The sequence below is a fragment of the Salegentibacter haimaensis genome, from assembly GCF_054121495.1.
Genome location: NZ_JBSYGH010000007.1, coordinates 113,772 through 168,395, shown reverse-complemented (window position 1 = coordinate 168,395; position 54,624 = coordinate 113,772). Strand labels below are relative to the sequence as shown.

Sequence of the window (54,624 nt, the reverse complement as noted above, 5' to 3'; positions counted from 1 at the left end):
AACAATAACATTGTAAAACTGCCTAAAGCACGAATAAAAAAAGACCGTCTAAAAATAGCTTTTAAGACGGCCTCTTTGGTTTATAGATTTTAAGCTTTTCGCTTAAATCTCATTTCATTCACCAGTTCCCAGTCATTACTGCCTTCCTTAGGCAGGTAAATATTCCATTGGATATTATTTTCATCGGTCTTTGAGATTTGATGTTTAGCCTGTTTTATCTGGTCATCTTCAGGATAATGTTCAATCATTTCGTACTTTCCGTTTCCAAGATCTTTCCATTCTACTTCAGAAATATCAATTCCGTTAGGATTTACAGCATCGATATAGGCCATTTGATATTTTTGAGTCAAAGCATTATAGGCTACAATTCGCTCACAGCAGGCCTGGTTGTTTTCCCGGCTATGAACCACTCTCATTACCGATTCTCCAGGCAGGTAACTAATGCTGTTATAGCTAAGTGGTAGGGTGGTGGCTACGCCATCTCTGTGGCCGGTTTGGGTGACCTCCCATTCCCCGGAAAGAATATCCATAGCTTTATGCCTGTTTTCCAGTTTTGCCAGCTTGGAAAGCGAGGCTCGCTTCATTTGCAATTTTTCGTCTTTATCTGAAATATTCTCAGCTAAGGCTGCCGATTTTTTAAAATGTTTTTTAGCTTCTTCCTTGTTGCCATTTTCTAATAATAAATCGGCATAGGAATCGTAGGGGTTGGCCTCATCGGGATACTCTTCAATTTGCGCTTTAAATAATTTTTCTGCGGCTTCAAGGTCTTTATCCTCCATCATTAGTTTATAGGCCAGTTGATTTAAAGGTTCCTGCAAACCCTCGTATTCCTTATTGGCTTTTTCTTTATAAACTTTCATCGTTTGTTCAAGGCCTTTTTCTTTATAGGTCTTGTAAAGCTCATCGTTTAGAGCCTTGTTATCCTGAGCGAGTACTACACTGAAACTTAGCAACAGGAACAAGCTCAACATCTGGTGAAAAATTGTACCTCTTTTCATAATTCTGTTGTTTTTGGTTGAAGCTTAAATTTACGTTATAAAAAGCTGTATATCAACACTTAGAGATAAGTATGAAGTCTTGAAAATTTCCTGTTAAAACCTGAATTATCGTCTCAATTATTCTGATTTTATTGGGCACGGCATAAAAAACCGGTCAATTTTAAAGCCGGGGGCCGGACAAATAAAAAGTTCAAAAACGGGGGAAATCCGGTAGTGAAAGAAAGTCTAGAATATAAGGCGACTTTAGCCTTAACTAATATAATTCCAGATATTTTTATGCTTCACCAGTTGAGAATAGGTGAATCTTAAAACCCGGTTTTTCTCGAGTTCCAGGCCGGGATCTTCTTTTAGAATTTTTGAAGCTTCGTGGCGGGCGATTTTCAGCAATTGATTATCCTTAACAATATCGGCGATTTTTAAATTCAACACCCCGCTTTGCTGGGTGCCCATTAAATCTCCAGGGCCACGCAATTTTAAATCTACTTCGGCGATTTCAAAACCGTCGTTTGTAGAAGTCATAGTTTGCAGCCTGGTTTTGCTATCGGCAGAGAGTTTATGGCCGGTCATTAAAATGCAAAAGCTCTGCTCGGCGCCACGGCCCACTCTTCCCCTAAGTTGATGCAGCTGAGAGAGCCCAAAGCGTTCAGCACTTTCTATTATCATCACGCTGGCATTGGGTACGTTTACGCCAACTTCTATGACCGTGGTGGCAACCATAATCTGGGTTTCGCCCTTTATAAAACGCTCCATCTCATAGTCTTTGTCTTCAGGCTTCATCTGCCCGTGCACGATCGAAATTTGGAACTGCGGAAATTCCCTGGCGATACTCTCATAGCCATCCATCAAATCTTTGTAGTCCATTTTTTCAGACTCCTGGATTAAAGGATACACCACATACACCTGCCTGCCTTTGGCAATTTCTTCCCGCAAAAAAGCAAAAACCTTTAAGCGGTTTGCGTCATAGCGATGTACGGTTTTAATAGGTTTTCTGCCCGGCGGCAATTCGTCGATTACCGAGATGTCCAAATCTCCATAAAGACTCATCGCTAAAGTTCGCGGAATAGGGGTAGCCGTCATCACCAAAATATGCGGCGGAATTTTATTTTTACGCCATAATTTTGCCCGTTGTGCCACTCCAAATCTGTGTTGTTCATCGATAATCGCAAGGCCTAAATTTTTAAATTTCACCTTGTCTTCCAGCAGGGCGTGAGTGCCAATTAGGATGTCGATCTCGCCATTTTCCAGTTTTTCGTGGATTTCTCTTCGCTTTGAAGTTTTTGTTGAGCCCGTTAGTAGTTCTATGCTGGTGTTGAGGTCTTTGCATAACTCTAAAAGTCCGGAATAGTGCTGGACTGACAAAATTTCAGTAGGAGCCATTAAGCAGGCCTGGAATCCGTTGTCAAGTGCGATAAACATTGACATTAGCGCTACTATGGTCTTCCCCGAACCCACATCTCCCTGCAATAAGCGGTTCATTTGTGCGCCGCTTCCCAAATCGCTGCGAATTTCTTTGATCACCCGTTTCTGTGCACCGGTGAGTTCGAAGGGTAGATGCCGGGAATAAAATTCGTTAAAATTCTCGCCAATTTCTTCAAAAATCAAGCCCTTGATTTTTTGCTTCTGAAGCATATTTTTTTGAAGCAACTGCAGTTGAATGTAAAAAAGTTCTTCAAATTTTAACCGGTATTGAGCTTTGGCCAATAGCTCCTGGCTCTTCGGAAAATGTATATTAAAAAGCGCCTCGGCTTTAGGGATTAGTTTTAAATCTTCGCGTAAAGCATCGGGCAGGGTTTCCAGGAATTTCCCGTTAGATTCAATAAAAATTTGCTGAATCATTTTGCTCACCACCCTGTTTGTGATACCCGATTTCCCCAGTTTTTCGGAAGAAGGATAAATGGGCTGCATCGCTGTGCGCAGCTGTTTTTTGTAGTCTTCCACCAGTTCCATTTCGGGATGCGGCATACTAAAACTGCCGTTAAACCAATTGGTTTTTCCGAAAATCACATAGGGGGTGTTGATTTTTAAGTTTTCCCGAATCCATTTTTGACCTTTAAACCATACCAGCTCCATCTTTCCGGTTTCGTCTACGAAATCGGCTACCAGGCGACTGCCTTTTTTTTGAGCCACACTTCTCAATGCGACGATTTTTCCCACTACCTGCACTTCAGCCGAATTTTGCTGCAATTCGTTGATTTTATAAAACCTGGTTTTGTCGAGATAGCGATTTGGAAATAAATTCAGCAGGTCCTGGTAGGTGTGAATTCCCATTTCCTTCCGCAGTAAATCGGCTCGATTAGGCCCCACGCCTTTGAGATAATCTATGGGAGTTTGAAGTAAATTGGGATTCATCGAAACGAAGATATTAAAACTGATTTTATTTGAAGCCTGGCCTGCGGTCAATGCCAGGAATTATTTTAGTAATTTCGTAATTGTAAGTATGCTCAATGAACAAATTTCTAACTTTCCTTTGCCTGTTTTTGCTGAAATTCACACTCACCGCGCAGGTTGTAGATTCTCTGAAACAAACCCATTTAGTCGATTTCTTTAAGGCTGAAGCTTCGGTGAATATCTCTCCTGAAGCAAAGATAGTTTCAGGCGAAATAGTTTACGATTTCCATATATTATCCGAAACCGATTCAATTTACCTGGACGCCCGGGAAATGGAATTTCCAGAAGTGATTTTAAATTCTGAAGCAGCCGATTTTAGAAATGACGGTCGCAGAATATGGATAAAAAATAAGTTTACTCCATCTGAAAACAATCGACTGATTTTACAATTTTCGGCACGGCCAAAAGAGGCGATGTATTTTATTAACTGGGATCACCCCGATGCCGAACCCAAACAGGTGTGGACTCAAGGCCAGGGCAAATATACCTCGCATTGGCTACCCACCTCCGATGATATGAACCAAAAGAGCATTTTTAAGCTCAAAATAGATTTTAAAAGCAATTTTGAGGTGGCGGCTAACGGGAAGTTGGCAAAAGAAGAGCAGCTAAACGACAGTATAAAGCGTTGGAATTTTGAGATGCAGGAGCCTATGAGCAGTTACCTGCTGGCAGTGGCCGCCGGTGATTATAAAATTCAGAAATTGAGATCGGCTTCGGGAATTCCAATTTACAATTATTTTATTCCGCAAGATTCGCTCAAAGTAGAAGCCACCTACCGGCATAGCCAACAGATTTTTGATTTCCTGGAAAAGGAAATCGGTTTTGCCTATCCCTGGCAGGTTTACCGGCAAATCCCGGTGCAGGATTTTCTTTATGCCGGGATGGAAAATACCGCCACAACCATCTACAGCCGGGCTTTAATGACCGATGAAATCGGGTTTAAAGACCGAAATTACGTGAATGTAGAAGCTCACGAACTCGCTCATCAATGGTTTGGAAACCTGATCACTCAAACCGAAAGCAAACATCATTGGCTGCACGAAGGATTTGCAACTTATTACGCGCTTTTGGCCGAGCGGGAGATTTTTGGAACAGATTATTATTACTGGAAACTTTACGAAACCGCCGAGCAGTTAAAAGAATTGAGCGACAGGGGCAAAGGCCAGCCGCTGCTTGCTACAAGCGCCAGTTCGCTTACCTACTATCAAAAAGGTGCCTGGGCCCTGCATATTCTCAATGAAAAGATTGGAAGGGATGCCTTTAGGGCAGCGGTGAAAAATTTTTTGCTGAAGTATTCTTTTAGCAATGTCACCACCAAAGATTTTATTGCTGAAGCCGAAGCCGCTTCGGGAGAGGATTTAAGTGAATTCAGGGAAGATTGGCTGGAGCAAACCGCATTCCAGGCCACTGAAGCTTTAAATTCACTAAAGAAGTCTGAGTTTATAACTTCCTACCTTGAACTGGCAGCGATGCGGGAAACTGCACTTTCCTTAAAATCAGACTATCTCGGCCAGAAATTAAGCTTTCCCGTGAATGATTATAAGGGCCAGGAAGTGGTTTTTCAACTGGCGGGAGAAAGCGGCTATGAAGCCATCGAACTTTATAAACAGGCCTTCGAAACCAATAATATATTCGTACGGCAAGCCATTGCCAGCAGTATGGATGAAATTCCGCAGGAATTAAAAACTTCCTATGAGACTTTGCTTGGCGATGAATCCTGGCTTACCCGTGAAGCTGCGCTGCTCAATTTATGGCTTCAGTTCCCCGGAGACCGGGCGAAATATCTTCAAGAAACCCGGGGTCTTTCAGGATTTTATAATAAGAATATCGAAATGTTATGGCTCACCTTAAACCTGGTCACCCCTGAATTTGAGCCCGAAAATAAGCAGGAGGTTTATAACCGGCTATCGGGTTATACCGCGGCACACTGGCCTTTCGAAATTCGGGAAAATGCCTTTGGTTATCTCTATCAAATCAATTCTTTCACCTCAAACAACCTCAAAGATTTATTGCAGGGCGCAACCCATCATAATTACAGGTTTCGCGATTTTTGCAGGAAATTGCTCGATACTTTGTTAAAAGAGGAAGAATACAGGCAGCGCTTTTTTCAATTGGAAGAAGAGGTTTCAGGAAAGCAGAAAGAAATTCTTGATAAAAAACTGGGAGAATAAAAACCCTGTTAAAAAATTCTGTTTATTTTTCGGGAGAAGCTAAATAATAGCGTCTAATACTAATAAAAATAATTTAATGCGAGCATTGGTAATTTCTGGAGGAGGAAGCAAAGGAGCTTTTGCGGGCGGGGTAGCCCAGTATCTTATTCAGGAGCAGGGCAAAAAATACGATTTGTTCCTGGGCACATCTACCGGAAGCCTTTTGATCCCGCATCTTGCCGGCGGAAATATAGATAAGGTGTATGATATCTACACCAATGTTAATCAGCGTAAAATTTTTAGCGTAAACCCCTTTGTGGTAAAACGTAAAGATGGCCGCGAATATGTGACCATCAATTATTTAAATACGGTAAAACAATTTTTGCGGAAGCGACGCACCTTTGGGGAAAGCAAAAACCTTAGAAAACACATCGCCCGAAATCTTTCTCCTGAAGATTTTAAAGCGATAAAATCCCAGGTAAAAGATGTGGTGGTGACCGTATCGAATTTATCAAAAAACAGGGTGGAGTATAAGTCGATCAAAGATTTTGAATATGAAGATTTTTGCGACTGGATTTGGATTAGTTGCAATTATATTCCGTTTATGAGTCTTGCCACCAAAGATGGTTATGAATATGCCGATGGTGGTTTGGGATGCGTAGTGCCGATTAGGGAAGCTATAAAACGAGGAGCGAAAGAAGTTGATGCCATAATTCTCGAGGCCGAAAACCTGGAGCATAACAAGGTGCTGGGGAAAAACCCATTTTCGCTAATGATCAATCTCTTTGGGTTTTTACTGGACCAGGTTGAATACCACGATATTGTTGAAGGTAAATTAGCCGCACTCAATAAAAAGGTAAAACTTCATACCTATTATACGCCCACAAAACTTACAGAAAACAGCCTGGTTTTTAATAAAAAATTAATGGCCGAGTGGTGGCAGCAGGGCTTCGAGCACGCCCGTGAAAAACACATTCAATTAGAGGCTCAAAAGCGTAAGTTCTTCGGGCTTTTCTAGAAATTTTTTCGCACTTCAGTTTTCATAAAGGCCAGGGCAGCATCGGTAGGAGAGGGCTTATCCATTAAATGCTTCAGAATTTGCTCTCTAAGGTTATCGGCGCTGGTTACTTCATCCATTTGGGAGAGTTTTCTAATCATCGCGATCGTGGCGTTTTTTGCTGTTTTTATATAATCCCAGCAATCCTGACTTAAATAAATTTGTTGAGCGATGTTGTGCTCAAACTCCTGTTCTATGGTTTGAATAAGTAAACTTGCAAAAAGTTGTGGGTCGTCATCGGTGGGTTTTACACGGAATAACAAACTCCCTGGAGAAATGCGTTCAAGAAACAAGCCCATTCGCTCGTAGGCCTGCAGCCTTATTGGTAAAGCGGTGCGCTGGTTGTCTTTTTTCAGCAGAAAACTGCGGCGATATTGTTCGTTTTGAAGAAAGGATTTAAAGAAATAATAAGCAAGGGCCCCAATTACCAAAGCCGGTAAAATTGCTGTTAGCAGGGCGGTAAGATCTATTTGGTTCATCTGTAAATTTTATAATCAGGCTAGATTTTGTAGCCTTTGGCTTACTAAATCAAAATCTGGCGAAAGTTACTTATTCCTGCCAAGCCATAAAAGTCACCTCAAAATTTTTATTCTGATGTCTTTATTGATTTAAATAATCTAATGCGATTTGCGACATAGTTTTTACGCCCAGCAGGAGTCCGCTTTCATCAATGTAAAAGTCGGGGGTGTGGTGAGGGGCAGGTTCTGTGGCATCTAACGGCTGTCCGCCAAGGAAAAAATAAAAGCCCGGCACTTCTTCCTGGAAAAATGAAAAGTCTTCACCTCCGGTTGTGGCCTTTCCCAATTCTACCTTATCCTTTCCGGCTACTTTTTGCAGGGTTGGCAGCATTTGGCTGGTAAGTTCGGGATCATTATAAGTGATCGCCGTATTATTCTGAATTTCTATCGTCGCTTCGCCTCCGTAAGCTTCAGCAATGGCAGGCACCATTTCGCGCATTCTGTTCAGGATCATTTCTTTCATATCGGGATCGAGCGTGCGCACGGTTCCAATCATTTCGGCAGATTCAGGAATAATATTAAAGCGCACTCCGCTGGTGATTTTTCCCACGGTAATCACTGCTGCGCCATCTACCAGTTTGGCATTACGGCTAATAATAGTTTGCAAGCCATCTATGATTTTTGCTGAAATCAATATGGGGTCGACCCCGCTCCAGGGTGCCGAACCGTGGGTTTGTTTTCCTTTTACATTGATCACGAATCGTTCTACCGCGGCCATAGTACCTTCGGGTTTGTAGCGAATAGTGCCCACCGGGGTTTCAGAATTTATATGCAGGCCAAAAATCGCATCTACATCGGGATTTTTTAAAACCCCTTCTTTGATCATAAGACCGGCACCGCCCTCTTCGCCCGGCGGCGGACCTTCCTCGGCTGGTTGAAAGATGAATTTCACCGTACCGTTTATCTTATCTTTGTGTTGAGATAAAACTTCAGCCACGCCCATTAAAATAGCGACGTGGGTATCGTGCCCACAGGCGTGCATCACCCCGGTTTTTGTACCTAAAAATTCGGTCACCACTTCCGACTTAAACGGAAGATCATTTCGCTCGGTAACCGGGAGAGCGTCCATATCGGCACGCAGGGCAACTGTTTTTCCGGGATTATCTCCTTTCAGAATTCCTACCACGCCGGTTTTGGCGATTCCGGTTTGGGTTTCTATGCCTAATTTTTCGAGATGGGCCGCAATCTTTTCGGCAGTTTTAAATTCCCGGTTGGAAAGTTCGGGGTTTTGGTGAAAATCTCTTCTCCAGGAAATTACCTGTTCTTCAAGATTTTCAGCTGCAGCATTTATTTCGGGATCGATTTGCTGTGCGGTGAGGCTTAAGCTCATTAGAGTAAATACAGCCAGACAGATTTTTTTCATAGTAATAGCTAAGCAATGAGCATTAAAGATATTTAAATTATAGATTTTATCGATTTTACCACAGACTTTTGTTTAAAAAGAATGAGCTTCAGGGTTTAGATTTCTTTGTATTTTGGTTAAATTCACCCCTTTAAAAAATCGACGGAAATTTGGAAAATTATTTAGCCGAACTCAATGATGCTCAGCGTGCTCCGGTTCTGCAGAAAGATGGGGCATTGATTGTGATTGCCGGGGCGGGTTCAGGAAAGACCAGGGTACTTACCTATAGAATTGCTTACCTGATGCACCAGGGGGTAGATGCCTTTAATATTCTTGCGCTAACCTTTACCAACAAGGCAGCCCGCGAGATGAAGAATCGAATTGCAAAAATTGTAGGTAACTCTGAAGCGAAAAATCTCTGGATGGGAACATTCCACTCCATCTTCGCGAAAATTTTGAGATTCGAGGCCGATAAACTGGGCTATCCTTCAAATTTTACGATCTACGATACCCAAGATTCCCACAGCGTAATTCGGGCTATTATCAAGGATATGCGCCTGGATAAAGATGTATATAAGTACAAGCAGGTTTACAACCGAATTTCTTCCTATAAGAACAGTCTTATTACGGTTAAGGCCTATTTTCAGAATGAAGAATTAAAAGAGGCCGATGCAATAGCTAAAAAGCCAAGGTTAGGCGAGATTTACAAGGAATATGTAGATCGCTGTTTTAAGGCCGGAGCGATGGATTTCGATGATCTGCTTCTTAAAACCAACGAGCTGCTTAATCGTTTCCCCGATGTGCTGCATAAATATCAAAGCCGGTTTAAATATATCCTGGTAGATGAGTATCAGGATACCAACCATTCACAGTATTTAATTGTGAAGGCGCTTTCAGATAAATTCCAGAATATTTGTGTGGTAGGAGACGACGCCCAGAGTATCTATGCTTTTAGGGGAGCCAACATCAACAATATTTTAAACTTTCAGAAAGATTACGATAATGTGCAAATGTACAGGCTGGAACAAAATTACCGTTCTACTAAAAACATTGTAAATGCTGCAAATTCAATTATCAATAAAAACAAAACCAAGCTCGAAAAGGTGGTGTGGACCGATAATGAAGACGGTCCCAGAATCGTGGTGAACAGGTTGCTCACCGATGGGGAAGAAGGGCGTTTTGTGGCCAGTTCTATCTTTGAGACCAAAATGCAGCAGCAGCTTAAAAACAGCGATTTTGCCATTTTATATAGAACCAACGCCCAAAGCCGGGCGATGGAGGATGCCTTAAGAAAACGTGATATCCCCTATCGAATTTACGGGGGGCTTTCATTTTACCAGAGAAAGGAAATTAAAGATGTGCTTTCTTATTTACGTTTGCTTATAAACCCAAAAGATGAAGAGGCTTTAAAACGCGTGATCAATTATCCCGCCCGCGGAATTGGTCAAACCACGATGGACAAGCTCACCGTGGCTGCGAATCAATATGGGAGATCCATTTTTGAAGTGATCGAAAATATGGATCAGCTCAATCTCGGGATCAATTCGGGGACCCGTACCAAGCTGATGAATTTTGTGAATATGATTAAGAGTTTCACAATTTTAGCCGAAAATGCCGATGCTTTCACCGTGGCCGATACTGTTGCCAAAAAGACGGGTCTTATCCAGGAGCTTAAAAAAGACGGAACCCCTGAAGGTATTGCGAGAATTGAAAATATCGAGGAGCTTTTAAACGGGATCAGGGATTTTGTGGAAGGTCAAAAAGAACTGGCCGATGCTAATGGAAGTTTAGCTGAATTTCTTGAAGATGTAGCCCTGGCCACCGATATGGATAAGGATACCGGCGATGACGACAGGGTGGCTCTTATGACCATTCACCTGGCCAAAGGTTTGGAATTTCCTTATGTTTATATAGTGGGGCTGGAAGAAGATTTATTTCCTTCGGCGATGAGTATGAATACCCGAAGCGAACTGGAAGAAGAACGCCGTTTATTCTATGTCGCGTTAACCCGTGCAGAAAAACAGGCGTTCCTTACCTATACGCAATCCCGGTATCGCTGGGGCAAACTGGTAGATGCCGAGCCCAGCAGGTTTATTGAGGAAATCGATGACCAGTATAAGGATTATATGATTCCGGAGGATGATTATAAGTATAAACCCTTAATAGATACCGATATATTTGGCGAGGTAGACAAGAGTAAATTGCGTACTACCAAACCGGCAAAAGGGAATCCGCCGCCGGCGCACAAACCCACCGAGCAGCAGCTAAGAAAGTTGAGGAAGTTAAAACCGGCGCCTAAACCGGCATCTTCTAATGAAACGGGTATCAAATTACAGGCAGGAGACCGGGTGGAACATATGCGCTTCGGGAAAGGTAAGGTTCTGGGCCTTGAGGGAACCGGCCAGGATCGAAAAGCCGAAATAGACTTTGAAAATGGGGGAATTAAGAAGCTGCTTTTAAGATTTGCAAAGCTTAAAATGCTTTCCTGATTTTCCCGTTAAACTTCTGTTATAGAAAGCCGCGCAATGCGGCTTTCTTTTTATCTTCAGAATTAAAAGATGATACGAGAAGGAAGTAATGTGAAATGGAAATGGGGCGGGGGCACAGCTCACGGAAAGGTGAAAGAAACCTTTGCCTCCAAAATTACGAGAACTATCGATGGCAGTGAGATTACCAGGAACGGAGAAGAAGGTAATAAAGTGCTGCTCATTGAACAGGAAGACGGAAGCCAGGTACTCAAACTGGAAGATGAAGTCACAAAATCTGAATAAAATTAATGAATTCAATTGCTAACCAAAGGGCTTAAGCATACACTATGGCTGCAAAATTGCGGTTTGTGTGACCTCTTATAAAGCCCGATTAAATTTCTCTAAACTATGGCTGAACTGGTTAAAATCTATGATGAAAATCCCGCACCAAAACATATCAACAAAGTAGTAGAATGCCTAAAAAAAGGCGGTCTGGTAATCTATCCAACCGATACGGTTTACGGTTTGGGTTGTGATATCACCAACACCGCAGCTTTGGAGCGAATCGCCCAGATTAAAGGTGTAAAGCTTGAAAAGGCAAATTTCTCATTTATCTGTGAAGATTTAAGCAACCTGTCAGATTACGTGAAACAAATAGATACCGCTACTTTTAAGATTCTTAAACGAACCCTTCCCGGGCCTTATACATTTATACTTCCGGGGAATAGCAATCTGCCAAGTGTCTTTAAAAAGAAAAGTACTGTAGGAATACGGGTCCCTGACAATAATATTTGTCGGGCTCTTGTAGCCGGGCTTGGAAATCCGATTGTTTCTACCTCTATACGTGATGAAGATGAGGTTTTGGAGTACACCACCGATCCCGAGCTGATTCGTGAAAAGTGGGATAAGCTGGTAGATATTGTGATAGACGGGGGATATGGAGATAATATTCCTTCAACCGTAATAGATCTTACCACTCCCGAGCCTGAAGTAATACGCGAGGGAAAAGGCAGCATAGAAATTATGTGAGATTTTAAGTTCACTGCATAAAAAAACCCTTTGCGAGCGCAAAGGGTTTTAATTTTTATAAGTTTCTGCTATTATTGAGCAGATTTCATTCCTTCTTCGATCATCCCGTAGAATTGGTCTAGCTTAGGAAGAACTACAATTCGGGTTCTTCTGTTCTTAGAACGTCCTTCAGCAGTTTCGTTAGATGCTACAGGGATGTAGTAACTTCTACCAGCAGCTGTCATACGAGCAGGCTCTACACCGTACTCTTCCTGAAGTACACGAACCACAGAGGTAGCACGTTTTACAGAAAGATCCCAGTTGTCTTCGAACATTGCGGTTTTGATAGGCTTGTCGTCGGTATGACCTTCAACCATAAACTCAATTTCAGGACGGTTTTTAACTACGGTAGCAACTTTACCAAGTACTTCTTTCGCACGGTTGGTAATGTTGTAACGTCCGCTGTCAAATAATAACTTATCTGAAATAGAAACGTAAACCACACCTTTCTCAACATTGATCTCGATGTCCTCATCACTCATGTTACCAAGTGCACCTTTAAGGCTGGTTACAAGGGCCAGAGTTACAGAATCTTTTTTGTTGATTGCATCACGCATTCTGGTGATGGCCATATCTTTTTCTTTGATGCTCTCTAAAGAACGCTCAAGGTTTTCAGCTTCTTTCTTAGACAGAGTAGCCAAATCTCCCACGTTGTTTAATAAAGCCGCGTTGGTATTATTAAGCGTGGTAATTTGTCTATTTAAACTTTCTTTCTCGTCTAAACAGGCGTTAAGCTTAACGGTAGCTGTGTTTAACTGATCCTGGGTTTCTCTTTGTTTTTGCTCCAGTTCAGCATATTTCTTTTGCGAAACACAAGAAGAAAGCAAAAGGGCTGCTGTAGCCGATAAAAGCATGATTTTTCTCATAACTTGTCTAGAATTATTAATGTTAGATTTGTCAAAAGTATATAAAAAATATAAAGTTAAAAAGCGGCTTTAACATTAGTTTTAATAGTTCTCCCTTAATTTTCGAAATTCTTTCTTTTGCTGAAGAAAATATGCGAAAACAATAGAGCGAATTGCGTAATAATTGCCTGATTTCGAAAGCCCTTTTCGTTTTCTCCACATTGCCAAAGCAGAGCTGTAAAAACTAATATGCGCTCTAAAAACGGCGAAGAAATGAGGAAATTGTCCCTTGAATAAAAATCGGAAAGCAGCCAAACCGTCAAGAATCATCCTTGCAAAAATTACCGGAATTAAATTTCTGGCCGGTAAGTTCTTCAAAAGTAAAAACAGGTTGTTTCTGAAGTTGAAATAAGTCTTCTGCGGATTCATATTGCTCAAAGTGGCTCCGCCCAGGTGGTAAACTCGCGAATTTCCGCAGTATTTAATTTTATAGCCCAAATTTTTGAGTCGCCAACAAAGATCGATCTCCTCCTGATGGGCAAAAAAATCCTCATCCAGCCCGCCGGCCTCATAAAATGCGGTTTTTCGAATGGCCAGGCAGGCCCCGCTGGCCCAAAAAATTTCAGCATCCTCATTATACTGGCCGTTGTCTTTTTCAAGGCTTTCAAAGATACGGCCCCGGCAAAAAGCATAACCGAATTTGTCTATAAATCCGCCGGCGGCCCCGGCGTATTCAAAATATCCCCGATTTTTATAGTCTAAAAGTTTGGGTTGTACGGCAGCCACCTTTTCATCGCTTTCGAAAATCCTTATGATGGGTGATAACCATCCCCCGGTTACCTCTACATCACTATTTAAAAGAATGAAAATATCCTGGTCTAAATTTTTCAGAGCCAGGTTGTATCCTCCCGCGTAACCCGCATTTTTTTCATTTTGAATTATCTGCACCTGCGAGAAATTCTTCTGAAGCCAGGCTACCGAATCATCGGTAGAGGCATTGTCGGCAACGATGACCTCGGCTTCTGGGGAATACCGAACCACCGAGGGTAGAAATTCTTCCAGCAATGCCCTGCCATTCCAGTTCAATACCACTATAGCTACTCTCATAGGCTTTCAGATTTAAAGTCTGGTAAATTTTCTAAAAAATGATATCTCTCTTCTTTATAATCGAGCTGGCAGTAATAGTGGTCCAATCCGTTGGTGAGCATTAAATAATCGGCTTTAAGACTCATATTATATCTGGCGATTTGATCAAATACCTCCTGGGTGATTTTTATATGCGGGGCCTTACATTCTACGATTAAATGAATAGTTCCATCGGGTTTATACACCACAATATCGTAGCGTTTGGTCAACCTCCCCAGCTTTAGCTGTTTTTCAACATTGAGATGGCTTTTGGGGTAGTTTTTGTCCTTTAGCAGATATTGCAGGCAGTGCTGTCTCACCCATTCTTCAGGGCTTAGCAGTACAAATTTTTTCCTGATCTCATCAAATACGGCTATTTTATTTTCACTATTTTTGAAGCGAAACCTGTACGGCGGAAAATTCAAATCTAACATAGGTCAAAAATAAACAAAGAAAATTGCGTGAAGTTGTTTCCGCAATTTTTTTAATCGAGATTCGGGGCTAATACCGGAAAGAGAAATGAGGTTTTGGAGCCTGTTTCAAAATCAAAAAATTTGACTGCTTTTTAATCTTCCTACAGAAGTTTTTAAGAATGATAACCCAATTTATGGACGAAGCCAGGCAAATCGTAAATGATATACAACGAGGGGATATAAAACCCCTTTATTTTTTAATGGGGGAGGAGCCTTATTATATAGATAAGATTTCAGGCTTTATTGCTGAAAATCTCCTGCCCGAAGAAGAAAAAGGCTTTAACCAGGTGTCCTTATATGGTAGGGATACCAGCATAGAAGATATAATTAGTAATGCCCGGCGATACCCGATGATGGCCGAGCGGCAGGTGGTAATTGTAAAAGAAGCCCAGGAGCTTTCCCGAACTATCGAAAAGCTTGAATCCTACGCCGAAAATCCGCAACCCACCACCGTACTGGTAATTTGTTACAAGCTGAAGAAGCTCGATAAACGCAAAAAGATTTACAAAAATATCGCAAAAACCGGGGTGATTTTTGAAAGCAAAAAACTTTATGAGAATCAGGTTGGCGATTGGATTGTTAGCACTATGAAAACCCGTGGCTATTCAATTTCAATGAAGGCCGCCCAGATGCTGGTAGAATTTCTGGGGAATGATTTGGGTAAAATCGATAACGAACTGGGAAAACTTCAGCTAATCACTCCAAAAGATCAATTAATTACCCCAGAACTCATTGAGGAAAATATAGGAATAAGTAAAGATTTCAACAATTTTGAATTGCGAAAGGCTATAGGAAATCGGGAGGTACAAAAGGCTCATCGCATTATCAATTATTTTGCACAGAATCCTAAAGATAATCCGCTGGTGGTTACCGTGTCCTTGTTATTTGCTTATTTCTCTCAAATTATGCAATATCACGGGCTGGCCGATAAATCCAAGGCCAGTGTAGCCAAACAATTAAAGATCAATCCATATTTTGTGCAGGATTACGTGATTGCTGCCCGCAACTATAAAATGAAGGAGGTAAGCCAAATAATCTCTGAACTTAAAGCCATAGATATTAAGAGTAAAGGAGTGGGAGCCGTAAATGTTTCTCAGGGAGACCTTTTAAAGGAATTATTAGTAAAAATCATGCAATAATGAGTAAGCTAAGTCACTGGATCGGGGCGGCACGGGTGAGAACCCTTCCCTTATCGATCTCAGGAATTATCGTGGGAACAACAGTAGCGGCACATCAGGGAGTATTTGATCTGGCTATTTTTAGCCTTGCTCTGGGGACTACTTTGGGGCTGCAAATCCTCTCCAATTTTGCCAACGATTATGGCGATGGTGTAAAAGGCACCGATAATGAAGAGCGCATAGGCCCGGCCCGGGCTCTCCAAAGCGGATTAATTACCCGGCAGGAAATGAAGCAGGGAATGATAATCACCGCAGTGGTTACCTTGCTGCTTGCGATATTGCTGATTTATGCAGCCTTTGGCAGTGAAAATTTAGGTTATGCCTTGTTGTTTTTTGCTTTGGGGGTTGGTGCGATAATAGCAGCGATAAAATATACGGTGGGAACCTCGGCATATGGATATAAAGGCCTGGGCGATTTGTTCGTTTTTATTTTCTTCGGAATCGTTGCCGTTTACGGCTCTTACTTTTTATATGCTAAAAGTCTGGAATGGCTGGTTTTACTCCCTGCCGTAAGCATAGGCTTTTTGAGTATGGGGGTGCTGAACCTCAATAATATGCGTGACCGCCTGCCCGATAAAAAGGCCGGGAAGATAACCCTGGCCGTGATTCTGGGCGGCAAAATTTCGAAAGCATATCATTACTTTCTCATTATAGGGGCGATTGCCAGTTTGGTTTTCTATAGTATCTTGAGTTTAGACGGCTGGGAAGATTTTCTATATGTGCCTGTATTTATTCCTTTAATTCAACATCTTATTCGGGTGGTGGATAATGAAGAACCTGCCCTGCTGGATCCCGAATTAAAAGTTTTAGCCCTTTCAACCTTTGCGCTGGCATTGCTTTTTGGGTTGGGCCAAATCCTTTAGTTTAACAAAATTATAGGGAGACCGGTTTAAGTAATTTTCTTGTATTGCTTAAATTTATGCGGAAACCAAAAATTTCAAATGATGAAAATTACTTTCTACGGGCATAGTTGCTTTGGCCTTAAAATAGGAGATATTAATATTCTGGTAGACCCCTTTATTACCGGGAATGAACTTGCCAAAGATAAAATCGATATCAAAGATTTAAAAGCCGATTTTATTCTACTTACTCACGCGCATCAGGATCATATTCTCGATGCTGAAGCCATCGCTAAAAACACCGATGCGGTTATTGTGAGCAATTATGAGATCGCGAATCATTATCAGGAAAAAGGTTTGGAGGCTCATCCACTAAATCACGGTGGGAGTTGGGATTTTGAATTTGGCCGGGTAAAATACGTGAATGCCATTCACACCAGCTCGTTTCCCGACGGCAGCTATGGAGGTCAACCCGGCGGATTCGTCATTGAAAGTGAACACAAAAACATCTATATAGCGGGAGATACAGCTCTTACGATGGATATGAAGTTAATTCCGCAGCGAACAAAACTCGATCTTGCTATTTTACCTATTGGCGATAATTTCACTATGGGAATAGATGATGCAATTCTAGCCAGTGATTTTGTTGAATGTGATAAAGTTCTGGGTTGCCATTACGATACCTTTGGATACATAGAAATAGATCACGAAGAGGCAAAGCGCAAATTCTACGAAAAAGGAAAAGACCTCATGCTGCTCGATATTAGCGAAAGCATTGAATTATAAATTAAAATAAATGCAGGCAAGTTACCTGAAGTACAATCTTAAATTTAAACGCCCCAGTGGAACTTCCCGGGGCGTTCTTACTACCAAGGAAACCTGGTTTTTGAAACTTTCTGAAAATGGAAAAACCGGGATTGGTGAATGCGGGATTTTGCGCGGCCTGAGCTATGACGACAGGCCGGATTTTGAGCAAAAATTGAAATGGCTTTGTGATAATATTAACCTTGGAGAAGAAAAGCTATGGCAGGACCTGGAGGAATATCCCAGCATTCGATTTGGGCTGGAGATGGCCTTAAAATCGCTTCAGGCTGAAGATAAATTTCTTCTTTTTCCTTCTGAATTTACCTCGGGTAAGTCCTCAATTCCTATTAATGGTCTCATCTGGATGGGGGATAAGGCTTATATGAAAGCCCAGATTGAAGAAAAAATTAAGGCCGGTTTTAGTTGTATCAAACTTAAAATTGGGGCGATAGATTTTCAGAATGAATTGGATTTACTGAAGTTTATTCGGTCTGAATTTTCTTCAGAAGAAATAGAACTTAGGGTCGATGCCAATGGCGCTTTTTCTCCCGGCGATGCCCTGGAAAAACTGAAGCGTTTAAGCGATTATGAACTTCACAGTATAGAACAGCCTATAAAGCAAGGCCAATGGACTGAAATGGCTGCGCTTTGTGAGCAAACGCCTTTACCCATCGCCCTGGATGAAGAGCTTATCGGGGTTTTTAAAGTTTCAGAAAAAAAGAAACTTTTGGAGGCTATAAATCCGCAGTATCTCATTTTTAAGCCCAGTTTGCTTGGAGGTTATCGCGCCACCGGGGAATGGATTGATCTTTTGGAGAATTCTAAAACCGATTACTGGCTTACAAGTGCCCTGGAAAGCAATGTGGGGCTAAATGCCATTGCACAGTGGACCTATACACTCAAGCCTCAAATGCCGCAGGGTCTGGGTACCGGTGGGTTGTACACCAATAATTTTGATTCTCCGCTGGAAATTATTCAGGGAAATATCCATTATAATCCCGAACTTGCGTGGAAATTCAATTTATAGATTAATGTATATAGCTCAGGCTTTTTTAGCACGCCACGAATTTTGGCGATATTTAATAGGATTTTTTATAGTAGTAGTAGGGGTAATAATTGGTCAAATTCCCCTGGGAGTCATCCTGGTTTTGACCCAGGGTCCGGAAATTATGGGTATGGATGAAGCCCAGATGATGGCTACTTTAGAAAGCAATTTAGGCCTATTCCTTATGCTGCTCACCTTTGCTGTTGGATTAGTAGCTCTCCTGTTGGTAGTCAAATATTTTCATAATCAAAGCTTAACCTCACTAACCACCAGCCGTAAAAAAATCGACTGGAATCGTGTGCTTTTTGCATTTGGATTAATGGCCGTAATTACCGTGGGAGTTACACTTTTAGACTATGTGATTAGTCCTGAAGACTACCAATTAAACTTTAAGCCTGTTCCCTTTCTTATCCTAATGGCCATAGCGGTGGTGATGATCCCCTTGCAAACCAGTTTCGAAGAATATCTTTTTAGAGGCTATTTAATGCAGGGACTTGGTGTACTGGCCAAAAACCGATGGTTACCCCTTATTGTAACTTCGGTGATTTTTGGAGGGCTTCATTTTTTTAATCCTGAAGTAGCCAAACTGGGAAATATCATTATGATCTATTATATAGGTACAGGATTTCTCTTTGGAATTATGACCCTTATGGATGAAGGTTTAGAACTTGCCCTTGGCTTTCACGCCGCAAACAATCTTGTAGCCGCACTTCTGGTAACTGCCGACTGGACTGCCTTTCAAACTCATTCGATTTTCAAGGATGTTTCAGATCCCACTGCAGGCCTTGATATTCTAATTCCGGTTTTCGTTTTCTATCCTCTTGTACTCTATATCCTGTCTAAAAAATACGGCTGGACCAACTGGAAAGAAAAGCTTTTCGGGCGGGTTGAAGCACCCGAAACCTTAAAAGTTTCAGAAGAAAATTAATAGTTTAATGTCATTTTGTTAACTTTAAGAAATCAGGAAAGCTTCAACTTTGATTTTAGCATATGACAGATAAATATCAGGTTCCCGAAACTCACCCGGAATTCAGACTCAACAAGCGTTATTTCACCAACGCCGAACTTTACCAGGTTGCGTACAGTTTTATAAAAGAAGGCGAACCCTGGGAGGAGGCTATCGGGAGTTTTATTTTAGACTGGATAAAACCCAACTCCTATGTGGAAGTGAAAACTTCGGGTTCTACCGGGAAGCCAAAGAAGATTCGGCTAAAGAAAGATCATATGATCAATTCGGCCCGGGCCACGGCTAAGTTCTTCGATTTACCTGAAAAAACCACCGCTTTAATGTGTTTACCGGCCAATTACATCGCCGGAAAGATGATGCTGGTTAGAGCGATGATTCTAGGCTGGCAGCTGGATTTGGTGCCTCCGTCAGCCAATCCTTTAGACCAGGTTTTTAAGGTTTATGACTTTTGTGCGATGACGCCCTTTCAATTGGATAATTCAATCGCAAGGTTACATCTTATCAAAAAGCTAATCGTGGGAGGCGGAGCAGTATCTCCCAGGCTTCAAAAAATGGTTAGGGAGGTAGACACCAAAGTTTATGAAACCTATGGTATGACCGAAACCGTTACCCATATTGCGGCCAAGCGACTCAATCCCTCTAAAAAACGCAAAAAACCAAGACCTTTTAAGGTATTGCCCAACATCAATATTAGCCAGGATGAGAGAGGCTGTTTGGTGATAAAGGCTCCAAAGCTGGCAGATGAACCTGTGGTGACCAACGATGTGGTAGAAATTCTTACCTACAAGAAGTTTTTATGGAAAGGGCGTATCGATAATGTGATTAACAGCGGCGGGGTAAAGCTTCATCCCGAAGAGATCGAGAAAAAGCTCGAGAGAATAATTGATTACCGCCTTTTTATAGCTTCGATTCCCGACGATTCTCTCGGGGATAAATTGGTGCTTTTTGTTGAATGTGAATTTTCTGAAGAGGAATTAGCAAAGATTCAAAATGATATTTCCAACCTGAAAACTTTGGAAAAATATGAAATTCCGAAGAAAATTTATCTCATCGAGAAATTCGAGGAAACCCCCAATGGTAAAATCCACCGCGAAAATACCCTTAAAAGCAAAGTAAATTGAATAAAATTCTACCTAAAGTTTTAATCTTGCTGGGACTATTAGGCTTTCTTCCCGTCTCTGCACAAATTCTACCCGAGCGCGAAAGAGCGGCTTTGATAGATGAGATCCTAAAAGATAAATTTGAAAATTTACTTCCCGAATTGATGGATAGGGAAGGAATAGATATGTGGCTGGTTATTGGCCGCGAATATAACGAAGACCCTGTGCTGCGAACAATGTTGCCGGCTACCTGGTTAAATGCGCGCAGAAGAACGATTCTGGTGTTTTTTCGTGATAAAAATGCAGATAGCCTGGAAAGACTGGCCGTAGCCAGGTACCAGGTGGGAGAGAGCATTGAGCCCGCCTGGAACCCTGAAGAGCAACCAGAGCAGTGGGCAGCGCTAATGGAAATTATTGAGAATAGGAATCCGCAGAAAATTGCTGTCAATTATTCGGCAGACTACGGAATTACAGATGGCCTGGCGAAAACCGATTTTGAGGAATTTCAGCAGCAATTACCGGCTCAATTTAAAGACAGGCTGGTTTCAGCTGAAGCTCTTGCGGTAGGCTGGATTGAGTCCAGAACCCAAATGGAAATGGATATTTATCCGCAGTTGGTTCAGATCACTAAAGATATTATTCGCGAAGCTTTTAGCGAAAAAGTTATTACCCCGGGAGAGACCACCACCGAAGATGTAGTGTGGTGGATGCGCCAAAAAGTTACCGATCTTGGCCTGGAAACCTGGTTTCATCCTACTGTAGCTATACAGCGAGATGAGGAGGCTCTGGAAGATCATATAACCGCATTTTCGAACAAAAAGGAAGGAAAAGTGATTCAACCCGGCGATTTGCTGCATTGTGATTTTGGAATTACTTATCTAAGACTAAATACCGATTGCCAACAAATGGCGTATGTATTAAAACCGGGAGAGAGCGAGGCACCTCAATATCTGCAGGAAGCCTTTAAAAAGGGAAACAGGCTGCAGGACATTTTAACCGGGAATTTCGAAACCGGAAAAACGGGAAATAAGATTTTAGCCGAAAGTTTAACACAAGCCAAAGCCGAAGGCCTCAGGCCAATGATCTATACTCATCCTTTGGGATTATATGGCCATTCGGCCGGGACTACCATAGGAATGTGGGACTCTCAGGATGGAGTGCCGGGTTCGGGGGAATATGCCTTAAATGAGAATACGGTTTACGCTATTGAACTCAACACCAGTGTTTATTTGGATGAATGGGAGCAGGATGTTCGAATAATGCTGGAAGAAGCCGGGTTTTGGGGGGAAGAAGGGTTTAGATATGTCAATACCCGCCAAACCGATCTCATATTGATTCCGGCAAAATAATTTCAGAAGAAATTCAGGCTACTGTCTCATTTTCATCATATAATCGGCAGAGTGTTTTCCCGAGCCGTAGAACAGGAAAAAAATGCAGATCAAAAAAACAATAGCGGCTTCAAAAAGTCGGGCTCCGTTAAAATCTCCCATAAAATTGATTAAAATCGCACCAACAAGAATAGGGAGTTGAGCTACAATTGCCCAGCGGGTAAGCAACGCAAATGCGATTAGTAATCCGCCAACCAAATGGGCCGGGGTCACATAATGAATGGCCAGCATCGCTCCTCCAAATCCCTGTAAAGGTTTTACCAGATCGATTAAAATCTGGCTTTGCGCCACAAAACTAATTCCCTTGATAAAAAGGAAAACCCCCAAAGCAATTCGAAGTAAATCTAACGGATAATAAGTGTGCGCATTGGCCCACTTATTCAATGATCTAATGCTTAACATAACCGAAAAATTTAGACCTATTAATTTACTGAAAATTAGCGGTTTATTTTAATGTTTTTGCATAAAAAAACCGGAAAGCCTGAAAAGCCCCCGGTTATTTTACTCCGATTTTGGTCAGCAAATTTTAGGTTTGGATCACTCCTAAGTTAAAATCTTTGGTGATGGGAGCGTGATTAGCCGCCTCAATACCTTTTGAAATCCATTTTCTGGTATCCAGGGGGTCGATGATAGCATCGGTCCATAATCTTGCTGCAGCATAATAAGGCGAAGTTTGCTCATCATACCGCGATTTGATTTTTTCAAAAACTTCCTTTTCCTTTTCAGCATCAACTTTTTCTCCTTTTTTCTCTAAAGCAGCTGTTTCGATTTGGGCGAGCACTTTGGCGGCCTGGGTGCCTCCCATCACAGCAAGTTCGGCGCTGGGCCAGGCAACGATTAACCTGGGATCATAGGCTTTTCCGCACATAGCATAATTCCCGGCTCCATAGGAATTCCCCATAATTACGGTAAATTTCGGCACTACCGAGTTGCTTACAGCACTTACCATTTTGGCTCCGTCTTTAATAATACCGCCGTGTTCACTTTTACTACCTACCATAAATCCGGTTACGTCCTGCAGAAAAACCAATGGGATTTTTTTCTGATTACAGTTTGCGATAAACCTGGTGGCTTTATCGGCCGAGTCGCTGTAAATCACCCCGCCAAACTGCATTTCCCCTTTTTTGGTCTTTACAATTTTGCGCTGGTTGGCCACAATGCCCACGGCCCATCCATCTATTCGAGCGTAGCCGGTGATGATGCTTTGACCATAGCCGGCCTTATATTCTTCAATTTCTGAATTGTCTACCAGGCGTTTGATGATTTCCATAGTATCATATTGATCTCCCCTGGATTTTGGCAGAATGCCATAAATCTCTTTCTGATCTTCTGCAGGTTTTGCGGCTTTCTTTCGGTTAAAACCTGCCTTGTCATAATCTCCAATTTTATCGACTATATTCTTGATTTTGGTAAGGGCATCCTCATCATCTTTCGCCTTATAATCGGTTACCCCGCTTATTTCGCTGTGGGTGGTTGCCCCGCCCAAAGTTTCATTATCAATGCTTTCCCCAATGGCAGCTTTCACCAAATAGCTTCCGGCAAGAAAAATGCTTCCGGTTTTTTCCACGATCAGGGCTTCGTCGCTCATTATGGGAAGGTAGGCGCCGCCGGCTACACAGCTGCCCATAACGGCTGCTATTTGAGTAATTCCCATAGAGCTCATCACGGCATTATTTCTAAAAATTCTTCCGAAGTGTTCTTTATCGGGGAAAATTTCGTCCTGCATAGGAAGGTAAACCCCGGCGCTATCTACCAAATAGATGATAGGAAGCCTGTTTTCTATAGCGATTTCCTGGGCCCTCAGGTTTTTCTTCCCTGTGATGGGGAACCAGGCTCCGGCTTTTACCGTGGCGTCGTTTGCTACGATAATACACTGTTTTCCCGAGACATTTCCAATTTTAACCACCACTCCTCCCGAAGGGCAGCCGCCGTGTTCTTCGTACATACCTTCTCCTGCAAAAGCGCCAATTTCCAGGCAGTCTTTTGGGTCGTCTACCAGGAAATCTATGCGTTCCCGGGCAGTCATTTTTCCTTTCTTATGATGCTTTTCGATGCGTTTCTCGCCACCTCCAAGATATACGCGCTTTAATTTATGTTTTAGATCAGAAACGAGTAATTTGTTATAATCTTCGTTTTTATTGAATTTAAGGTTCATTGGTTGTTTAATTTATACCTGCGGGATTAAAAAATGCACTCTTGTGCCCCGGGCATTTTGTGAATTTATTTAAAATTTAGGCCTAAATAGTCTTGTTATTGGCTAAAATACAAAATAGGCTCAATTTCATAGAGGAAAATATGGGCGAAAAGTGCGATATTAGTAATCAAATTTCCGATTATGAAAATCAATAAAAACAGCATTTTTGGATGGGCGAGTTTTGCTCTCTTCCTCATTGGCTCGGCGGTAGTTTTATTGGGTGTTCTAAAATATAGAGATTACGCCATAGGCTTTTCGGTTGTGGGAATTGGATTTTTCGCAATTTCCTGGGTGTTCAATGCATTAAAAGGCAGAGTCTAGCTTATGAATTCTGAAAAAACCATAAAACTGCAGTTGCTTAAACATTTGAAAGGCGGAGAGGCCTTTTTAGCCCTGGATGATTTTGTTGAGAAAATGCCATACTTTCAACTGGGGATAGTACCTGAAAATTTACCCTATAGTTTCTTCCAGGTTTTTTGGCATATGCGCTATGCGCAAAAAGATATCCTGGATTTTTGTAATGCTGAAGTTTATACTGAAGTTTCTTGGCCTAAAGATTATTGGCCCGAATCTGCGGCTCCGGCTTCAGAAAAGGAATGGAAAAATCTAAAAACTAAATTTTTCGAAGAACGCGAGCAACTGGCCGAATTTATTGCAGATGAATCTAATGGCTTGCTGGATAAGGCCAAACACGGCGGAGGTCAAAGTCTTTTGCGGGAATTGATGCTGGTAATTGAACACAATGCTTATCACACAGGGCAATTGCTGTTAATTATGCGGCTGCTAAAAGTTTATCCCTGAAACTTAAAATGTTTTCCGTGTTAATTTTGGATATTTGCAGGGCCGAAACAGGCTTGAATTTTAAAATCTATAATTATGTCAGACGATAAAAAAGTGATCTTTTCAATGTCGGGGGTAACCAAAACCTATAAAAATGCGAATACCCCGGTTTTGAAAAATATATACCTGAGTTTTTTCTATGGGGCCAAAATAGGGATTCTCGGTTTAAACGGTTCGGGAAAATCTACTCTTTTGCGAATTATTGCCGGAGAGGATAAAAATTACCAGGGCGATGTGGTGTTTTCTTCGGGATATTCGGTGGGGTATCTCGAACAGGAGCCTAAACTTGATGAAGAAAAAACGGTGCTGGAAGTGGTAAAAGAAGGTGCTTCAGAAACCGTTGCGATTCTCGATGAATACAACAAGATCAACGATATGTTTGGTTTGCCTGAGGTTTACGAGGATGCCGATAAGATGCAAAAGTTAATGGATCGGCAGGCAGCGCTTCAGGATCAAATCGATGCCAGCAATGCCTGGGAGCTCGATACCAAACTCGAAATCGCAATGGATGCTTTAAGAACTCCCGAGCCCGATAAGAAAATCGGGGTTTTATCTGGAGGGGAGCGAAGAAGAGTGGCGCTTTGCCGCTTACTGCTTCAGGAACCCGATGTTTTGTTGCTCGATGAGCCTACTAACCACCTCGATGCTGAGTCGGTACACTGGCTGGAGCATCACCTGGCCCAATACAAAGGAACGGTAATCGCGGTAACTCACGACCGTTACTTCCTTGATAATGTAGCGGGCTGGATTCTGGAACTGGATAGGGGAGAGGGAATACCGTGGAAAGGTAATTATTCTTCCTGGTTGGATCAAAAATCCAAACGATTGGCCCAGGAACAAAAGCAAGCCAGCAAACGCCAAAAAACCCTTGAACGGGAATTGGAATGGGCCAGAATGAATCCTAAGGGCCGACAGGCAAAACAAAAAGCCCGTTTAAATAATTACGACAAACTTTTGAGTCAGGATCAAAAGCAGGTAGACGAAAAACTGGAAATCTATATTCCAAATGGTCCCCGCCTGGGAACCAATGTGATCGAGGCAAAGGGAGTGAGTAAGGCCTATGGCGACAAATTGCTTTATGAAGATCTGAACTTTAAATTACCGCAGGCAGGGATTGTGGGGGTAATCGGGCCAAACGGAGCCGGAAAAACTACCATTTTCAGAATGATTATGGGCGAGGAGCAACCCGACAAGGGAAGCTTTGAAGTGGGAGAAACCGCGAAGATCGCCTATGTAGATCAGGCGCACTCGAATATCGATCCTGAAAAAACCATCTGGCAAAACTTTAGTGATGAGCAGGAGCTTATTATGATGGGTGGCCGGCAGGTGAATTCAAGAGCCTACCTAAGCCGATTTAACTTCAGCGGAAGCGAACAAAATAAAAAAGTCAATATGCTTTCAGGAGGAGAAAGAAACCGCCTGCATTTGGCAATGACCTTGAAAGAAGAAGGAAACGTGCTTTTACTCGATGAGCCTACCAACGATCTTGATGTGAATACTTTAAGAGCCCTGGAAGAAGGTTTGGAGAACTTCGCAGGCTGTGCCGTGGTGATCTCTCACGACCGTTGGTTCCTGGATAGAATTTGTACCCATATCCTGGCTTTCGAAGGAGATTCACAGGTGTATTTCTTTGAAGGAAGTTTTTCAGATTATGAGGAAAACAAGAAAAAAAGACTTGGAGGCGATGTTATGCCTAAACGAATCAAGTATAAAAAACTGGTGCGATAAGCCCCCGTCAATATTTGTTAAAAAACCTCTTTCGTTGATCGAAAGAGGTTTTTATTTTTAGGTCCAGACCTCACAGGTTTTCAAAACCTGTGAGGCCTTATTTTATTGCTCAGCTTTCTTTTCCTTTTTTGGAGGTATAGGTCCCCGAAGGTGAATGATGAGTCCGTTGAGGAAATTCCGAAGAAATTGATCGCCGCATTCCATATATTTAGGATGATCTTCACTTCTGAAAATCGCATTGATCTCACTTTTGGTTACCTTAAAATCCACCAGGGCACATATCTTTACGATATCATCATCACGTAGTTTGTGAGCTACCCTTAACTTTTTGAAAATGTCATTATTTGTTAATCCCATAGCCGCAAAAGTACGTAATTATTCATCTGAAACCCGGGTAAATTTGTTTTCCAGCCTATCGATTAGTTCTAAATCCTGAGAATTGGTCATTGCCGTTCGGGCATCGAGGAATAAATTTTTAGCTTCCCTTTCCAGGCTATAATAATAAGCCTCGTTACAAGCCTTTTGTTTGCGTAGATAGATAAACATATACGCCAGATTTTGCACAATACTCACGTCGTGTTTGCAATAGGCTCTAATAGAGCCCATAACATTGTAAAGCAATTCATCGAAGCTCACCACATTTAGCTTCACAGCCGGTCGCACCTCTGTGGTCATGATGCTATAATCTCTTTTTTGCATACGCAGGGCGAAGAGTTCGTTGAGGTAATCAATTCCATTTAATGCGGTGCCGGGGTCGTTAATTCCGGGCGACATAGCTTTTACGATTATTTCGGTTATTTGTTTGAATGCAAGAACGTAATTGCGTTCTACCAGTTCTCCGCGGCTAAAAATTATATTGGAACGAATCAATTGCAAATCGTCTTCTTCCAGCTTTATTGAGGTTTTGAATAAGGGTAATCCCTTTAGCACAAAAACGCCTTTCACGGGAATTATATGAATTTGGACCTCTTTTTTTCTGCAAATTTTAAGCAGGTTCTCAAGCCCCAGATGTTGAAAATATCCGCTATGCTCTGCATAACAGGAGTGCCAGTTTGTAGTGTCTGGAAAATCGTCTGCCCGGTTTTCTTCGGTTTGTAACAGGTAATTTAAACGCTTTTGAGCTTTATGGTAAATCTTATCGAGAATATTGTTGATTTGAATATTCTGTGAGATATTGTGGATAAAGTAAATAAAGGCCCAGATACAAACCACGGTAAAGAAAATTCCCAGTAGCACCGAGAAGCCCGGGATTTGATATTCTTCTCCCTCGGGCTGAATAGATACAGCGATGAAAATACAGTATAAAATAGTGGCCAGGTAAATCCCCAGAATAATCTGATGATTTTTATCTGAAATCAAGCCCGGCAACAGCCTTGGCGAATAGTTGTTTGAAGCCTGGTTGAGCAAAACCATCACCATAGAAAAACTAAACACCATCATAGAAATGAGCCCGGTAATGCAGGCGCTTAAAATAGTGAGAGCTGTATCACCGCTGTTTACGACCAGACCAGGCATTTCTTCAACCAGGTATTTAGAAATTCCCCGATTTTCCAGAATGATCATCAAAAATGACAATAGAAACCCGGCTATGGCAAACAGGGTAGGATAGAAGGCAATTTTGTTATGGATTTCCTTAAACTCAGAAAGTAGTGATGTAATTGTCCTGGCCATTCATTTCTTTTATTGAAAGGTACGCATTGCAAGGATTCGGGAATGTGAAGATTACGCCAAGAAGACAAAAAGTCATTAATTTTTTAAAGATTTATGTCAAATAGTCATAAAAATTGAATTGGAACTCAATTTGCCTAAGCTATTCCGAAAATAATGATGTATAACTTAAAAATATAAAGCTATGAGTTTAATCAAAAGAAATGAGACCAATTGGTTGCCATCGGTTTTTGACGATATGTTTAAAACCGATTGGTTAGGAGGAACTACTAACGTGAACAGCATAGGAACCAGTATTCCGGCTGTAAATATTATGGAGACTGAAGATGAATTCAGCGTAGAGGTTGCCGCTCCCGGAAAAACCCGTGAAGACTTCAATATCGAACTGGATAATGATGTGCTAACCATTTCTTCAGAAGAAAAAAAGGAGACTGAAACTACCGATAAAAAAGGGCGCTATACCCGCAAGGAGTTTAGCTATTCCAATTTCAAAAGAGCTTTCAGCCTTCCCGATACCGTAGACAGCGAAAAAATTGCTGCTTCTTATAAAGATGGGGTATTGAATATTAGTCTTCCTAAAAAAGAAGAAGCCAAAGTGCAACCCAAACGAATGATTGAGATCTCGTAAGAATGTTTGATTTGATTAGTTAGGAAAATGCCCGCCAGCGTTGCGGGCATTTTTTTTATCGGTGTAGCAGGATCCAGCGGTTTCCGGCGCTTTGAATGGTAAACACTTCCCGGGTTCCTATCTCAGTAATTTGCGAATTTGAGGCAATTTCTAATAGGTTATCGCCGCTTTCGAAATTCAAAGTTTTGGCCGAATTTCCCGGCCAGTTAATCAATATCAGCATCCGCCCCGGAAAATCTGAAGCCTTTGGAAACCTGATCGAGCTAACCTGATTATTAATTCGCAGCGTATGCGTTTCTACGGGAATTGTAAATTCCCCGGTAGCACTGGTAGTAGAAGAATAATTTCGGGTATAATTATGTGCCCAGCTCACCTGGCCTGCAGCATCGGTACTTAAAATCTGGTCTTTCTGCCCTCTGGCGACGGGTAGTACGTAATCGCTGGCAGGGTTACTGCCAATTCCCACCCGGCCGGCAAAGTAACCGGCGTAGACCTTGGAACTGTTTGTACCTTCAGCTTTGGAATAAATACCGTAGATAAAGCCATTGCCCTGGTCGGTACCTATTTCGGTATAAATACCATAATTATAACTATTTGCTCCAAATGTTCGGCCAACCCGGTTATAAATTCCATAGATATCGGCAGTACCTGAATTTTGGTTGGTAATGCTGTGAATTCCGTAGTGAATTCCGCTGCCTTCCCCGCTCACGTGGGTTTTGATTCCATATTTCACTGCATTGGTGGCACTTCGGTTCATCAGGTTTATACCATAGGTGGTGAAATTATCTACCGCCGAATTCTGGTTATCGATATCAATTCCTTTTTTGATTTCAAGATCTTCCCCCGGTTTTATGGCGATTTGCAGCTTGCCGGTAATTTCATCGGTTCCCAGGCCCAAATTGCCCTTCCTGTAAATAGGATCTTCAATATTATTGGGACTTTCGGTAGTTCCCGGCTTATGAAAATTCGAAGCCCCGGCATTAATCACTATAGAAGACCATTGGGCTTTTACATTTTCCCAGTAATAATATCCCGGTTTATGCCCATTAAATTCCTTATTCAAATACACCAACATGGCGTTTTGCGCTGATGAAGGATTTGTAGCGGGAAACCTGTCAATTCTGGGAATTAAAATGCCATCGATCACATCGGGATTCGACGGATTGGTCGCAGGAATATCCAGTTGAGCTTTAGGATCGGTAGTATTAATCCCTACCTGGGAATAGTTCCAAAATGAAATAAACAAAAGGCTCACAAACAAAAAATACTTCATTGCTGTCTGATTAAAAACAGTGGATGAAAAAATAATCAGGGTAGGGAAAATTGTGAACTGAAATTAGTTTTTCCTTACAGCTATCTTTTGAAAATGAGAAATTTAAGGGAAAACCATTAGGCCATTTCCTTTAGTTTCTCCTGAAGCATTTTTATTTCATCACGCAATTTTGCAGCCTGCATAAAATCCAGCTCTTTGGCAGCAGCCTCCATCGCTTTTCGCTTTTCACGAACCCTTTTTTCGATTTCGGGTTTGCTGAGGTAAGCGGTTGCTTCTTCAGCAGCTTTTGAAGCTATACTTTTTTCTGAATCGTACACATCGAGTTTCTGCTTCACCAAACTGCTTTCAATCTTTTTCACCAAAGGCGTTGGGGTGATCTTATGCTCCTTATTGTAGGCGATTTGTTTTTCGCGACGATAGTTGGTTTCATCTATGGTTTTCTGCATACTATCGGTGATTTTATCAGCATAGAGTATTGCTTTTCCTTCCACGTGGCGCGCAGCCCTACCTATGGTCTGTGTCAATGAACGGTTACTTCTAAGAAAACCTTCTTTATCTGCATCGATTACCGCAACCAGTGAAACTTCAGGTAAATCCAGTCCTTCTCTAAGCAGGTTTACTCCAATAAGCACGTCAAAAAGTCCGCGGCGAAGATCCTGCATAATTTCAACCCTTTCAAGGGTGTCGACATCAGAATGAATATAGCGGCAACGTATATCGATTCGGGTTAGATACTTGGCCAGTTCCTCGGCCATTCTCTTGGTAAGCGTGGTTACCAGGGTTCGCTCATCTTTTTCTACCCGCAGCTGAATTTCTTCGATCAAATCATCGATCTGGTTTAAACTCGGGCGAACTTCAATGATCGGGTCCAGCAGCCCTGTAGGCCGAATTACCTGCTCTACGTAAACCCCTTCAGATTTCTGAAGTTCATAATCGGCCGGGGTGGCACTAACGTAGATCACCTGATTTTGAAGTCCTTCAAATTCCTCAAATTTCAACGGCCGGTTATCCATAGCCGCAGGAAGCCTGAAGCCGTAATCTACCAGGGTTTCCTTTCTCGAGCGGTCACCACCATACATCGCGTGTACCTGCGGAATGGTTACGTGACTTTCGTCTACAACCATCAAATAATCTTCAGGAAAATAATCCAGCAAACAGAAGGGGCGGGTGCCGGGTAGACGTCCGTCGAGGTAACGCGAATAGTTCTCAATCCCCGAACAGTAACCCAATTCACGAATCATTTCCAGATCGAAATTTGTTCTCTCGTCCAGTCGCTTGGCCTCGAGATGCTTCCCGATCTCTTCAAAATAACTCACCTGTTTCACCAAATCCTCCTGAATGTTATGAATAGCGCCCTGTAAAACATCTGGGGAGGTTACAAACATATTGGCGGGGTAGATATTCAGGCGTTCGTATTTTTCAATCAGGTCGTTGTTGCCGGGATCGAAAGCCTCAATTTCTTCAATCTCATCCCCAAAAAAATGAATTCTGAAGGCATTATCGGCATAACTCGGGAAGATATCAACCGTGTCTCCTTTTATTCTGAAATTACCGTGAGAGAATTCTGCTTCAGTCCTGGAATAAAGGCTTTGTACGAGCTTATGCAGCAATTTGGTTCTGGAGATCTGCATATCCCGCTCAATCGAAATCACGTTCTTTTTAAATTCCACCGGGTTTCCAATACCATAAAGGCAGGAAACCGAAGCTACAACGAGCACGTCCCTCCTTCCGCTTAATAAGGATGAGGTGGTAGAAAGACGCAACTTTTCGATCTCTTCATTGATCGAAAGATCTTTCTCGATATAGGTTCCCGAAGATGGAATAAAAGCTTCGGGCTGATAATAATCGTAGTAACTCACAAAATATTCTACCGCATTATTCGGAAAAAATTGCTTGAATTCTGAATAAAGCTGAGCTGCCAGGGTTTTATTATGCGCCAAAACCAGGGTTGGTTTTTGAACCTCCTGGATCACATTTGCGACGGTAAAGGTCTTCCCGGAACCAGTAACGCCTAATAAGGTTTGGTATCTATCCTGTTTATTTAATCCCTCTTTGAGCTGCCTGATGGCTTCCGGTTGGTCTCCGGTAGGTTTGTAATCAGATTCTATATTGAATTTCATAAAGGTCTATGCTTAAGCTTTTCAAACTAAGCAATTATTATACCTTTTCAAAGAAAGAATTATTTGATTTAGAGGTCCCTTTTCTTCAGCAATATAAATGAGAGATACACCAAAATTCCTGTCCAGATCAAAACGATTAAAATCTGGTACCAGTGAATCGCATAATCGATGTTTAAGGTAGAACCTAGCTGAGTAGCTGCGGTTTTAACCGCATTTAACCGGCTAAAGGGTTCATGAATAAGATTCCCCATAGAGGTTAACGGAAAAAATGACATAATTTGGTCTGCCACCTCACTGTCGCGAAAGATTTTCCATTTAAGAACTCCGTGAAGAATACTTTCGAAAATCCACCAAATAAACAAAAAGCCCAGTGCAAAAGCCGAACGTTTAATGAGCATACCCACAAACATACAAAAGGCAAAAAAGCCGGTGAGTTTTACGAAATAAGCCAGCACATATTCCAGATCACTAAAGACGATAGAGAATTCTGAATAATCTGAAAAACTATAGCCCAGGATTAAGGAAAGCAGCACCACAAAAAACGTCGAAGCTGCCGCAAAAACAAGCAGGGTGAAGAATTTTGACAGGATGAACTCTTTTTTGCTCAGGCCGTCTATTAAATTTTGTTTTAAGGTACGATAGCTGTATTCGTTCGAAACCATAGATACGATTACGATGGCAAAGAAAAGTTTTAACAGGGCAGCGATATAGGTGTTGAAATGCCAGATGTAGGGAAAGTTGAAAATTCCCTGATCGGCTACCCGAAATTGTATATTTCCAATGTTGAACTCTATAGATGCGATAAGCGCAATAAAGGTGATGAGAATAAAATAAGCGATCACCAGGATTCTTGCCGAGCGACTATATCTTAATTTGTGAAATTCTATATTGAGTAGGCGTAGCATTAGGCTTCAGAAATTTGATTGGTTAATTGTAAAAATTGCTCTTCCAGGCTTTCTTTTCTTTTTACCAGGTGACAAAGCGATAAACCTTTTTCCAGTAAATAGCGGTTTAATTCATCGGCCGCAAGCGGGGATTCCAGGTAAACCGTAACCAAATCCTGTTCCTCGTTAATATTTCCCATTGCGGGATGTTCGTGAAGCAAACTTATAAGCTTTTTGGTGTCTTCGGCTTTTAATTCGAAAAATCCGTGGCTGGCATTTATAGCATCTACAGGGCCGCTGTATAATTTTACTCCTTTTCGAATAATCACTACATGCGAACAAACTTTTTCTACTTCATCCAGAAGGTGAGAAGCCAGAAGAATGGTAGTTCCTCCGGCAGCGATCTTCCGAATAATTTCTCTGATTTGATGAATCCCCTGTGGATCTAATCCGTTGGTAGGCTCGTCAAGAATTAAAATTTCGGGGTCATTAAGCAAAGCCGAAGCAATCGCCAGGCGTTGTTTCATACCCAGCGAAAAGGTTTTGAATTTGCTGTCTTTCCGGTCTAACAATCCAACCAGCTCCAGTTTTTCTTCAATATTTTTGGTAGAAACTCCTTTAATCTTACAAACCAAAGCCAGGTTTTGAACGGCGGTCATATAAGGATAGAAATTAGGATGCTCAATAATAGCTCCTACTTTTTTAAGGGCCTCGTGCGTAGATTCTTTCCCATCAAACCAGGAAAAATCGCCTGAAGTTTTATTAACCACATTTAATACCATTCCCAAAGTAGTCGATTTTCCACTACCATTTGGGCCCAGAATTCCGTAGACGTGTCCTTTTTGAATGCTGAAGGAAAGCTCGTTTACCGCGGTAAGGCTTCCGTATTTTTTAGTGAGCTTATTGAGGCTTAAAATTGTATCCAAAATTGCTGAAGAGTTTAAAATATGACGACGAAGATAGGTTTTTGTTACATTTTTCACCTTAGAAAGCTTATTTTTGAGAAAATGCGATACGATGATTGAAGAAAAGCTGATGTCACGGAAGAAACCCAGTTTCGCCGTGAATGATAGATTAAACCGATATCTGGCCAAATACAACCGAAACACCAAAATCCCTGTTTTTTATGATGATTTGCTTAGATTTTCGGGATCGGTGGTGGTGTACGATCAGCATGAAGAAGACACTTTTTGGGTGCGATGCTATTATCCCGATTGGGAGCGCGAAGAAATCGATAATAGTTTAAAGCAGGTGTATACGATAATGCATTCTGACGGGAGTGATGATTCGCTCGAATTTTTAAATGTCGATGCCATTGACTATTGCACCTTTGGAAATTCTAAACCCTTTCGCGTAAAGGTTCGGAATATCCTCAACGATAGTTTTACCTATTTCTACGTTAAGAAAGCCGATGCTTCCAGGATTTACGGCCTGGAGTTCGAACATCTTCTATCGCCCCACCGAATCAATTTTTTAGTGTACAAAGACACTTTAATCGAAGAACATATAGCCGGGATCCCAGGAGATGTTTTTATTGAAGAGCATTTGCCCACCTGCGATACGCGGGCGCAAACCCAAATCGCAAAACAGTTTGTGAAATTCAACGAGCGCTGTACGGTGCGGCTTTTGGGTGATATGAGGAGTTATAATTATGTGGTGATTCCCACCCACGATTTTGATCACGTAGAATACCAGATTAGAGCCATAGATTTTGACCAGCAGTGTTTTGAGGGAAATTTTAAGGTTTACCGGCCTCAGTTTTTTAAGGAGAATTATAAGATGGTAGAATTGGTGCAAAACCGTCTCCAGGAATCTTCTATCGAGCAATACCGCAAAGAAGAACGCTCCTTACTGGCCAAGCGTATGATCAATACCAGGGCCAGGTACCGGGAACTTATTCGTTGTATGATCAACGACCACGTATCTACCCAGGCAAACGTGCGGCAACTAAGAGGTGAATTGTACAAATTTACCAACGATATGAAATTTAAGCGCGCGGGAACTATGGGCCAGATTCTGCGAACGGCCCTGGATTTTGTAATGCGAAACTATGAAGACGTGAATATGAAACGCCTGGTGGATTAAATAAAAAATGGCCGGTTTTGCCGGCCATTTGATTAATTTTTTTCTTCCTTGTTAAAGTAAACCAGATAATAATACATCTGCTTTTCCTCGTCCCAGCCTTTTTCTACAAATTTTTCGGCTGATTCGGCATTTACAAAATCCATTTTAATCTGAATATTCGTATCCAGGTTAATCACGTTTTTGATTTTCTTACGTGCATCGGTCACGGCTTTGTTGGCGATGGGAAATTCGGTGAGATCCTCGATTTTGAATTTTGGAGCTTTCTCGGTTTTATAATGTTTGAATTCGGGAATTAATTCAGGGTTGTCGATTACAGAATTCAGAAAATTGGTTTCTTCAAAGGCATCGTTTTTGGCAAAATAATCCATACTCCTGTTCATAAACATCACCTCTTCTTTCTTGTCTTCAGCAGGAAGCACGACATCTTTAGCAAAATTCTTGCAGAAATTCAGGTAGGTTTTGGTGTAGTAATTATCATCGGTCATCACATCTACGCCCAAAAAGTTTTCCAGCCAGTATTTGGTGTCATATTTATTGGAATCTACCGAAAGAATTTTAAATCCTTCTTCCCGGTTTTTGTTGAAAATAAGCGCGCCTTTATCCAGCTTATTCAAATTGATACCCTGCTGAACTATCATCTCCAGGATGCTGCCTTTCTCTTCGAACTGAAGAAAATCGTGCTTTAACTCAGATTTAAAAATGCCAATAGCCGAGCACTTTTCATTGTCCTGCTGCACATTTTCGAAATACACCACATACACTTCCCCGCTTTTAATATGAGGGTGAGCCGACTGTTCAAAGAGCAGGGTGGTTATTTTTTTTGAAATTTCGTGAGCTTTAGAAGGATCATCAAAGATTGCAGAACTAAGATTGTAAAGCTCATTAAACTCAAGATCGGTTTCGTGGGCAAAGTGAAAATAATTCTCTTCTTTTTCTCTGAAAGGCTTAAGAAAATATTCTTTGATGAGCGGAGTAATTTCATCATTGAGCTGAAAAGGTGCAGCTGAAAGGAATATATTTTCATTACGGCTTTTATTGCCTACACGGTGAATCGAAAGCGATTCAATTTGAGCATTAAACAGGTTTATCATTCAGTATAAATTTTTTATTTCTGCGGAAAAAAATAGGTTGTTTCAGTTTAGTGAATGCTGAAATTTATGATTTTAATGCTTCCCACAAAAATTCTGAAGCAAAGCTGCCTCGGATTTTTTAATAAGTAGTTTGGTTATTTGAGTTCCCGAAACAAATTCGGGATAATTGCTCCGCAATTAATTCCAGTTTTCGTCGAACGAGAGATTGTCGTAATCGTCTATATCGAAATCATCGTCAAAACTGGAATCTTCCATAGGGTTTTCTTCAGCAACAAAATCTTTATCGGGCGCAGCATTTGGAAGCTGGCCGTGTACGAACATAAGATTTGGATAATCGCGACCTTCTTCGATTTCGGCTATTTCTGCCAATTCTACCAGGAAAGTCCACATATTGAAGAAATCGTAAACATAAATAATTTTGGTATTATCTTCATCCAGGACGCTTTCCAGCGAGGTTTCGTTCATAAGCCGTACTTCCCCGCCCATATCGAACTGGGAAATTTCCTCGCCCTGGTTCCAGTCTTCATCGCTTAAATAGAAGGAAGCCATTTCAGTTCCGTCGAAACCAAAAGATTGCACGATGGTATTGTGCAAATCTTCCAGGCTGCTCTCCTGGAGTAGTTCTATATCCCTAAAAACATCTTCTTCTGCATCAAGAATTACTCGAAATCGATATACCATAATCTTAAATTTTAGGCTTCAAAGTTACGAAGTTTTAAGCGTTTTCCCGGCTCTGAAACTTTCCATTAACAAATAAAACTGGAAGCCGAACAATACTGCGGCGATCACAAGGTGCAACGCCTGCGACATAAAGGGGAAATCGAAATTGTACATCGCAATTCCGGTGGCGATCTCCAAGATAAGAAGGCAGAGGACCCAATTCATTTTGCTGTAGCCGGCATTTAATTTTCGATTAAGCCAGAATAACCAAAGATTTATTCCCAATACCAGGATTGAAAAACTGCGATGAATGTAAAATGTAAGATCGGGGTCCTGTAACCACAAAGATTTTGCTGAATATCCCAGCGCTCTCACCTGTTCATCTACAAACTGGCGAACCTGGGTGCCGAGCACCACCTGGATGAGGGTGAAAATAATAGCCAAAACCATAAGCCGGTTGAAGCTTTGGTTATACTTCTGCTCTGCTGAAGCATTTGAAACCAGAAACAAAATATAAATTAGCAATGCCACAATAACCAGGGCCATCACCATATGCACTGTAATTTTCACCGGCGAAAGCACTGAATACACCACCGTTGCACCCAGCCAGGCCTGGAAGCCCATCAGGAAAACGCTGAGCCAGGAGAGTAAGGTGAGTCGTTTATCTTCCCTCCATTTACCAATGGAGAGCACCGCCATTGCCAATACTGCGAAACCGGCAAGAGCTCCGGCAAGGCGGTTTATGTATTCCACCCAGGTGTGGGTCGGATTAAAAATCGCATAATCGTGTTTGGTGTAGTCTTCCCAATTCTCAGGGTTGTAATTCTCTTTAGTGGTGAAAGTAGAACCCGCAACTTTAAGGCTTTCATCGACGATGATCACCTGGCCTTTTTTATATTCCCGGCCGGGTTGAAAGCGCAATTCGGCTTCTTCAGTTGGTGGGATATAATATCCAAAACATTTTGGCCAGTCGGGGCAACCCATACCAGACCCCGTCATTCTTACCACGGCTCCGGCAATTATTACCAGATACACCAGGATGATGGAAATTTTAACCGATTTTCTAAACATTTTTTAGGTTCAAAGTTTAAAAGTCAAGATTCAAAAAAGTTTGCTGTCCACTACGACTGCTCACCGCTAACCGATAGGCCTAATTCTTTACCTTTTTTAAGCATAAGTTCTCTTGCTGCCGAATGCTCATTAGGGATTTCTCCCTCCAGAATTGCTTCTTTAATAGTTTCTTTGATAATCCCGATTTCACGCGAAGGTTTTAAATTGAAGGTTTCCATAATTTCCTCACCGCTCACCGGGGGTTGAAAATTACGTACGTGATCCCGTTCTTCAACTTCCTTCATCTTTTGGCGTACCACCTGGAAATTCTTATGGTATTTTTTAAAACGTTTCGGATTTTTAGTAGTGATATCGGCCTCGCAAAGGGTCATTAAATCTTCTATATGATCTCCGGCATCAAAAATGAGACGACGCACAGCCGAATCGGTTACATCATTATCTACAATAGCAATAGGGCGGGAGCTCATCAAGACCAATTTTTGAACAAATTTCATCTTGTCATTAAGCGGCATTCGTAGACGTTTAAAAATTTTAAACACCATTTTCGCGCCTACAAATTCGTGCCCGTGAAAAGTCCAGCCTATTTTCTTATGAAATTTCTTGGTAGGGGCTTTGCCAATATCGTGTAATAAGGCAGCCCAACGCAGCCAAAGATCATCGGTGTTTTGAGCGATATTATCCACAACCTCCAGGGTATGCCAAAAGTTGTCTTTATGCCGCTGACCCTCAATTTCATCTATGCCTTCAAGAGCGGTAAGTTCGGGTAAAATAAGTTTTAATAGCCCCGTTTTATGCAAAAGTGCAAAACCTTTTGATGGTTTTTCGGCCAGCATAATTTTATGCAATTCATCGGTAATTCTTTCTTTGGAGATTATTTTCAACCGATTTGAATTTGCTGAAATAGCTTCCAGAGAATCTTTTTCGATTTTAAAATTTAACTGGGTAGCAAAACGAATCGCTCTCAACATTCGAAGCGGATCATCAGAATAGGTGATGCCCGGTTCCAAAGGCGTTTTTATTAATTTATTACTGAGGTCTTCGAGCCCGTTAAAGGGATCGAGTAAATTTCCGAAGTTTTTTTCATTGAGCGCCAGCGCCATTGCATTGATGGTAAAATCCCTGCGGTTTTGGTCGTCCTGTAGGCTGCCATCCTCCACAATTGGGTTTCGGCTGTTTTCTCTATAACTTTCTTTGCGGGCGCCAACAAATTCGATTTCCATATCAAAAGCCCGCAACATCGCAGTTCCATAGGTTTTAAAAATCTGAACTTTGGGTTTATGGGGTAATTTTTCAGCCACTTTTCTGGCCAGTTCTATCCCGCTGCCTATCGCGACGATATCGATATCCTTATGATCTCCACGATCCAGAATATAATCGCGAACAAACCCGCCAATCACATAGCTTTCAAGACCCAGTTCATCACTGGCCTCACTTATAACTTTAAAAATAGGATGGGTTAAAGCGCTTTTATAATTTATCACTTCGGAATTTTATTTTTATTCGATTCTTGTTTAGCCACGAATACACAATTGTTTTCTTTGCTTCTTTTAAAACCTAGCTTCCGGTTTAAATTCAGTAAATTTTTTTCGGTCGGGAATTAACATTTTCTTAGCCACGAATACACTAATGTTTTTTGTCTTCACCCTTAACCTTTCTTTAGTCTGTTTTTTCTTCGGTCATTACTTTGAGAATTTTAGTTCTTTCATTTCTTTCAAGAATAAATTTTTTTACAGAATAATACGTTTATGATCCAAAAGGTTCTTATTAAAATTAGCAAGTATACATAGTCTATAATTAGAAACTTTGAGATAATTGATACATTGGGCTATATGTTTATCATTAAGGTTTTCAATCGATTTTATTTCTAAAATAATTTTGCCAAACACCACAAAATCTACGTAAAATTTATGTGGTAAAGTGATGTTTTTATATTGAATTATAAACTCTTTCTCCCTTTCCCACGGAATATCAAGTAAGCCTAATTCATATTCAATGGCATCCTTATAAACAATTTCAGAAAAACCACTTCCTAACTCATTATAAACATTGAATAAGGCGCCAACAATCTGATAGCTTTCTTGTTTATAAATAATATTGGCCATGTTACTTCTTAATTTGTTTCTGAATCCCTCTTCATTGCCAATTCTTCAACAATAAATTATTTTCGAGATTCATACCATACTTTCATAATTCATTTTAATCACGAGACTTTAATCTCGAAAATTATTTGTGCATTCGTGGCTTAATTTTGTTGAAAATTACTGCCACGAATACACGAATTTAAGAGTATACAAACCTCACAGGTTTTCAAAACCTGTGAGGTTTAAATCAACTTTAGACGAAAATTACTTCCTTATCACCTTCACCTTTCCATCATTGCTAAGCTTAATAATAGCCGAAGGTTTGGCCGATTTTTTATTGCGCTGCAAATTTACCACATAGTCCACAGCTTTTAAAATTTCAGGACTTATTTCACTAAAGCTATTGGGGGTTGGTTCGCCGCTGATATTGGCCGAGGTAGAAACTATAGGTTTCCTGAATCGTTTCGCTAATTCGTTTGAAAATTTATCTTTTGAAACGCGTATGGCCAGCGAATTATCATCGGCGATCAGGTTTTCGGCAACGCGAATCGGGTCGTCGTAAATAATGGTGGTTGGTTTGCGGGCGTATTTTAGGATGTCATAGGCTACCTCTGGTACTTCTTCGATAAACTGATTAAGCATCTTATAATCTGATACTAAACAGATCAATGCTTTTTCCTCGGCTCTTTTCTTGATTGCGTAGACCTTATCTACCGCATCGGCATTGGTAGCATCGCAACCAATCCCCCAAACCGTATCGGTAGGGTAAAGAATAACGCCGCCGCGTTTTAAAACGGCAAGGGCATTTTGAATTTCGGTTTTATGATCTTCCATAGACTATGTTTTTATATTCTTCCAGGCTTTCCTGAGCCATTTTATGAGTTGTAAATTTATCAAGAATCAGTTGCCGGGCATTTTTAAGAAGCTGTTCTTTAAGTTCAGGATTTTTTTCTAAAAATAAAACCTGCGCAGCAAGCCCTTTAGCATCACCTTTATTGGCTAGCAACCCCGTTCTTTTATGGCTGACAATTTCGGGAATTCCGCCTACATTCGTTGAAATCACAGGGGTGTTGTGGTAAAAAGCTTCCCCAATTACATTGGGAAGCCCTTCAGATTTTGATGTAAGTAAAAAATAATCGAATTGCTTCAGATAAGCCGGTGCAGCCTGTTGAAAGCCGGTAAAATGAAAATAATTTTCGAGCCCCGATTTTTTAATTTTTTCCTGAAGCTTCGCTGTTTCCCTGGTAAAACTACCAATCTGTACAAAAGCAAAATCTTTTCGCTTCCCGATATTTATAAGTTCATTAGCCGTTTCGATTAAGCAATCCAGATCTTTAGGCCAGGTATGGTTGGCGATATTGCCTATAACTTTTATGTTTCCAGCTAAGCCGAATTTTTCTCTTATTGAAAATTCAGATTTAAGGGCATCCTGTCTTTTGACCCGAATTCCGTGGTATACTTTTTTTAATTTATGCTTTTCAGCAAATGAATTGGCCAGCATTTTTTTACTGAAATCTGAGACGCACAGTATCTTTTGAATCTTTGGGTAGTTGTATTTGTATAGACTTCTTTTCTTCTGTCTTATGGGAAACGATGTTTTTTTGCTGAAGATAAAATCGGGTAAATTTGAAAATTTATCGGCGATGACGGCCAGGGCCAGAGCTGTAGGATCGTGAATATGAATCAAATCGATATTTTCATCCCGACAAATTTTAATAATCTCCAAAAAATAACGTGGGTCCAGGTTCGTGAAAATTGGAGCAGTTCTAAAGTCGAGATTTGAGTTCCTTAAACTGGCTTCAAAGGCACTATTTTTTCTGCATAAAATAAGATTGGAAACTTCGGGATTGGATTCGGCCAACTCCAGGCATAAATTTTCGATATGTTTTTCCCCGCCACCCCAATTGTTTACGGCAGAAAGATGAAGGATTTTCATAGGGTTTGGGGCTAAAATTTAAAAATCCAAAAATACTGATTTTTAATAAAAAAACCGGCTTGTAAGAATGCTAACTTATTGAGTTTTCCCCGTCCAATGGGTACTTTTCCTTACCGATTTTTCATAATACAGTTCCTCGTCATCGGGATGTGCCGAATTTACATACCAGGGTAAATGATGACATTGATATGGATAGCCTACCCGAAGCATTTCGTCGCTGCCATCTCTTTTCCCGCGGCGGGAGAAGGGGCGGTACAGGGCAAAAGTAGTATCAATGGGTGCGATATAAACCCCTTTTTCCTTTTCAAGTTTATAAAATTTTGATTCCCAGTCTAAAACCTCTTTTTTCTGAGCATAATGATCGGGAAGCTCATCGATTTTTAATGAAAAGCCGGTTTTATGGACTTCAGGATACTTTTGAAGCAGCTTGTAAAATCGCTGCATAAAATCATCGGGACAATCTTCGATCAAACTTAAGTCAGAGTCGGTATAGCAGTAATAACCGGTGAAGAATTTATACCAGATTCCACTTTTCCAGAGGGCTTTGAAGCCAATGTTTTTTCGAAGCCTGAAAACCTTATAGGTGCATTCGTTTTCGTAATACTCAAGTAGTGGAGGATAGGTAGATTTGTTGTCTATGATATAGAGATTGGTATAACCTCTGGTTTCAAGATCTGAGATTAATTGCTTTAGAGTACTTAAGCGGTTGTAATTATTAATTATTACAGGAATTTGTTTGAAATCGGCTGGGGTTTTGCCAAAGTTTTTCGCTAAAAACCTGTAGAATTTTTTACCAAAGAACCTTGCCATAGCGTTTATTTTGAAGCTTCCCGCTCTATTATAGGCTCCCAAAAAGATTTCACCTTGGGTTTTTCAAATCCGTGGCAACCAAAGGGCAGGCTGTTGTTGAGAATTTTCATTCCCAGGGCCGGTTTACGGTCCAGGGCAAAAGCGGCAGCTTCCTTATAGCCGGGTTTTGAAAAATCGGGATAATATTGAGGTGCTTTTAATGACCAAAACACATCTTCTATCGCATAAATTCCTTCGCTATGATCTTTTAACTCTTTATGAATCAGTTTTTTAAGTCCCCTGGTGATTTTGTAAAAGGTTTGAGTTTTCCGAAGAGAAAGTCCGCCATTGCCTACTTCAAAAAAGATAGGTTTTCGCTTTTTCTTTTTCGCCGATTGAAACGGCTTAAGTGCTTTGGAAACCAGGTTGTTGGTAGCCAGCCAGGGCGCTCCTATATAATCGTAGCCTTTTTCACACCATTCGAGCAGTTCATTTCTAAAAACAAAAGCGTCTAACTGATAGAGAAGTATATATTCGTATTCTAAAAAGGCTTCGTAGAACTCGAGGCTAAGCATTAGCCTGTTGTAATCACTAATACTTTTAAAATAGTCTGGACTGAATTCGCTAAACGAAATATTGAGATTTTTAAAGTTTTCCCGATCAAAACCTTTAGGGCAGGCAAAGATTATCCTGAAGTCACCTAATATTTTCAGGCATTGCTTCAGGGAAAGTTCTTCAGAATGTGATAGGGCAGATTTGTAAACCGGGATTACAACAGCAACCTTCATTGTAAAAATAATTTGGTTGCGAATATAAATATTAAATTTGTCCCAGATAAATAATGATGCAAGTCCATACCACTCCAAAATATCAAAAAGCTGAAAATTCGATTCGGGAACTTCTTTTAAATTTTGAGCAAAATGGCCAGATGCTGGGCCCTGGAGAACGAAATAAAATTAAAATTTTTGAGCTTGAAGGCGAAAAGTTAAATATTAAAAGCTTTAAAATTCCGAATAGCTTTAACAAATTGGTATACCGGTTTTTCCGAAAATCCAAAGCCGAACGATCTTTCCTCTATGCCAGTAAATTGAAGCAGTTAGGTATTGGTACACCCCAGCCAATCGCGTATGCCGAAGAGAAAAAAACAACCAGTTTGCAGCGTAGTTTTTATGTGAGTATTCATCAGGATTACGATTTTACTTTTAGAGAATTAGATTTGGCTAAACCGGGTCACGAGGAAATATTAAGGGCATTTACGCGTTTTACATTAAAATTGCATAAGAATAAGGTGGAATTTCTGGATCATTCGCCAGGGAATACACTTATAAAATTAAATAAGGATCGGGAACCAGATTTTTACCTGGTAGATCTCAATCGAATGAATTTTAAAGAGCTTGATTTCGATGCCCGAATGAAAAATTTTGCCCGGTTGAGTCCGCATAAGGAGGTAGTGGCGATAATGGCTTCAGAATATGCAAGATGTACAGGAAGGCCTGAAGCAGAGGTGTTTGAAAAAATGTGGAAGTATACCAATGAATTTCAAGAGAAATTCTGGAGAAAACAGCGATTAAAACAAAAACTCGGCCTTAAAAAAGGAGTGATAAAATAATGAATCCGGAAATTTCAGTAATTCTGAGCACCTATAATGCGGTGGAATGGTTAAGAAAAACGCTGTTGGGGTATAGCGTTCAGAATTTTAAAAATTTTGAAGTGATCATAGCCGATGACGGTTCTACTTCAGAAACTTCAAAATTCATCTCATATTTTTCTAAAAAGGTTGACTTTCCTATAATTCACGTGTGGCAGGAAGATGATGGTTTTCAAAAGACTAAAATTCTGAATAAGGCAATTTTAGTTTGCAATTCAGATTACATATTAATGAGTGATGGAGATTGTATTCCGCGGAAGGATTTTATAAAGATGCATATAAAATTTCGCGAGGAGGGCTATTTCCTATCCGGGGGTTATTTTAAGCTGCCTATGGATATTTCAGAAGAGATCACTTCAGAGGATATCATATCTCAGCGTTGTTTCGATAAAGCCTGGTTAAAAGCTAAAGGTTTGAAATCGTCTCTTAAAAACTCAAAACTCACGGCAGGGCGAAAACGTGCAAAGTTTTTAAATTCCCTTACTCCTACAGGGGCTACCTGGAATGGGCATAATTCGAGTGGCTGGAAAAAGGATATCCTGGCTGTAAATGGTTTTGATGAACGTATGCAATATGGAGGGGAAGACAGGGAACTCGGGGAGCGCTTGTTTAATTTAGGAATTAAAACCAAACAAATTCGCTATTCGGCTGTTTGTGTACATTTGGAACATAGCCGGGGTTATGTTAATCAGGAAGCAATAGAATTAAATAACTCTATAAGAGGAAAAGTTAAAGCTGAAAATTTGATTGAAACCCCTTACGGAATTAGGAAATCCGGTTAAGAAAAAGCTGTAGCTCTTTCCAGATAAATTCAGGTTTGAACTTTAAATATTTCTCTGCGTTGGAAAGTTTACTATTCTTAATAACCTGAGGCTTGAAATCTGCCAGATGCACCGCTCTATTCAAATCACCTTCATATAAAGCCCAAACTTCCTTGTTGATTTGAGGGGAAAAAATCGCAAAAGTGGGGATGTTTAGGGCCTTTGCCATATTAATGGCCCCACCTTCGTTTCCAATTAGGGCATCGCAGTGGCTGGTAAGAGCCAAAAACTCCCGCAGAGACTTTCCGTATAAATTTATATATATATTAGTTCGTGTATTTTGCTCACAATAAGAGAGTAGTTCTTCAACCTGCGCTTTCTGAGAAGGAATATAATTGAACAACAAACTCGCCCCTGTCATCGCGACTATTTTATCTAATACCTGGGCCATATAGGGTAGCGGATAGGTTTTCTCTTCTGAACTTCCCAAAACTCCAATCATAAAAAGGGGTTTTCCCGTTGGGATGCCTTCCCGATTTATTCGCTCCCGGGCTGCCTGTTTTTCTTCTTTGATGAGATAAATTTTTGGCTTTAATTCCAGCGGAAAACTTTTATCTATTGCCTGTAAGAGCTGCATTCTGTTTTCGATGGCAAAACCCGAATTGGTTTCCAGCTTCTCTCTATAATTAAAAGTATCTGTGTACAAAAAGGAAGTATACCATTTTCTATAGGAAATCCTTTTTCTTGCTTCTGATAGAAAACTTAGCAGGCTACTGCCTATTTTGGAATAAACATCAATTACGATGTCGTATTCTACCTGTTTTAAGCTTTTCGCAAATTTCAGAAATGCAAGGGGGCTTTTCAGGCTTTCCTTATCATATTCAATAAGCCTGTCGATATGGGGGTTATGCTCAACCACCGGTCGGGTATGCGGATAGATGAGATAATGCAATTCAACTTCCGGATATTTTATTCGTAAGGCCTCAAACAGGATCGAGGATGTGAGCACATCCCCGATCATTTTTTGTTGAATTATGAGTATTTTCATAGGCCCCTCTCGACCTCCCCAAAGGGGAGGAGTTAATTTGAATTATTTTATTGAGTACTTGTTGTACATTTATTTATAATAAAAAGAATTTCCCCTTAGGGGGTTAGGGGGCTTACACCGCTACATCATATTCTCTAAGCGCATCGTTTAGCGATGTCTTTTTATTAGTGCTTTCCTTTCTTTTTCCAATAATTAATGCGCAGGGTACATTATATTCCCCGGCAGGGAATTTTTTGGTATAACTTCCAGGAATCACTACCGAACTGGCCGGAACTATTCCCTTCATTTCCTTAGGTTCATCGCCGGTTACATCGATAATTTTAGTTGATGCGGTTAGAACAACATTAGCGCCAAGAACCGCCTCTTTCTCTACTTTAACTCCTTCAACCACAATACTTCTGGAGCCCAGAAATGCATTGTCCTCGATAATAACGGGAGAAGCCTGTAAAGGCTCTAATACCCCGCCAATTCCAACACCACCGCTTAGGTGAACATTTTTACCAATTTGCGCGCAGCTTCCCACCGTAGCCCAGGTATCTACCATGGTGCCCTCATCTACATAAGCCCCAATATTCACGTAACTGGGCATCATAATCACCCCTTTGGAAATAAAAGCTCCGTGGCGGGCCACGGCATTGGGAACCACCCGAATGCCTTTATCTTTATAACCCTGTTTTAATGGAATTTTATCGTGATATTCAAAAATGCCGGCTTCCAGGGTTTCCATTTTTTGAATGGGGAAATAAAGCACCACTGCTTTTTTAACCCATTCATTCACCTGCCAGCCATTCTCTGTTGGCTCGGCGGTGCGAAGTTTACCTTCGTCTAATAAGGAGATCACCTCTCTAATAGCATCGGTGGTTTGCATATCTTTTAAAAGTTCCCGGTTATCCCAGGCCTTTTCAATAGTGTTTTGTAATTCTTTCATCGCGGTTTTTAATTAAGGTAATCAGGCAATTTGTACTTCTTTGATTCTGTATTTTCGAATAAAATCCAGCAAAGCATACACAAAAAAACCTGTTCCAATCATTTCAAAAAGTTCTTCAAAGGTAGATAAAACAAAGCTTTCTGGCAGCCTCAATAGGTTTTGGTTTTGATATCCCATAGTATCGATATACCAACCTGTAAACATTTCGAGCCCTAAAGCACCCGAAACGAAAATGCCGCCCGCCGCCAAAAAATTTAAACGGTCTCTTACGGGAAGTTCAAAAAGCGGTTTCAGGATTAGAATTGCCAGAAGTATCAGGGCGATTCCATAAGGTATTACCCAGGCGAAATAAAACAAGCCTGTATTATTTATATTTTGTGAAAGTGATGCTCCAATTTTTTCGTGAAATACCAATAATTCATCCAAGCCAATAAATAAAATTACCGCACTCATACCCCACCAAAAGAATTTTGATTTTTTCACTTTTAGCTTACTTGCCCCAATAAAAGCCAATAAAGCTGCTGCAATGAAATGCAGAATGGCCGAAAAAACACTGGGTGCATTTCGCTCAAGATTGAAATTGGTTTTTCTGAAAAAATAGGACCTTACATCCCGTTCGTTAAAATAAAAATCAAGGTAGCTCGCAATATTTAGGAGCAGGAGAATGAAAATGATGAGCATAATGCCCGTAAATATTTTCGTCGGAAAATTTTCTCTCATGGAATTGTTTCGAAAGGAAGATTGAAGCCGCGAATTTAAAATAAATTAATGATAAGGCGCAACTTCGCAATTAAAGGCGGGTTTTTTCGCTAGGTGAATTAAGCCTATCTTTGCGACCAGATATGGCACGAATTTTAGCATTGGATTACGGAACCAAACGCACCGGGATAGCGGTGACCGATGAGCTCAAGCTTATTGCTTCGGGCCTTACCACAGTGGCAACCAGCGAGCTGCTGCTTTTTCTTGAAAAATATTTTTCTGAAGAAAATGTTGAATTGGTGTTGGTGGGAGAACCCCGGCGGGATGACGATAGCTTTTCTGAAAGCGAAACCTATATCCAGGAATTTCTGAAGAAATTTGTTGAAAAATTTCCTGAAATGCCGGTAAAAAGAGTTGATGAGCGTTATACCTCCAAAATGGCTTTTCAAACCATGATAGACAGCGGACTCAAAAAAAAACAACGCCGCAATAAAGCCCTGGTAGACGAAATTAGTGCGACCATCATATTACAATCGTATTTGTATTAAAAAAGAATAATGTATAATTCCGAATAAAACTTGAAGACCAATTTAATAGAACGCTCCAATAATTTTGCCCATAGATGTGTGAAATGGGCTGTATGTCTTCCAAAAAATAAATTAGGAAGTCATATTGAAGGTCAGCTGATTCGGTGTAGTACCTCAGTAGCCGCCAACTATAGAGCTGCCTGTTTGGGTCAATCCAAAAAAGCTTTTATCTCAAAACTGGCAATTGTCATCGAAGAAGCAGATGAATGTGTTTTCTGAATCGAGTTTGCTATTGAGGAAAAATTGATGGATACCGTGAATTCGGAAAATTTAATAAAAGAAGTCAAAGAATTAACAGCAATATTTATTGCGTCTAGAATTACCGCAGTGAAGAATCTGAATAGAGGAAATTAATACCTTACACTATACATTTAGAGATGGTTTAGCATAGAAGATTATTCATTATTCATTTTACATTATAAAATATTAGTTTAAAAATGATATTACCAATTGTAGCTTACGGAGATCCGGTTTTAAGAAAGAAGGGAAAAGATATCTCTGAAGATTACCCAAAATTACAGGAATTAATTGAGAGTATGTGGGATACCATGTACAATGCTTATGGAGTGGGTCTTGCCGCTCCTCAGGTTGGGCTCCCCATTAGAATGTTCGTTATAGATCCCAGCCCTTTTGCTGAAGATGAAGAAATTTCTGAAGAGGACAAAAAACAACTGGAAAACCTTAGAAAAGTTTTTATCAACCCTCAAATCGTTGAAGAAAACGGTGACGAATGGGCATTTAATGAGGGCTGCTTAAGTATCCCTGAGGTGCGGGAAGATGTTTTTAGAAAACCTGAGATTGTGATCGAATATCAGGATGAAAACTTCGAAAATCACCGGGAAACCTATTCGGGTCTGGCCGCGAGAGTAATCCAGCACGAATATGATCATATTGAAGGAATTTTGTTTACCGATAAGCTCTCCAGTCTTAAAAAGAGACTGATAAAAGGAAAACTTGCCAATATCTCGAAAGGCAAAATTAATGTAGAGTATAAGATGCGTTTTCCGGCGATGAAAAAAGGGAGATAAGCTTTTGAAAATTGAAGTGGGGATGTGATATTTGTCCTCCAAAATAAAAAAAAACTATGAGTCTGGATAAAATTTTAGCAATCTCAGGAAAACCTGGTCTATATGAGCTTTCAGCTCAAACCCGCGGCGGATTTATCGTTAAATCTATCCCCGACGGAAAAAAAATGGCGGTAAATGTTAGACATAACGTAAGCCTGCTTAGTGAAATCGCAATCTACACCTATACCGAAGAAGTGCCCCTGGCCGAAATCTTTGAGAAAATAAAGGAAAAAGAAAACGGAGGAGAGGCCATAAGCCCGAAATCTTCTAAAAAAGAACTTGAAGCTTATTTCGCTGAAGTCCTACCCGATTATGATGTAGACAGAGTTTATGCCAGCGATATGAAGAAAATATTTCAGTGGTATAATCTCTTGATCAAAAACGGATTTACCGAGTTTGTAGCTTCCGAAGAAAAGGAAGAGGTAGAAACTACCGAAAAAAGCGGCGAAGAATAAAAATCTTCTTCCGAAAAATAAAAAATCCCTCTTTGAGATACTCAGGAGGGATTTTTTTTATTTGTATTCTTTCTTAATCCTATCCAGTCTTCGCTTGCTTTCTCTTTCCTTAATCACCTCACGCTTATCATACAGCTTTTTCCCTTTTGCGAGGGAGATTTCCAGTTTCGCGAGTCCGCGGTCGTTGATGAAGAGGCGTAAGGGAATGATGGTAAGGCCTGAATTCTTTACCTCTTTTTCAAGTTTTCTCAGCTCCCTTTTTTGCAGCAAAAGTTTTCTCTCGCTTTTAGGATTGTGATTAAAGTGCGTCGCGTGAGAATATTCTTCAACGTGCATATTGATCACAAATAATTCATGATTCTGAAATTCACAAAAACTCTCGGCAATTGAAGCCTTTCCCTGGCGAATGGCCTTAATTTCAGTCCCGGCAAGTTTTATCCCGGCAACATACTTATCCAGAAATTCGTATTCGAATTTTGCCTTCCGGTTTTTTATATTAATGGTGTTGCTAGTCTTCTTCATCGACACAAAAATAGGAAGCTTTATTAAGAAAACGACTTATTAAAATCTTAATTTGAAATTTCGATAATTCTTATATTTACAATATGGAAATATCCTATACTACAAAGAAAAAAAGTAAAGAAGAACAGCAGGAAAAATTTTTAAAATTAGATCCTGCCGGGCGGTTCCAGAGTTTTCTAGCTCTGGTGGAAACTATTAGTTTGTTTGGAGTTAAAGAAAATGATTCCAATAAAATGTATAATATGAAGGATAATTTTGTAATTCAGAAAAAGATAAGGGATTGATTGGTAAATGGAAAAAGGAGGTTAATTTGTTTATTGAATTAGCATCACAATATAAAGTGGAAATGCTATTGATAGGGGGAGGGGCAGTGAATTTTCACGGATATCAAAGACATTCTGCAGATGTTGACTTCTGGTTTAATCCCAGCGAAGAAAATTTCAATAAACTCCTGAAGGTGATCAATGAATTAGGCTATGAAGTGACAGACTTCCCCGACGCTGTTAAAAATCAAGAACAGAATATTAGTTTGAAATTCTCTCCTTCAGACTTCAATATAGAACTTATCACCCGATTTTCTCTGAATAAAACCTTTGACGAAGCAATGAAAGAAAGCCATAGGGTGAGTATAAATGCAAATTCTGTTTCGAAATTCAATGTAATTTCTTTAGAAGATCTTATACAAAGTAAAATAAAATCTGGTCGACCCAAAGACTTGCTCGACATTCAACAGTAAAGAGAAATACATAAGCTTGATGAGACTTAAAATTCACCAGCTTTCTTAACTTTGCCGGTAAGTTTTTTAAGATGAAAAGAATAGTATTCAGTTTATTTATTGGGCTGTTGTTTGCCGCCTGCAATCAGGAAAAGGAATTAACCGCAAACGAAATAATTGATAAGAGCATTAAGGCTTCAGGCGGAGATCGCTATCAACAGGCTGAAATAACTTTCGACTTTCGGGATATTAGCTATAAAAGCAGTCGCCAGGGCGGGAAATTTAGCCTGGAACGCCAGTTAACCGATTCTACCGGAACTGCCTATCATGATATTCTCAATAACGAAGGTTTTACCCGCTACCACAAAGATTCAATGGTGGTTTTAAGCGATTCGCTTAAAACAGTTTATGGCAATTCTGTAAACTCAGTACATTATTTTGTGCAATTACCCTTTGGTCTTAATGATGAGGCCGTAAATAAGGAGCTTATTGGCAAGGACAGTATAGAAGGTCGGGAATACTATGAGATTAAAGTGACCTTTAATGCCGAAGGCGGGGGAGAAGATCACGAAGATGTTTATATGTACTGGATCAATACCCGAGATTTTTTTATAGACTATCTCGCCTATAGTTTCGAGGTGAACGATGGGGGTATTCGCTTCCGAAGAGCTATTAATCCGCGTTTCATTGAGGGGATTCGATTTGTGGACTACGAGAATTATAAAACCGATGATCTCTCAACTCCTCTTGAAGATCTCGATGATCTCTTTGAGCAAAAAGAACTGGAATTGCTATCCAATATCGAAAATAAGAGGTTTCGAGTGAAAATACTGGATTAATCGATATATAAAACTTCAGAAGTTCTGCTGCCATCGGGTAGTATGTGAACGATGAAAAGGCTCCCATAAACCGATTCGTCTAATTCCTCATATTTTTCCTGCTGAAGAATGTAATTTACAAACTCAGGGTTTAAATTGCTGTGGCCCACTACCAGTACTTTTTTGCCCCTGGTTTTCTCCTGAAACTCCTCGTCATTTAATTTTTTAGTATTGAAGAAAGAAATCTCTTTTCCATTTTCACTGGCGATTGGTTTAGCAGTATTTCGGGTTCTTTTGTAATCTGAACTGTATATCAAATCGAAATCTACTTCTTTAAAGATTTCAGCCCAGTTTTCAGCCCGGGCAATGCCTTTATCGGTGAGTTCGGGATCTTTATTTTCTTTATCCAGAGTGTCCTTTTCGGCGTGGCGAATAAAATAGTAGGTGGTTAACTCATTTGTTTCTGCCTTAAAATTTTTATCCCCCTTATGATTATTGCAGGCAGTTAAAAAAATGAGGCTTAGAATCAATAAAATTCGCATAGCTGTATTTTTTAGTTTTTAATATTGATTTCCAGTAGTATAAACTGGGTGATTTGATGTCCAAAACTGCTAAAATTATCATCAGAAACCAGGATCAGGCTTCGGTTACCATTGGGTAAAACCGGGCCAAAACTCATCCCTTCGAGATTATCGATAATTTCCTGGGTGAGTTGTTTTTTTACCGATTTAAAATTGAAAACCAGGCGTTTTTCGGCAGGCTGGTATTTTCCTTTTTTAAGTTCTTTTATCTCCAGCACGTCACTGGCATTTGATGCATCTACGTCAAAAATTTTAACCGTATTGCCGTGGGAACCATAACCTGCAGAGTATGCCCTTTCCAAAACAAGGAATCTTTGTTCATCATATTCCAGCAGTTCGGTTAATCCATTTACTGCAAACCAGTTAATTGGCAGTTTTGCGATCCCGTCAAGGGAATAGGCAAATTGCTTTTCGGGCTTTTTTAAGTTCTTATCAAAGCGGGTAATTCGTACCGGGGAATGAGTTTTATAAATTTTAGGTTGAGGGCCGTCATTTTCCAGGGGTAATTCCATTCCTACCCAGTAAGCCTGCCGGTCAAAACTCTCGGCTAATCCTTCAAAAACTCCATTATGCCTGGGTTTTTGTTCACCTTTGGCCTCAAAATACTGCGGAATTTCAAACTCTTGCTGAATTTTCCCATCCAGGTCAACATAAAAAATCGCCGGATTTTTGCCACTATTTATAGAGCCTTCAGAAGAAACCACCAAATTTCCCGTGGCGGAGTCGAAGCGAATCGCTTCAAGATCGGGCGTGCTTTTCCTGAAAAATTCTTCATTCCCCTGAAGTTTTATCACTTCAGAAATAATTACCGTATCAATGCGATTCCCCGATAATGAAATTTCAGCCTTATAAATCCTGGGATTAGAGGGTTGATCGCACACCAAATAATACTTGCCGTCGTGGTAATCAATACCCGAAATCCCGCCCACAAGGCTGCCGTCTATTTCTAAATTTTGCGGCAGCACAAAATCGTCCAGATAGGTGAGTTCTATATTGCTTTGATCTAATTTTCGGGTAGTGGCGCAGCTTGATAGGACTAAAGCCGCGATTAGTATGCTGAATAATCTCATTGCCTTATTTTCAGCGGTAAAAATAACAAATCCTTAAGATAAGAATAGCAGTTTCTTGAGAGAAATCGGGAACCTGAATAGGTATATTTATACTTATTAACTAATAAAACCAATTGTGATGAATAATGATCAATTAGAAGGAAAATGGAAACAGGTTAGAGGTAAGTTCAAACAAAAGTACGGTGATGTAACCGATGATGATACTACCTATTCTGAAGGTAAATTTGATGAGATGCTTGGACGTCTTCAGGAAAAAACCGGAAAGACCAAAGAAGAATTAAAACGTGAAATCGATAAGTTGTAACTTCAATTTTGCTGAAAACTAAAAGAGGGCCAAAATTTTTTGACCCTCTTTTTTTGTTTCAGAATTTATTCAAAGCTTAGTTTTCAGATAATTCTGCCTGGTTTCTAAAAACCAGTTCATCATCAAACTCATCCAAAAGTATAATGCTATCGGTATGAACGCTACCTGCCAGAATCTCTTTAGAAAGTTTATTGAGTACTTCTCGTTGAACCACTCGTTTCACCGGGCGGGCTCCAAATTGAGGATCAAAGCCTCTTTTTGCCAAAAATGAGATAGCTTCTGGTGTGGCATCAAGGGTAATATTTTGTTTCGACAGCATCTTTTTCACGTCTTTTAGCTGCAGCTCAACAATTTGATTGATATCTGCCTGGGTAAGCGGGCTAAACATCACAATATCATCGATACGGTTTATGAATTCAGGGCGTACGCTTTGTTTTAGTAAGCCCAGCACTTCAGTTTTTGCGGCTTCCATCGCCGTATCCATATCCTTAATATTTTCAAATTTCTCCTGAATAATATGACTGCCCATATTGGAGGTCATAATTATTATAGTGTTTTTGAAGTCGGCCAGCCTACCTTTATTATCGGTTAATCGACCTTCATCTAAAACCTGAAGCAGA

General features: G+C 40.6%; 58 protein-coding genes (1 of these 58 cut by a window edge). 27 read left to right on the top strand and 31 right to left on the bottom strand.

Annotated elements, in window-relative coordinates; genetic code table 11:
- Nucleotides 1-89 precede the first annotated feature (89 nt).
- Both ACW6QP_RS08830 and recG read right to left on the bottom strand, forming a co-directional pair.
- Nucleotides 90-998 (bottom strand): hypothetical protein, encoded by a 909-nt coding sequence (locus ACW6QP_RS08830; RefSeq protein WP_457910500.1) that lies wholly within the window; start codon nt 996-998, stop codon nt 90-92.
- Between the two features lie 249 nt (nt 999-1,247).
- Entirely contained in the window at nt 1,248-3,347 is a 2,100-nt protein-coding gene (gene recG, locus ACW6QP_RS08825; RefSeq protein WP_457910499.1) for an ATP-dependent DNA helicase RecG, read from the bottom strand.
- Nucleotides 3,348-3,442: 95 nt separating this feature from the next.
- On the opposite strand from recG, the gene ACW6QP_RS08820 reads away from it, so the two are divergent.
- Together ACW6QP_RS08820 and ACW6QP_RS08815 are read left to right on the top strand one after the other, a co-directional pair.
- Nucleotides 3,443-5,557 (top strand): M1 family metallopeptidase, encoded by a 2,115-nt coding sequence (locus tag ACW6QP_RS08820; RefSeq protein ID WP_457910498.1) that lies wholly within the window; start codon nt 3,443-3,445, stop codon nt 5,555-5,557.
- Nucleotides 5,558-5,633: 76 nt separating this feature from the next.
- Nucleotides 5,634-6,554, top strand: coding sequence for a patatin-like phospholipase family protein (locus ACW6QP_RS08815; RefSeq protein ID WP_457910497.1), 921 nt, complete (start codon nt 5,634-5,636; stop codon nt 6,552-6,554).
- Here ACW6QP_RS08815 and ACW6QP_RS08810 read toward each other — a convergent pair.
- Nucleotides 6,551-7,072, bottom strand: coding sequence for a DUF7935 family protein (locus ACW6QP_RS08810; protein ID WP_457910496.1), 522 nt, complete (start codon nt 7,070-7,072; stop codon nt 6,551-6,553). The two genes, ACW6QP_RS08815 and ACW6QP_RS08810, sit on opposite strands and share 4 nt — an antisense overlap.
- Nucleotides 7,073-7,193: 121 nt before the next feature.
- Nucleotides 7,194-8,474 carry an amidohydrolase gene (locus tag ACW6QP_RS08805; RefSeq protein ID WP_457910495.1) on the bottom strand — a complete coding sequence of 427 codons (1,281 nt, stop codon included), beginning with the start codon at nt 8,472-8,474 and terminating at the stop codon, nt 7,194-7,196.
- A gap of 149 nt (nt 8,475-8,623) precedes the next feature.
- On the opposite strand from ACW6QP_RS08805, the gene ACW6QP_RS08800 reads away from it, so the two are divergent.
- From ACW6QP_RS08800 to ACW6QP_RS08790, 3 genes are all read left to right on the top strand, one after another.
- Nucleotides 8,624-10,942, top strand: a complete 2,319-nt coding sequence (locus ACW6QP_RS08800) for an ATP-dependent helicase (protein WP_457910494.1) — start codon at nt 8,624-8,626, stop codon at nt 10,940-10,942.
- 69 nt (nt 10,943-11,011) lie between these two features.
- The gene (locus ACW6QP_RS08795) at nt 11,012-11,224 is read left to right on the top strand and encodes a DUF2945 domain-containing protein (protein WP_457910493.1); all 213 of its coding nucleotides are present in this window, start codon (nt 11,012-11,014) and stop codon (nt 11,222-11,224) included.
- A 105-nt stretch (nt 11,225-11,329) separates the two neighbouring features.
- Nucleotides 11,330-11,950, top strand: a complete 621-nt coding sequence (locus tag ACW6QP_RS08790; protein ID WP_457910492.1) for an L-threonylcarbamoyladenylate synthase — start codon at nt 11,330-11,332, stop codon at nt 11,948-11,950.
- A 71-nt stretch (nt 11,951-12,021) separates the two neighbouring features.
- Here the strand turns inward: ACW6QP_RS08790 and ACW6QP_RS08785 are convergent, their stop codons facing one another.
- The 3 genes from ACW6QP_RS08785 to ACW6QP_RS08775 form a co-directional block, all read right to left on the bottom strand.
- On the bottom strand, nt 12,022-12,855 hold the full coding sequence (locus ACW6QP_RS08785) for an OmpA/MotB family protein (protein ID WP_457910491.1): 834 nt from the start codon (nt 12,853-12,855) through the stop codon (nt 12,022-12,024).
- Between the two features lie 81 nt (nt 12,856-12,936).
- On the bottom strand, nt 12,937-13,941 hold the full coding sequence (locus ACW6QP_RS08780) for a glycosyltransferase family 2 protein (protein WP_457910490.1): 1,005 nt from the start codon (nt 13,939-13,941) through the stop codon (nt 12,937-12,939).
- On the bottom strand, nt 13,938-14,393 hold the full coding sequence (locus ACW6QP_RS08775; RefSeq protein ID WP_457910489.1) for a type I restriction enzyme HsdR N-terminal domain-containing protein: 456 nt from the start codon (nt 14,391-14,393) through the stop codon (nt 13,938-13,940). Before ACW6QP_RS08775 ends, ACW6QP_RS08780 begins: the two co-directional genes overlap by 4 nt.
- A 173-nt stretch (nt 14,394-14,566) precedes the next feature.
- Here ACW6QP_RS08775 and holA point away from each other — a divergent pair, with 173 nt between their 5' ends.
- The 7 genes from holA to ACW6QP_RS08740 all read left to right on the top strand — a co-directional run bounded on the left by holA (nt 14,567) and on the right by ACW6QP_RS08740 (nt 21,714).
- Entirely contained in the window at nt 14,567-15,571 is a 1,005-nt protein-coding gene (gene holA / locus ACW6QP_RS08770; RefSeq protein WP_457910507.1) for a DNA polymerase III subunit delta, read from the top strand.
- Nucleotides 15,571-16,473 carry a 1,4-dihydroxy-2-naphthoate octaprenyltransferase gene (gene menA, locus ACW6QP_RS08765; RefSeq protein WP_457910488.1) on the top strand — a complete coding sequence of 301 codons (903 nt, stop codon included), beginning with the start codon at nt 15,571-15,573 and terminating at the stop codon, nt 16,471-16,473. Before holA ends, menA begins: the two co-directional genes overlap by 1 nt.
- A gap of 81 nt (nt 16,474-16,554) precedes the next feature.
- Nucleotides 16,555-17,235, top strand: a complete 681-nt coding sequence (locus tag ACW6QP_RS08760; protein WP_457910506.1) for a metal-dependent hydrolase — start codon at nt 16,555-16,557, stop codon at nt 17,233-17,235.
- Between the two features lie 10 nt (nt 17,236-17,245).
- Nucleotides 17,246-18,280, top strand: a complete 1,035-nt coding sequence (locus ACW6QP_RS08755) for an o-succinylbenzoate synthase (protein WP_457910487.1) — start codon at nt 17,246-17,248, stop codon at nt 18,278-18,280.
- Nucleotides 18,281-18,284: 4 nt separating this feature from the next.
- Nucleotides 18,285-19,226: a CPBP family intramembrane glutamic endopeptidase gene (locus ACW6QP_RS08750; RefSeq protein WP_457910486.1), complete on the top strand. Its 942-nt coding sequence runs from the start codon at nt 18,285-18,287 to the stop codon at nt 19,224-19,226.
- A 62-nt stretch (nt 19,227-19,288) separates the two neighbouring features.
- Nucleotides 19,289-20,386 (top strand): AMP-binding protein, encoded by a 1,098-nt coding sequence (locus ACW6QP_RS08745; RefSeq protein ID WP_457910485.1) that lies wholly within the window; start codon nt 19,289-19,291, stop codon nt 20,384-20,386.
- Nucleotides 20,387-20,391: 5 nt separating this feature from the next.
- Nucleotides 20,392-21,714 carry a M24 family metallopeptidase gene (locus ACW6QP_RS08740; RefSeq protein ID WP_457910505.1) on the top strand — a complete coding sequence of 441 codons (1,323 nt, stop codon included), beginning with the start codon at nt 20,392-20,394 and terminating at the stop codon, nt 21,712-21,714.
- A gap of 18 nt (nt 21,715-21,732) precedes the next feature.
- On the opposite strand, the gene ACW6QP_RS08735 is transcribed toward ACW6QP_RS08740, so the two are convergent.
- Together ACW6QP_RS08735 and ACW6QP_RS08730 are read right to left on the bottom strand one after the other, a co-directional pair.
- The gene (locus ACW6QP_RS08735; RefSeq protein ID WP_457910484.1) at nt 21,733-22,155 is read right to left on the bottom strand and encodes a DoxX family protein; all 423 of its coding nucleotides are present in this window, start codon (nt 22,153-22,155) and stop codon (nt 21,733-21,735) included.
- A 124-nt stretch (nt 22,156-22,279) separates the two neighbouring features.
- Nucleotides 22,280-23,908, bottom strand: a complete 1,629-nt coding sequence (locus ACW6QP_RS08730) for an acyl-CoA carboxylase subunit beta (RefSeq protein ID WP_457910483.1) — start codon at nt 23,906-23,908, stop codon at nt 22,280-22,282.
- 180 nt (nt 23,909-24,088) lie between these two features.
- Here ACW6QP_RS08730 and ACW6QP_RS08725 point away from each other — a divergent pair, with 180 nt between their 5' ends.
- The 3 genes from ACW6QP_RS08725 to ettA all read left to right on the top strand — a co-directional run bounded on the left by ACW6QP_RS08725 (nt 24,089) and on the right by ettA (nt 26,515).
- Nucleotides 24,089-24,268, top strand: coding sequence for a CAL67264 family membrane protein (locus ACW6QP_RS08725; RefSeq protein ID WP_457910482.1), 180 nt, complete (start codon nt 24,089-24,091; stop codon nt 24,266-24,268).
- A 3-nt stretch (nt 24,269-24,271) separates the two neighbouring features.
- Entirely contained in the window at nt 24,272-24,748 is a 477-nt protein-coding gene (locus ACW6QP_RS08720; protein WP_457910481.1) for a DinB family protein, read from the top strand.
- Nucleotides 24,749-24,823: 75 nt separating this feature from the next.
- On the top strand, nt 24,824-26,515 hold the full coding sequence (ettA, locus tag ACW6QP_RS08715) for an energy-dependent translational throttle protein EttA (protein ID WP_457910480.1): 1,692 nt from the start codon (nt 24,824-24,826) through the stop codon (nt 26,513-26,515).
- A gap of 102 nt (nt 26,516-26,617) precedes the next feature.
- Here ettA and ACW6QP_RS08710 read toward each other — a convergent pair whose 3' ends face one another.
- Nucleotides 26,618-26,872, bottom strand: coding sequence for a DUF1456 family protein (locus ACW6QP_RS08710; RefSeq protein WP_457910479.1), 255 nt, complete (start codon nt 26,870-26,872; stop codon nt 26,618-26,620).
- Nucleotides 26,873-26,890: 18 nt separating this feature from the next.
- The gene (locus ACW6QP_RS08705; RefSeq protein ID WP_457910478.1) at nt 26,891-28,186 is read right to left on the bottom strand and encodes a DUF2254 domain-containing protein; all 1,296 of its coding nucleotides are present in this window, start codon (nt 28,184-28,186) and stop codon (nt 26,891-26,893) included.
- A gap of 181 nt (nt 28,187-28,367) precedes the next feature.
- Here ACW6QP_RS08705 and ACW6QP_RS08700 point away from each other — a divergent pair, with 181 nt between their 5' ends.
- On the top strand, nt 28,368-28,811 hold the full coding sequence (locus ACW6QP_RS08700; protein WP_457910477.1) for an Hsp20/alpha crystallin family protein: 444 nt from the start codon (nt 28,368-28,370) through the stop codon (nt 28,809-28,811).
- A gap of 55 nt (nt 28,812-28,866) precedes the next feature.
- On the opposite strand, the gene ACW6QP_RS08695 is transcribed toward ACW6QP_RS08700, so the two are convergent.
- The 4 genes from ACW6QP_RS08695 to ACW6QP_RS08680 all read right to left on the bottom strand — a co-directional run bounded on the left by ACW6QP_RS08695 (nt 28,867) and on the right by ACW6QP_RS08680 (nt 34,014).
- A complete protein-coding gene (locus ACW6QP_RS08695) occupies nt 28,867-30,084 on the bottom strand; it encodes a hypothetical protein (RefSeq protein ID WP_457910476.1) in 1,218 nt (405 codons plus the stop codon).
- A gap of 116 nt (nt 30,085-30,200) precedes the next feature.
- Nucleotides 30,201-32,204 carry an excinuclease ABC subunit UvrB gene (gene uvrB / locus ACW6QP_RS08690; protein WP_457910475.1) on the bottom strand — a complete coding sequence of 668 codons (2,004 nt, stop codon included), beginning with the start codon at nt 32,202-32,204 and terminating at the stop codon, nt 30,201-30,203.
- 68 nt (nt 32,205-32,272) lie between these two features.
- The gene (locus ACW6QP_RS08685) at nt 32,273-33,109 is read right to left on the bottom strand and encodes an ABC transporter permease (RefSeq protein WP_457910474.1); all 837 of its coding nucleotides are present in this window, start codon (nt 33,107-33,109) and stop codon (nt 32,273-32,275) included.
- Nucleotides 33,109-34,014, bottom strand: coding sequence for an ABC transporter ATP-binding protein (locus ACW6QP_RS08680; RefSeq protein ID WP_457910504.1), 906 nt, complete (start codon nt 34,012-34,014; stop codon nt 33,109-33,111). The genes ACW6QP_RS08685 and ACW6QP_RS08680 overlap by 1 nt, the downstream gene beginning before the upstream one ends.
- 94 nt (nt 34,015-34,108) lie before the next feature.
- Here ACW6QP_RS08680 and ACW6QP_RS08675 point away from each other — a divergent pair, with 94 nt between their 5' ends.
- Nucleotides 34,109-35,173, top strand: a complete 1,065-nt coding sequence (locus tag ACW6QP_RS08675; RefSeq protein WP_457910503.1) for a hypothetical protein — start codon at nt 34,109-34,111, stop codon at nt 35,171-35,173.
- 32 nt (nt 35,174-35,205) lie between these two features.
- On the opposite strand, the gene ACW6QP_RS08670 is transcribed toward ACW6QP_RS08675, so the two are convergent.
- The 9 genes from ACW6QP_RS08670 to ACW6QP_RS08630 all read right to left on the bottom strand — a co-directional run bounded on the left by ACW6QP_RS08670 (nt 35,206) and on the right by ACW6QP_RS08630 (nt 43,589).
- Entirely contained in the window at nt 35,206-36,264 is a 1,059-nt protein-coding gene (locus tag ACW6QP_RS08670) for a nucleoid-associated protein (protein WP_457910473.1), read from the bottom strand.
- A gap of 177 nt (nt 36,265-36,441) precedes the next feature.
- Nucleotides 36,442-36,945, bottom strand: coding sequence for an IS1096 element passenger TnpR family protein (locus tag ACW6QP_RS08665; protein ID WP_457910472.1), 504 nt, complete (start codon nt 36,943-36,945; stop codon nt 36,442-36,444).
- Between the two features lie 24 nt (nt 36,946-36,969).
- Nucleotides 36,970-37,995, bottom strand: coding sequence for a COX15/CtaA family protein (locus ACW6QP_RS08660; RefSeq protein ID WP_457910471.1), 1,026 nt, complete (start codon nt 37,993-37,995; stop codon nt 36,970-36,972).
- A 50-nt stretch (nt 37,996-38,045) separates the two neighbouring features.
- Nucleotides 38,046-39,473, bottom strand: a complete 1,428-nt coding sequence (locus ACW6QP_RS08655; RefSeq protein ID WP_457910502.1) for a CCA tRNA nucleotidyltransferase — start codon at nt 39,471-39,473, stop codon at nt 38,046-38,048.
- Between the two features lie 249 nt (nt 39,474-39,722).
- Nucleotides 39,723-40,097 carry a GxxExxY protein gene (locus ACW6QP_RS08650; protein ID WP_457910470.1) on the bottom strand — a complete coding sequence of 125 codons (375 nt, stop codon included), beginning with the start codon at nt 40,095-40,097 and terminating at the stop codon, nt 39,723-39,725.
- A 243-nt stretch (nt 40,098-40,340) separates the two neighbouring features.
- Entirely contained in the window at nt 40,341-40,910 is a 570-nt protein-coding gene (locus ACW6QP_RS08645) for an L-threonylcarbamoyladenylate synthase (RefSeq protein WP_457910469.1), read from the bottom strand.
- Complete coding sequence (locus ACW6QP_RS08640) at nt 40,897-42,012, bottom strand: glycosyltransferase family 4 protein (RefSeq protein WP_457910468.1); 1,116 nt, start codon at nt 42,010-42,012, stop codon at nt 40,897-40,899. The genes ACW6QP_RS08645 and ACW6QP_RS08640 overlap by 14 nt, the downstream gene beginning before the upstream one ends.
- A 75-nt stretch (nt 42,013-42,087) precedes the next feature.
- On the bottom strand, nt 42,088-42,822 hold the full coding sequence (locus ACW6QP_RS08635) for a glycosyltransferase family 2 protein (RefSeq protein ID WP_457910467.1): 735 nt from the start codon (nt 42,820-42,822) through the stop codon (nt 42,088-42,090).
- A gap of 5 nt (nt 42,823-42,827) precedes the next feature.
- Nucleotides 42,828-43,589 (bottom strand): DUF5672 family protein, encoded by a 762-nt coding sequence (locus ACW6QP_RS08630; protein ID WP_457910466.1) that lies wholly within the window; start codon nt 43,587-43,589, stop codon nt 42,828-42,830.
- A gap of 53 nt (nt 43,590-43,642) precedes the next feature.
- Between ACW6QP_RS08630 and ACW6QP_RS08625 the strand changes: the two genes are divergently transcribed.
- Complete coding sequence (locus ACW6QP_RS08625) at nt 43,643-44,410, top strand: lipopolysaccharide kinase InaA family protein (RefSeq protein WP_457910465.1); 768 nt, start codon at nt 43,643-43,645, stop codon at nt 44,408-44,410.
- Nucleotides 44,410-45,231 carry a glycosyltransferase family 2 protein gene (locus ACW6QP_RS08620; RefSeq protein WP_457910464.1) on the top strand — a complete coding sequence of 274 codons (822 nt, stop codon included), beginning with the start codon at nt 44,410-44,412 and terminating at the stop codon, nt 45,229-45,231. Before ACW6QP_RS08625 ends, ACW6QP_RS08620 begins: the two co-directional genes overlap by 1 nt.
- On the opposite strand, the gene ACW6QP_RS08615 is transcribed toward ACW6QP_RS08620, so the two are convergent.
- From ACW6QP_RS08615 to ACW6QP_RS08605, 3 genes are all read right to left on the bottom strand, one after another.
- Nucleotides 45,215-46,258: a glycosyltransferase family 9 protein gene (locus ACW6QP_RS08615; protein WP_457910463.1), complete on the bottom strand. Its 1,044-nt coding sequence runs from the start codon at nt 46,256-46,258 to the stop codon at nt 45,215-45,217. The two genes, ACW6QP_RS08620 and ACW6QP_RS08615, sit on opposite strands and share 17 nt — an antisense overlap.
- Before the next feature lie 112 nt (nt 46,259-46,370).
- On the bottom strand, nt 46,371-47,186 hold the full coding sequence (locus ACW6QP_RS08610) for a 2,3,4,5-tetrahydropyridine-2,6-dicarboxylate N-succinyltransferase (RefSeq protein ID WP_457910462.1): 816 nt from the start codon (nt 47,184-47,186) through the stop codon (nt 46,371-46,373).
- A 21-nt stretch (nt 47,187-47,207) separates the two neighbouring features.
- The gene (locus ACW6QP_RS08605; RefSeq protein WP_457910461.1) at nt 47,208-47,867 is read right to left on the bottom strand and encodes a hypothetical protein; all 660 of its coding nucleotides are present in this window, start codon (nt 47,865-47,867) and stop codon (nt 47,208-47,210) included.
- Nucleotides 47,868-48,028: 161 nt separating this feature from the next.
- Here ACW6QP_RS08605 and ruvX point away from each other — a divergent pair, with 161 nt between their 5' ends.
- The 4 genes from ruvX to ACW6QP_RS08585 all read left to right on the top strand — a co-directional run bounded on the left by ruvX (nt 48,029) and on the right by ACW6QP_RS08585 (nt 49,994).
- Nucleotides 48,029-48,433 (top strand): Holliday junction resolvase RuvX, encoded by a 405-nt coding sequence (ruvX, locus tag ACW6QP_RS08600; protein WP_457910460.1) that lies wholly within the window; start codon nt 48,029-48,031, stop codon nt 48,431-48,433.
- 30 nt (nt 48,434-48,463) lie between these two features.
- A complete protein-coding gene (locus tag ACW6QP_RS08595) occupies nt 48,464-48,691 on the top strand; it encodes a four helix bundle protein (protein ID WP_457910459.1) in 228 nt (75 codons plus the stop codon).
- Between the two features lie 218 nt (nt 48,692-48,909).
- Entirely contained in the window at nt 48,910-49,500 is a 591-nt protein-coding gene (gene def / locus ACW6QP_RS08590; RefSeq protein ID WP_457910458.1) for a peptide deformylase, read from the top strand.
- Between the two features lie 56 nt (nt 49,501-49,556).
- Nucleotides 49,557-49,994, top strand: a complete 438-nt coding sequence (locus ACW6QP_RS08585) for a DUF5606 family protein (RefSeq protein ID WP_457910457.1) — start codon at nt 49,557-49,559, stop codon at nt 49,992-49,994.
- A 57-nt stretch (nt 49,995-50,051) separates the two neighbouring features.
- On the opposite strand, the gene smpB is transcribed toward ACW6QP_RS08585, so the two are convergent.
- Nucleotides 50,052-50,516, bottom strand: coding sequence for an SsrA-binding protein SmpB (smpB, locus tag ACW6QP_RS08580; protein ID WP_457910456.1), 465 nt, complete (start codon nt 50,514-50,516; stop codon nt 50,052-50,054).
- Nucleotides 50,517-50,599: 83 nt separating this feature from the next.
- On the opposite strand from smpB, the gene ACW6QP_RS08575 reads away from it, so the two are divergent.
- The 3 genes from ACW6QP_RS08575 (at nt 50,600) to ACW6QP_RS08565 (ending at nt 52,070) form a co-directional block, all read left to right on the top strand.
- Nucleotides 50,600-50,800, top strand: a complete 201-nt coding sequence (locus ACW6QP_RS08575) for a hypothetical protein (RefSeq protein ID WP_457910455.1) — start codon at nt 50,600-50,602, stop codon at nt 50,798-50,800.
- Nucleotides 50,801-50,862: 62 nt separating this feature from the next.
- A complete protein-coding gene (locus ACW6QP_RS08570; protein ID WP_457910454.1) occupies nt 50,863-51,252 on the top strand; it encodes a DUF6036 family nucleotidyltransferase in 390 nt (129 codons plus the stop codon).
- Between the two features lie 71 nt (nt 51,253-51,323).
- Complete coding sequence (locus tag ACW6QP_RS08565; protein WP_457910453.1) at nt 51,324-52,070, top strand: DUF6503 family protein; 747 nt, start codon at nt 51,324-51,326, stop codon at nt 52,068-52,070.
- Here ACW6QP_RS08565 and ACW6QP_RS08560 read toward each other — a convergent pair.
- Nucleotides 52,067-52,591 (bottom strand): phosphoglycerate mutase family protein, encoded by a 525-nt coding sequence (locus ACW6QP_RS08560; RefSeq protein WP_457910452.1) that lies wholly within the window; start codon nt 52,589-52,591, stop codon nt 52,067-52,069. The two genes, ACW6QP_RS08565 and ACW6QP_RS08560, sit on opposite strands and share 4 nt — an antisense overlap.
- An 11-nt stretch (nt 52,592-52,602) precedes the next feature.
- Nucleotides 52,603-53,700 carry an esterase-like activity of phytase family protein gene (locus tag ACW6QP_RS08555; protein WP_457910451.1) on the bottom strand — a complete coding sequence of 366 codons (1,098 nt, stop codon included), beginning with the start codon at nt 53,698-53,700 and terminating at the stop codon, nt 52,603-52,605.
- Nucleotides 53,701-53,818: 118 nt separating this feature from the next.
- Between ACW6QP_RS08555 and ACW6QP_RS08550 the strand changes: the two genes are divergently transcribed.
- A complete protein-coding gene (locus tag ACW6QP_RS08550) occupies nt 53,819-54,004 on the top strand; it encodes a CsbD family protein (protein WP_457910450.1) in 186 nt (61 codons plus the stop codon).
- 76 nt (nt 54,005-54,080) lie between these two features.
- On the opposite strand, the gene clpB is transcribed toward ACW6QP_RS08550, so the two are convergent.
- Nucleotides 54,081-54,624: the 3' end of an ATP-dependent chaperone ClpB gene (gene clpB, locus ACW6QP_RS08545; protein WP_457910449.1), read on the bottom strand. It continues 2,060 nt past the right edge of the window; the window shows 544 of its 2,604 coding nt (coding positions 2,061-2,604); its start codon lies off the right edge, out of view — the gene reads right to left on this strand; its stop codon occupies nt 54,081-54,083.

Bases quoted from the DNA above. Each gene is read 5' to 3' on its own strand.
- ACW6QP_RS08830 (WP_457910500.1), bottom strand. From the start codon at position 998: ATGAAAAGAGGTACAATTTTTCACCAGATGTTGAGCTTGTTCCTGTTG.
- recG (WP_457910499.1), bottom strand. From the start codon at position 3,347: ATGAATCCCAATTTACTTCAAACTCCCATAGATTATCTCAAAGGCGTG.
- ACW6QP_RS08820 (WP_457910498.1), top strand. From the start codon at position 3,443: ATGAACAAATTTCTAACTTTCCTTTGCCTGTTTTTGCTGAAATTCACA.
- ACW6QP_RS08815 (WP_457910497.1), top strand. From the start codon at position 5,634: ATGCGAGCATTGGTAATTTCTGGAGGAGGAAGCAAAGGAGCTTTTGCG.
- ACW6QP_RS08810 (WP_457910496.1), bottom strand. From the start codon at position 7,072: ATGAACCAAATAGATCTTACCGCCCTGCTAACAGCAATTTTACCGGCT.
- ACW6QP_RS08805 (WP_457910495.1), bottom strand. From the start codon at position 8,474: ATGAAAAAAATCTGTCTGGCTGTATTTACTCTAATGAGCTTAAGCCTC.
- ACW6QP_RS08795 (WP_457910493.1), top strand. From the start codon at position 11,012: ATGATACGAGAAGGAAGTAATGTGAAATGGAAATGGGGCGGGGGCACA.
- ACW6QP_RS08790 (WP_457910492.1), top strand. From the start codon at position 11,330: ATGGCTGAACTGGTTAAAATCTATGATGAAAATCCCGCACCAAAACAT.
- ACW6QP_RS08785 (WP_457910491.1), bottom strand. From the start codon at position 12,855: ATGAGAAAAATCATGCTTTTATCGGCTACAGCAGCCCTTTTGCTTTCT.
- ACW6QP_RS08780 (WP_457910490.1), bottom strand. From the start codon at position 13,941: ATGAGAGTAGCTATAGTGGTATTGAACTGGAATGGCAGGGCATTGCTG.
- ACW6QP_RS08775 (WP_457910489.1), bottom strand. From the start codon at position 14,393: ATGTTAGATTTGAATTTTCCGCCGTACAGGTTTCGCTTCAAAAATAGT.
- holA (WP_457910507.1), top strand. From the start codon at position 14,567: ATGGACGAAGCCAGGCAAATCGTAAATGATATACAACGAGGGGATATA.
- menA (WP_457910488.1), top strand. From the start codon at position 15,571: ATGAGTAAGCTAAGTCACTGGATCGGGGCGGCACGGGTGAGAACCCTT.
- ACW6QP_RS08760 (WP_457910506.1), top strand. From the start codon at position 16,555: ATGAAAATTACTTTCTACGGGCATAGTTGCTTTGGCCTTAAAATAGGA.
- ACW6QP_RS08755 (WP_457910487.1), top strand. From the start codon at position 17,246: ATGCAGGCAAGTTACCTGAAGTACAATCTTAAATTTAAACGCCCCAGT.
- ACW6QP_RS08750 (WP_457910486.1), top strand. From the start codon at position 18,285: ATGTATATAGCTCAGGCTTTTTTAGCACGCCACGAATTTTGGCGATAT.
- ACW6QP_RS08745 (WP_457910485.1), top strand. From the start codon at position 19,289: ATGACAGATAAATATCAGGTTCCCGAAACTCACCCGGAATTCAGACTC.
- ACW6QP_RS08735 (WP_457910484.1), bottom strand. From the start codon at position 22,155: ATGTTAAGCATTAGATCATTGAATAAGTGGGCCAATGCGCACACTTAT.
- ACW6QP_RS08730 (WP_457910483.1), bottom strand. From the start codon at position 23,908: ATGAACCTTAAATTCAATAAAAACGAAGATTATAACAAATTACTCGTT.
- ACW6QP_RS08725 (WP_457910482.1), top strand. From the start codon at position 24,089: ATGAAAATCAATAAAAACAGCATTTTTGGATGGGCGAGTTTTGCTCTC.
- ACW6QP_RS08720 (WP_457910481.1), top strand. From the start codon at position 24,272: ATGAATTCTGAAAAAACCATAAAACTGCAGTTGCTTAAACATTTGAAA.
- ettA (WP_457910480.1), top strand. From the start codon at position 24,824: ATGTCAGACGATAAAAAAGTGATCTTTTCAATGTCGGGGGTAACCAAA.
- ACW6QP_RS08710 (WP_457910479.1), bottom strand. From the start codon at position 26,872: ATGGGATTAACAAATAATGACATTTTCAAAAAGTTAAGGGTAGCTCAC.
- ACW6QP_RS08705 (WP_457910478.1), bottom strand. From the start codon at position 28,186: ATGGCCAGGACAATTACATCACTACTTTCTGAGTTTAAGGAAATCCAT.
- ACW6QP_RS08700 (WP_457910477.1), top strand. From the start codon at position 28,368: ATGAGTTTAATCAAAAGAAATGAGACCAATTGGTTGCCATCGGTTTTT.
- ACW6QP_RS08695 (WP_457910476.1), bottom strand. From the start codon at position 30,084: ATGAAGTATTTTTTGTTTGTGAGCCTTTTGTTTATTTCATTTTGGAAC.
- uvrB (WP_457910475.1), bottom strand. From the start codon at position 32,204: ATGAAATTCAATATAGAATCTGATTACAAACCTACCGGAGACCAACCG.
- ACW6QP_RS08685 (WP_457910474.1), bottom strand. From the start codon at position 33,109: ATGCTACGCCTACTCAATATAGAATTTCACAAATTAAGATATAGTCGC.
- ACW6QP_RS08670 (WP_457910473.1), bottom strand. From the start codon at position 36,264: ATGATAAACCTGTTTAATGCTCAAATTGAATCGCTTTCGATTCACCGT.
- ACW6QP_RS08665 (WP_457910472.1), bottom strand. From the start codon at position 36,945: ATGGTATATCGATTTCGAGTAATTCTTGATGCAGAAGAAGATGTTTTT.
- ACW6QP_RS08660 (WP_457910471.1), bottom strand. From the start codon at position 37,995: ATGTTTAGAAAATCGGTTAAAATTTCCATCATCCTGGTGTATCTGGTA.
- ACW6QP_RS08650 (WP_457910470.1), bottom strand. From the start codon at position 40,097: ATGGCCAATATTATTTATAAACAAGAAAGCTATCAGATTGTTGGCGCC.
- ACW6QP_RS08645 (WP_457910469.1), bottom strand. From the start codon at position 40,910: ATGGAAGATCATAAAACCGAAATTCAAAATGCCCTTGCCGTTTTAAAA.
- ACW6QP_RS08640 (WP_457910468.1), bottom strand. From the start codon at position 42,012: ATGAAAATCCTTCATCTTTCTGCCGTAAACAATTGGGGTGGCGGGGAA.
- ACW6QP_RS08635 (WP_457910467.1), bottom strand. From the start codon at position 42,822: ATGGCAAGGTTCTTTGGTAAAAAATTCTACAGGTTTTTAGCGAAAAAC.
- ACW6QP_RS08630 (WP_457910466.1), bottom strand. From the start codon at position 43,589: ATGAAGGTTGCTGTTGTAATCCCGGTTTACAAATCTGCCCTATCACAT.
- ACW6QP_RS08625 (WP_457910465.1), top strand. From the start codon at position 43,643: ATGATGCAAGTCCATACCACTCCAAAATATCAAAAAGCTGAAAATTCG.
- ACW6QP_RS08620 (WP_457910464.1), top strand. From the start codon at position 44,410: ATGAATCCGGAAATTTCAGTAATTCTGAGCACCTATAATGCGGTGGAA.
- ACW6QP_RS08615 (WP_457910463.1), bottom strand. From the start codon at position 46,258: ATGAAAATACTCATAATTCAACAAAAAATGATCGGGGATGTGCTCACA.
- ACW6QP_RS08610 (WP_457910462.1), bottom strand. From the start codon at position 47,186: ATGAAAGAATTACAAAACACTATTGAAAAGGCCTGGGATAACCGGGAA.
- ACW6QP_RS08605 (WP_457910461.1), bottom strand. From the start codon at position 47,867: ATGCTCATCATTTTCATTCTCCTGCTCCTAAATATTGCGAGCTACCTT.
- ruvX (WP_457910460.1), top strand. From the start codon at position 48,029: ATGGCACGAATTTTAGCATTGGATTACGGAACCAAACGCACCGGGATA.
- def (WP_457910458.1), top strand. From the start codon at position 48,910: ATGATATTACCAATTGTAGCTTACGGAGATCCGGTTTTAAGAAAGAAG.
- ACW6QP_RS08585 (WP_457910457.1), top strand. From the start codon at position 49,557: ATGAGTCTGGATAAAATTTTAGCAATCTCAGGAAAACCTGGTCTATAT.
- smpB (WP_457910456.1), bottom strand. From the start codon at position 50,516: ATGAAGAAGACTAGCAACACCATTAATATAAAAAACCGGAAGGCAAAA.
- ACW6QP_RS08575 (WP_457910455.1), top strand. From the start codon at position 50,600: ATGGAAATATCCTATACTACAAAGAAAAAAAGTAAAGAAGAACAGCAG.
- ACW6QP_RS08570 (WP_457910454.1), top strand. From the start codon at position 50,863: ATGCTATTGATAGGGGGAGGGGCAGTGAATTTTCACGGATATCAAAGA.
- ACW6QP_RS08565 (WP_457910453.1), top strand. From the start codon at position 51,324: ATGAAAAGAATAGTATTCAGTTTATTTATTGGGCTGTTGTTTGCCGCC.
- ACW6QP_RS08560 (WP_457910452.1), bottom strand. From the start codon at position 52,591: ATGCGAATTTTATTGATTCTAAGCCTCATTTTTTTAACTGCCTGCAAT.
- ACW6QP_RS08555 (WP_457910451.1), bottom strand. From the start codon at position 53,700: ATGAGATTATTCAGCATACTAATCGCGGCTTTAGTCCTATCAAGCTGC.
- ACW6QP_RS08550 (WP_457910450.1), top strand. From the start codon at position 53,819: ATGAATAATGATCAATTAGAAGGAAAATGGAAACAGGTTAGAGGTAAG.